The organism is Aeromicrobium sp. Root236 (assembly GCF_001428805.1).
In the GTDB taxonomy this organism is placed as follows: Bacteria; Actinomycetota; Actinomycetes; order Propionibacteriales; family Nocardioidaceae; genus Aeromicrobium.
In genome coordinates this window covers 3126382-3183005 of record NZ_LMIS01000001.1, presented here as the reverse complement: position 1 = coordinate 3183005, position 56624 = coordinate 3126382, and the positions used below count along the sequence as shown (strand labels likewise).

Annotated in this window: 54 protein-coding genes and 1 tRNA gene (2 of these 55 only partly in view); 17 read left to right on the top strand and 38 right to left on the bottom strand. The window is 65.3% G+C overall.

All coding sequences use genetic code 11. From position 1 onward, the window contains the following. Positions 1 to 191, bottom strand: partial view of a LysR family transcriptional regulator gene (locus ASE12_RS15925; protein ID WP_056402762.1) — the 5' end (the start) only. It extends 742 nt beyond the left edge of the window; 191 of the gene's 933 nt are visible here — the first part of the coding sequence; the start codon lies at positions 189 to 191; its stop codon lies beyond the left edge, outside the window. Between the two features lie 128 nt (positions 192 to 319). Here ASE12_RS15925 and ASE12_RS15920 point away from each other — a divergent pair, with 128 nt between their 5' ends. Beyond that, positions 320 to 1036, top strand: coding sequence for an SDR family oxidoreductase (locus ASE12_RS15920; RefSeq protein ID WP_056402759.1), 717 nt, complete (start codon positions 320 to 322; stop codon positions 1034 to 1036). Positions 1037 to 1313: 277 nt separating this feature from the next. On the opposite strand, the gene ASE12_RS19865 is transcribed toward ASE12_RS15920, so the two are convergent. From ASE12_RS19865 to ASE12_RS19860, 9 genes are all read right to left on the bottom strand, one after another. Then, positions 1314 to 1646 (bottom strand): MarR family winged helix-turn-helix transcriptional regulator, encoded by a 333-nt coding sequence (locus tag ASE12_RS19865; protein ID WP_235508984.1) that lies wholly within the window; start codon positions 1644 to 1646, stop codon positions 1314 to 1316. 143 nt (positions 1647 to 1789) lie between these two features. Further along, complete coding sequence (locus tag ASE12_RS15915) at positions 1790 to 4459, bottom strand: discoidin domain-containing protein (protein WP_082582332.1); 2670 nt, start codon at positions 4457 to 4459, stop codon at positions 1790 to 1792. Positions 4460 to 4590: 131 nt separating this feature from the next. Further along, positions 4591 to 4845 carry a hypothetical protein gene (locus tag ASE12_RS20135; RefSeq protein WP_157412994.1) on the bottom strand — a complete coding sequence of 85 codons (255 nt, stop codon included), beginning with the start codon at positions 4843 to 4845 and terminating at the stop codon, positions 4591 to 4593. A gap of 423 nt (positions 4846 to 5268) precedes the next feature. Then, on the bottom strand, positions 5269 to 6711 hold the full coding sequence (locus ASE12_RS15910) for an FAD-binding oxidoreductase (RefSeq protein ID WP_235508928.1): 1443 nt from the start codon (positions 6709 to 6711) through the stop codon (positions 5269 to 5271). Positions 6712 to 6714: 3 nt separating this feature from the next. Further along, the gene (locus ASE12_RS15905) at positions 6715 to 7602 is read right to left on the bottom strand and encodes a carbohydrate ABC transporter permease (RefSeq protein ID WP_200955040.1); all 888 of its coding nucleotides are present in this window, start codon (positions 7600 to 7602) and stop codon (positions 6715 to 6717) included. Beyond that, positions 7599 to 8585 (bottom strand): carbohydrate ABC transporter permease, encoded by a 987-nt coding sequence (locus ASE12_RS15900; protein ID WP_157412992.1) that lies wholly within the window; start codon positions 8583 to 8585, stop codon positions 7599 to 7601. The genes ASE12_RS15905 and ASE12_RS15900 overlap by 4 nt, the downstream gene beginning before the upstream one ends. 87 nt (positions 8586 to 8672) lie before the next feature. Beyond that, positions 8673 to 9962 carry an ABC transporter substrate-binding protein gene (locus tag ASE12_RS15895; RefSeq protein ID WP_082582331.1) on the bottom strand — a complete coding sequence of 430 codons (1290 nt, stop codon included), beginning with the start codon at positions 9960 to 9962 and terminating at the stop codon, positions 8673 to 8675. Further along, the gene (locus ASE12_RS15890) at positions 9959 to 10852 is read right to left on the bottom strand and encodes an NAD(P)-dependent oxidoreductase (RefSeq protein ID WP_082582330.1); all 894 of its coding nucleotides are present in this window, start codon (positions 10850 to 10852) and stop codon (positions 9959 to 9961) included. Before ASE12_RS15890 ends, ASE12_RS15895 begins: the two co-directional genes overlap by 4 nt. Before the next feature lie 40 nt (positions 10853 to 10892). Beyond that, a complete protein-coding gene (locus ASE12_RS19860) occupies positions 10893 to 11552 on the bottom strand; it encodes an RraA family protein (RefSeq protein ID WP_162255508.1) in 660 nt (219 codons plus the stop codon). Between the two features lie 217 nt (positions 11553 to 11769). Between ASE12_RS19860 and ASE12_RS15880 the strand changes: the two genes are divergently transcribed. Then, complete coding sequence (locus tag ASE12_RS15880; RefSeq protein WP_056402746.1) at positions 11770 to 12510, top strand: IclR family transcriptional regulator; 741 nt, start codon at positions 11770 to 11772, stop codon at positions 12508 to 12510. Here the strand turns inward: ASE12_RS15880 and ASE12_RS19855 are convergent. From ASE12_RS19855 to ASE12_RS19850, 8 genes are all read right to left on the bottom strand, one after another. Beyond that, a complete protein-coding gene (locus ASE12_RS19855) occupies positions 12500 to 13396 on the bottom strand; it encodes an SMP-30/gluconolactonase/LRE family protein (RefSeq protein ID WP_082582328.1) in 897 nt (298 codons plus the stop codon). The two genes, ASE12_RS15880 and ASE12_RS19855, sit on opposite strands and share 11 nt — an antisense overlap. 36 nt (positions 13397 to 13432) lie before the next feature. Further along, positions 13433 to 14923 (bottom strand): M81 family metallopeptidase, encoded by a 1491-nt coding sequence (locus ASE12_RS15875; RefSeq protein WP_056402743.1) that lies wholly within the window; start codon positions 14921 to 14923, stop codon positions 13433 to 13435. A gap of 2 nt (positions 14924 to 14925) precedes the next feature. Beyond that, a complete protein-coding gene (locus ASE12_RS15870; protein WP_056402740.1) occupies positions 14926 to 16134 on the bottom strand; it encodes an enolase C-terminal domain-like protein in 1209 nt (402 codons plus the stop codon). A 10-nt stretch (positions 16135 to 16144) separates the two neighbouring features. Continuing rightward, positions 16145 to 17083 carry an aldo/keto reductase gene (locus ASE12_RS15865; protein WP_056402739.1) on the bottom strand — a complete coding sequence of 313 codons (939 nt, stop codon included), beginning with the start codon at positions 17081 to 17083 and terminating at the stop codon, positions 16145 to 16147. 393 nt (positions 17084 to 17476) lie between these two features. Continuing rightward, positions 17477 to 18529 carry an enolase C-terminal domain-like protein gene (locus ASE12_RS15860; RefSeq protein WP_056402735.1) on the bottom strand — a complete coding sequence of 351 codons (1053 nt, stop codon included), beginning with the start codon at positions 18527 to 18529 and terminating at the stop codon, positions 17477 to 17479. An 83-nt stretch (positions 18530 to 18612) separates the two neighbouring features. Then, positions 18613 to 21816 (bottom strand): LamG-like jellyroll fold domain-containing protein, encoded by a 3204-nt coding sequence (locus tag ASE12_RS15855; protein ID WP_082582326.1) that lies wholly within the window; start codon positions 21814 to 21816, stop codon positions 18613 to 18615. Positions 21817 to 22707: 891 nt separating this feature from the next. Next, positions 22708 to 23376: an ASCH domain-containing protein gene (locus ASE12_RS15850; protein WP_369797253.1), complete on the bottom strand. Its 669-nt coding sequence runs from the start codon at positions 23374 to 23376 to the stop codon at positions 22708 to 22710. A 5-nt stretch (positions 23377 to 23381) separates the two neighbouring features. After that, positions 23382 to 25415: a GNAT family N-acetyltransferase gene (locus ASE12_RS19850; protein WP_082582325.1), complete on the bottom strand. Its 2034-nt coding sequence runs from the start codon at positions 25413 to 25415 to the stop codon at positions 23382 to 23384. A 68-nt stretch (positions 25416 to 25483) separates the two neighbouring features. On the opposite strand from ASE12_RS19850, the gene ASE12_RS15845 reads away from it, so the two are divergent. From ASE12_RS15845 to ASE12_RS15830, 4 genes are all read left to right on the top strand, one after another. Further along, positions 25484 to 26155, top strand: a complete 672-nt coding sequence (locus ASE12_RS15845; RefSeq protein WP_056402726.1) for a cyclodeaminase/cyclohydrolase family protein — start codon at positions 25484 to 25486, stop codon at positions 26153 to 26155. 104 nt (positions 26156 to 26259) lie between these two features. Then, positions 26260 to 26967 carry a hypothetical protein gene (locus ASE12_RS15840; protein WP_157412986.1) on the top strand — a complete coding sequence of 236 codons (708 nt, stop codon included), beginning with the start codon at positions 26260 to 26262 and terminating at the stop codon, positions 26965 to 26967. Between the two features lie 305 nt (positions 26968 to 27272). Continuing rightward, entirely contained in the window at positions 27273 to 27452 is a 180-nt protein-coding gene (locus tag ASE12_RS15835) for an AlpA family transcriptional regulator (protein ID WP_056211580.1), read from the top strand. Beyond that, positions 27452 to 28537 carry a site-specific integrase gene (locus tag ASE12_RS15830; RefSeq protein ID WP_056402720.1) on the top strand — a complete coding sequence of 362 codons (1086 nt, stop codon included), beginning with the start codon at positions 27452 to 27454 and terminating at the stop codon, positions 28535 to 28537. Before ASE12_RS15835 ends, ASE12_RS15830 begins: the two co-directional genes overlap by 1 nt. Here ASE12_RS15830 and ASE12_RS15825 read toward each other — a convergent pair. Beyond that, a tRNA-Thr gene (locus ASE12_RS15825) sits at positions 28537 to 28609 on the bottom strand. The genes ASE12_RS15830 and ASE12_RS15825 overlap by 1 nt on opposite strands. Positions 28610 to 28709: 100 nt before the next feature. Continuing rightward, complete coding sequence (locus tag ASE12_RS15820; RefSeq protein ID WP_157412984.1) at positions 28710 to 29525, bottom strand: hypothetical protein; 816 nt, start codon at positions 29523 to 29525, stop codon at positions 28710 to 28712. 53 nt (positions 29526 to 29578) lie between these two features. Between ASE12_RS15820 and ASE12_RS15815 the strand changes: the two genes are divergently transcribed. Both ASE12_RS15815 and ASE12_RS15810 read left to right on the top strand, forming a co-directional pair. Further along, entirely contained in the window at positions 29579 to 30751 is a 1173-nt protein-coding gene (locus tag ASE12_RS15815) for an amino acid deaminase/aldolase (protein ID WP_200955038.1), read from the top strand. Further along, entirely contained in the window at positions 30748 to 32034 is a 1287-nt protein-coding gene (locus ASE12_RS15810) for a D-arabinono-1,4-lactone oxidase (RefSeq protein WP_056402709.1), read from the top strand. The genes ASE12_RS15815 and ASE12_RS15810 overlap by 4 nt, the downstream gene beginning before the upstream one ends. 76 nt (positions 32035 to 32110) lie before the next feature. Here ASE12_RS15810 and ASE12_RS20680 read toward each other — a convergent pair whose 3' ends face one another. The 6 genes from ASE12_RS20680 to ASE12_RS15785 all read right to left on the bottom strand — a co-directional run bounded on the left by ASE12_RS20680 (position 32111) and on the right by ASE12_RS15785 (position 37259). After that, positions 32111 to 32242 carry a hypothetical protein gene (locus tag ASE12_RS20680; protein WP_255355469.1) on the bottom strand — a complete coding sequence of 44 codons (132 nt, stop codon included), beginning with the start codon at positions 32240 to 32242 and terminating at the stop codon, positions 32111 to 32113. A gap of 122 nt (positions 32243 to 32364) precedes the next feature. After that, a complete protein-coding gene (locus ASE12_RS15805; protein ID WP_056402705.1) occupies positions 32365 to 33705 on the bottom strand; it encodes an LLM class flavin-dependent oxidoreductase in 1341 nt (446 codons plus the stop codon). Next, a complete protein-coding gene (locus tag ASE12_RS15800; RefSeq protein ID WP_056402701.1) occupies positions 33702 to 34712 on the bottom strand; it encodes an aliphatic sulfonate ABC transporter substrate-binding protein in 1011 nt (336 codons plus the stop codon). Before ASE12_RS15800 ends, ASE12_RS15805 begins: the two co-directional genes overlap by 4 nt. A gap of 44 nt (positions 34713 to 34756) precedes the next feature. Continuing rightward, a complete protein-coding gene (locus tag ASE12_RS15795) occupies positions 34757 to 35470 on the bottom strand; it encodes an ABC transporter ATP-binding protein (RefSeq protein WP_056402698.1) in 714 nt (237 codons plus the stop codon). Beyond that, a complete protein-coding gene (locus ASE12_RS15790; RefSeq protein WP_082582324.1) occupies positions 35467 to 36360 on the bottom strand; it encodes an ABC transporter permease in 894 nt (297 codons plus the stop codon). Before ASE12_RS15790 ends, ASE12_RS15795 begins: the two co-directional genes overlap by 4 nt. Next, complete coding sequence (locus ASE12_RS15785; protein WP_056402695.1) at positions 36357 to 37259, bottom strand: TauD/TfdA family dioxygenase; 903 nt, start codon at positions 37257 to 37259, stop codon at positions 36357 to 36359. Before ASE12_RS15785 ends, ASE12_RS15790 begins: the two co-directional genes overlap by 4 nt. Positions 37260 to 37599: 340 nt before the next feature. Between ASE12_RS15785 and ASE12_RS15780 the strand changes: the two genes are divergently transcribed. Next, on the top strand, positions 37600 to 38088 hold the full coding sequence (locus tag ASE12_RS15780) for a flavin reductase family protein (RefSeq protein WP_082582323.1): 489 nt from the start codon (positions 37600 to 37602) through the stop codon (positions 38086 to 38088). 107 nt (positions 38089 to 38195) lie between these two features. Here the strand turns inward: ASE12_RS15780 and rlmB are convergent, their stop codons facing one another. Beyond that, positions 38196 to 39140, bottom strand: coding sequence for a 23S rRNA (guanosine(2251)-2'-O)-methyltransferase RlmB (gene rlmB, locus ASE12_RS15775; RefSeq protein WP_056402692.1), 945 nt, complete (start codon positions 39138 to 39140; stop codon positions 38196 to 38198). Positions 39141 to 39142: 2 nt separating this feature from the next. Then, a complete protein-coding gene (gene cysS, locus ASE12_RS15770; protein ID WP_056402688.1) occupies positions 39143 to 40555 on the bottom strand; it encodes a cysteine--tRNA ligase in 1413 nt (470 codons plus the stop codon). Between the two features lie 103 nt (positions 40556 to 40658). On the opposite strand from cysS, the gene ASE12_RS15765 reads away from it, so the two are divergent. Then, positions 40659 to 41897, top strand: a complete 1239-nt coding sequence (locus ASE12_RS15765) for a peptidase C39 family protein (protein WP_056402685.1) — start codon at positions 40659 to 40661, stop codon at positions 41895 to 41897. A gap of 65 nt (positions 41898 to 41962) precedes the next feature. Here the strand turns inward: ASE12_RS15765 and ASE12_RS15760 are convergent, their stop codons facing one another. Beyond that, positions 41963 to 43465 (bottom strand): molybdopterin-dependent oxidoreductase, encoded by a 1503-nt coding sequence (locus ASE12_RS15760; RefSeq protein ID WP_235508927.1) that lies wholly within the window; start codon positions 43463 to 43465, stop codon positions 41963 to 41965. 26 nt (positions 43466 to 43491) lie between these two features. On the opposite strand from ASE12_RS15760, the gene ispF reads away from it, so the two are divergent. Further along, a complete protein-coding gene (ispF, locus tag ASE12_RS15755) occupies positions 43492 to 43998 on the top strand; it encodes a 2-C-methyl-D-erythritol 2,4-cyclodiphosphate synthase (RefSeq protein WP_056402682.1) in 507 nt (168 codons plus the stop codon). Between the two features lie 186 nt (positions 43999 to 44184). Here the strand turns inward: ispF and ASE12_RS15750 are convergent, their stop codons facing one another. After that, positions 44185 to 44670, bottom strand: a complete 486-nt coding sequence (locus ASE12_RS15750; RefSeq protein WP_056211551.1) for a CarD family transcriptional regulator — start codon at positions 44668 to 44670, stop codon at positions 44185 to 44187. A gap of 185 nt (positions 44671 to 44855) precedes the next feature. Between ASE12_RS15750 and ASE12_RS15745 the strand changes: the two genes are divergently transcribed. Beyond that, positions 44856 to 45407, top strand: coding sequence for a hypothetical protein (locus tag ASE12_RS15745; RefSeq protein WP_056402681.1), 552 nt, complete (start codon positions 44856 to 44858; stop codon positions 45405 to 45407). Between the two features lie 28 nt (positions 45408 to 45435). Here the strand turns inward: ASE12_RS15745 and ASE12_RS15740 are convergent, their stop codons facing one another. Together ASE12_RS15740 and phoU are read right to left on the bottom strand one after the other, a co-directional pair. Further along, positions 45436 to 45936, bottom strand: coding sequence for a hypothetical protein (locus ASE12_RS15740; protein WP_157412982.1), 501 nt, complete (start codon positions 45934 to 45936; stop codon positions 45436 to 45438). Between the two features lie 76 nt (positions 45937 to 46012). After that, positions 46013 to 46654, bottom strand: a complete 642-nt coding sequence (phoU, locus tag ASE12_RS15735) for a phosphate signaling complex protein PhoU (protein WP_056402675.1) — start codon at positions 46652 to 46654, stop codon at positions 46013 to 46015. Positions 46655 to 46788: 134 nt separating this feature from the next. Here phoU and ASE12_RS15730 point away from each other — a divergent pair, with 134 nt between their 5' ends. Together ASE12_RS15730 and ASE12_RS15725 are read left to right on the top strand one after the other, a co-directional pair. Beyond that, the gene (locus tag ASE12_RS15730) at positions 46789 to 47925 is read left to right on the top strand and encodes a cell wall metabolism sensor histidine kinase WalK (protein ID WP_056402673.1); all 1137 of its coding nucleotides are present in this window, start codon (positions 46789 to 46791) and stop codon (positions 47923 to 47925) included. Then, positions 47922 to 48602, top strand: coding sequence for a response regulator transcription factor (locus ASE12_RS15725; RefSeq protein ID WP_056211544.1), 681 nt, complete (start codon positions 47922 to 47924; stop codon positions 48600 to 48602). Before ASE12_RS15730 ends, ASE12_RS15725 begins: the two co-directional genes overlap by 4 nt. A 7-nt stretch (positions 48603 to 48609) precedes the next feature. Here the strand turns inward: ASE12_RS15725 and ASE12_RS15720 are convergent, their stop codons facing one another. Further along, the gene (locus tag ASE12_RS15720) at positions 48610 to 49353 is read right to left on the bottom strand and encodes a phosphoglyceromutase (protein ID WP_056402669.1); all 744 of its coding nucleotides are present in this window, start codon (positions 49351 to 49353) and stop codon (positions 48610 to 48612) included. A gap of 28 nt (positions 49354 to 49381) precedes the next feature. Next, positions 49382 to 50074 carry a DsbA family protein gene (locus ASE12_RS15715; protein WP_056402666.1) on the bottom strand — a complete coding sequence of 231 codons (693 nt, stop codon included), beginning with the start codon at positions 50072 to 50074 and terminating at the stop codon, positions 49382 to 49384. A gap of 55 nt (positions 50075 to 50129) precedes the next feature. Between ASE12_RS15715 and ASE12_RS15710 the strand changes: the two genes are divergently transcribed. Further along, a complete protein-coding gene (locus ASE12_RS15710; RefSeq protein WP_056402663.1) occupies positions 50130 to 50939 on the top strand; it encodes an alpha/beta fold hydrolase in 810 nt (269 codons plus the stop codon). Here ASE12_RS15710 and ASE12_RS15705 read toward each other — a convergent pair. Further along, entirely contained in the window at positions 50923 to 51408 is a 486-nt protein-coding gene (locus tag ASE12_RS15705; RefSeq protein WP_056402660.1) for a YbjN domain-containing protein, read from the bottom strand. The genes ASE12_RS15710 and ASE12_RS15705 overlap by 17 nt on opposite strands. Continuing rightward, the gene (mshA, locus tag ASE12_RS15700) at positions 51405 to 52685 is read right to left on the bottom strand and encodes a D-inositol-3-phosphate glycosyltransferase (RefSeq protein WP_056402657.1); all 1281 of its coding nucleotides are present in this window, start codon (positions 52683 to 52685) and stop codon (positions 51405 to 51407) included. Before mshA ends, ASE12_RS15705 begins: the two co-directional genes overlap by 4 nt. A gap of 78 nt (positions 52686 to 52763) precedes the next feature. On the opposite strand from mshA, the gene ASE12_RS15695 reads away from it, so the two are divergent. Further along, on the top strand, positions 52764 to 53498 hold the full coding sequence (locus ASE12_RS15695) for an SDR family NAD(P)-dependent oxidoreductase (RefSeq protein ID WP_056402654.1): 735 nt from the start codon (positions 52764 to 52766) through the stop codon (positions 53496 to 53498). Between the two features lie 68 nt (positions 53499 to 53566). On the opposite strand, the gene ASE12_RS15690 is transcribed toward ASE12_RS15695, so the two are convergent. Both ASE12_RS15690 and ASE12_RS15685 read right to left on the bottom strand, forming a co-directional pair. Next, entirely contained in the window at positions 53567 to 55177 is a 1611-nt protein-coding gene (locus tag ASE12_RS15690; RefSeq protein WP_056402651.1) for a DHA2 family efflux MFS transporter permease subunit, read from the bottom strand. Positions 55178 to 55186: 9 nt separating this feature from the next. Then, the gene (locus tag ASE12_RS15685; protein ID WP_056402649.1) at positions 55187 to 55639 is read right to left on the bottom strand and encodes a MarR family winged helix-turn-helix transcriptional regulator; all 453 of its coding nucleotides are present in this window, start codon (positions 55637 to 55639) and stop codon (positions 55187 to 55189) included. Between the two features lie 161 nt (positions 55640 to 55800). Between ASE12_RS15685 and typA the strand changes: the two genes are divergently transcribed. Next, positions 55801 to 56624, top strand: partial view of a translational GTPase TypA gene (gene typA, locus ASE12_RS15680; protein ID WP_056402644.1) — the 5' portion only. The gene runs 1042 nt beyond the window's last position; the window shows 824 of its 1866 coding nt (coding positions 1–824); the start codon lies at positions 55801 to 55803; the stop codon falls past the right edge of the window.

The following is a 56624-nucleotide window of genomic DNA, read 5'->3' as shown; positions in this document are numbered from 1 at the left end:
TGCCCGGCCGCCGTCAACGCGGTTCCGCGTGGGCCGCGGTCGAAGAGCTGGGCCCTCAACTCTCGCTCGAGGACGCGAATCTGCCTCGAGAGGACCGGCTGGGCGATCCGCAACTGGTCGGCGGCCCGGCGAAAGCTCAACGTCTCCGCGACCGCCACGAAGTAGCGAAGTCTGCGCAAGTCCAGGTCCATGCCGCATCAGCCTCCCAAGCGATACCCAAAGCGTATCGATCGAGCGCAAAGAGGTCTTGGACACGCGGTGGCCGCCGGGCCCAACCTTGGCTAGGTAGGTCCCAAACGAACACAGGAGAACAGAACAGATGAACATTGCCGGCACTCGGGTCCTCATCGTCGGTGGAACGTCCGGGATCGGCCTCGCCGTCGCCCGCGCGGTCCTCGAACGCGGCGCCACGCCGATCGTCGTGTCACGAAGGGAGCACAGCGTGGCATCAGCCCTCGCCAGTCTTCCCGGTGCTGAGGGCGGAACGTGCAACCTGGAAGACCCCGACCAGGTGGCTTCGTTGAGCCACGCCTATGGGCCACTCGATCATCTGGTCTTCACCGCCGGAGAACCCCTTTCCCTGGTGCCCCTTGCTGATCTCTCCCGCGAGATCATCCAAGGCTTCTTCGCCACACGGTTCCTTGGCGCGATCGACGTCACGCGTTCAGTCGCGCCGGTCCTGCGCGCCGGGGGCTCGATCACTCTCACGACGGGCACTGCGAGCGACCGCCCCGGACCTGGCTGGCTGCTTGGAGCGACGGTGTGCGGCGCGACGGATGCACTTACCCGGACGCTGGCGCTTGAGCTTGCCCCTCTGCGGGTGAACGCCGTGTCGCCGGGCGTGATCCGTAGTCCGCTGTGGTCGGCGCTCGATGACGATGCTCGTCAAGGCTTCTACGACGCCACCAGCAACGCCCTGCCGGTCAACCGGGTGGGGGAGGTCGAGGACGTCGCACTGGCGTACGTGTATGCGATGGAGCAGCAGCACGGAACGGGAACCATCCTGCGTGTTGACGGAGGGACTGTTCTGGTATGACCGTGGGACAAGGCCTCCGGCAACAGAAGGCCAACGGCCCGCTAGTACCACCGAATTTTCCCTGAGCCTCCGACAGGATTCGAACCCGCGACATCCTCATTACAAGTGTCTTGGGACTGAGTTTTTGACTGTCATTTCAGTTGCATTCGTGGCCATCGAGCCGCTGATCTCACTGTGGGGGTGCGCCGGGGGTGCACACCACGAAGGCGACGAGCTCCACCGTTGACGTCGATGTTTGGTGTGGGATCGACATCTGCTGCGCCGAGATCAACACATCTCACGCCTCGCCGAGCAGGCGGCGCGCTTCAGCGAGGCGATCTCGTCCAACACCAGTTATTCGAATCGTCGTCTTTCGTGCGTCGCGGGCATCGCCAGATCTCGACACCCAGTTGACGCCAGCGAGGTGATCAATCACAGCAGCGGCCGAAGTTCGGTGTAGGCCGAGGAAGGCGGCGAGGTCCGCGATCGATGCACCCGTTACCAGTTCGGTATCGAGCGCCTCGAGCACGAGACAGCGCGTCGTCGTCAGGGCAAGCGGAGATAGCGCTTTACTCACGGCCGTTTCAGCGGCGCGGTAGGCCCGAGCGCAGTCGCGAGCGTGTCGCAGCATCTCGTCCAACTCAGATACTCGCCCGCCAGTCCTCACAGTGTCACCACCCGCGGCTGAGGCCGGTCAACCGTGAGGCCTCAGCCGCTGGAGCTTGGTTCACACGACATGTCGCCAACCCGACTCCACCTAGTTGCACGAACATCTCAGGGTGCTCCGACCGTCGACCACGCAGCGACTTCACCGAGCGAGAATGGCGACGAGTTGCTTGTCGTCACCGCCATATAGCGCCACGTTCCGGCCGGAACCGCACAATCGCGAGTGTCGTTGATTCCCAGCGCCGTGGCACCTTGAGAGCAGACCAGAGTGCTGCCCAAAGAGAAATTCGAGTTGTTCGACACCCGGACCTCGAAGTTTGCGCGACTCGACGGATCGTCGAAGTCCCTCGCGGGCGCGACTTGGATCGCCGCAAGGTCGACAGCGCTGCCAAAGTCGAACTGAGCGAATGCTCCAGCCGAGCCAGTGGCACGCCACGACGTCCACACATCGCCGTCTTTAACGCGGGTCACCGGATAGCCACTCGCAGAGCTCGAGCCGACGACACTGGCAGTTGCCGTCCTATCGACTCGGTGAGTGCCTGACCCGAACGCTCGCACCTCAGCAAGGAAGAACTGCACACCATCGGTCTTCTCCACCGTGACATAGCGCCCGCTGGTTCCCGTCGGAACGTCGCAGACGAAGCGTGCGCGGTAGGGGAGCTCAGTCGTACCGCGCGCGCAAACAACGGTCCCGCCAGAGCCCGTGGTTGCAGAGCCAGAGACCCGGATCCTGAAGTTTTCGCGCGTCGTGGGGTGGTCATATCCTGTTCGCGTCAGGATCTGGATCTGCGACAGAGACTTGGAGCTACCCAGGTCTGCTTGCCAATAGGCGCCCGTGTCCGTGGCCGAGGACGACCATCCCGTTTCTGATTTGCCATCACTCGCAGCGTCGGCTGTGTACGGCGAAACGGTGCTCGACGCTGAGACAGTTGCCGTGCGAACGAGGTTCACCTGCGAGGCGGCCCCGGGGACGTGGCCGGCATCGAGCCCAGACTGAGCGATGATCCGTTTGGCGGTCGCGGACCAGGTCGTGACTCCAACCGAGTTGCCGGTGTCAGTGGTCGAGGCTGGATAACCGTGGACTGTCCTGTACTCCTGGGCAGGGCCAGCGATGTTGTTTGTCAGCGTGTTGTTCGGCGCAAACGGAGCTGCCTCATTCTGGATGCAAACCCAAAACTTCGAGGCTCTATCGACGACATTGCTGTCGACCGTCCAATAACTGACGCCGTTGTCAAGGTACAGGGAGCAGCTCGGTTGAGAGTTCTCGGAAACGTAGTTGCCCTCGAGCGTCGAAGCGGGACTGGAGGCATGGGCGCCATTGATGTAGATGGCCCCGCCATCTCGCGCCGTCGACTGCATGACGTTATGCACCCGGTTGTTGAGGATGTGGTTGTTCACCATGGGCGACGGGTCACCCCATCCCCAGCCGAGCGAGATTCCCGTGTAGGGGACGTTGGAGACATCGTTGTGCTCAATGGTCGTGTTCTTGACCCAGCCAGCGAAGATTCCCACGCCGCCTTCGAACTCGTTCGCGACATCTCGCACGACGTTATTGGCAACGCGTGTTGAGTCCTCAACGACAAGGTTGGCAATGGGTGTCGCGATCGGAGCGCCGTCGCCGATATTGATCCCATTTCCGGCAATCTTTTCGATCAGGTTGTCCTCGACAACATTGTTCGAACCTCCACCGCCAAAACTCACTCCCGCACTGCCGAGGTAGCGAAGCGTGTTCTTGGCGAAGGTGATGCCTTCAGCATGGTCGAAGCTGACGCTGGCCGGTGCCTGCGCCTGGTTTGCGCGTCCTGTTCCGGTGAACACGTAGTTGCCCTGCAGGTCAACAAAACCTTCAGTCGTGCTGGGCCGCAGCCACGTGGAGTATTCGAACGTCAAGCCCGATACCGTCAGATTCTCAACGGGGTCCGATGCGGTACCTACCACCTTGAGAAGGGACTCAGCAACCGGAGCGACGACAGGGGTGGATGACATGGTCTCGCCGGCACGTGGGATGTAGTAGACCTTGTCGCCGGCCTTGTCGAGATACCACTGACCCGGCTCCGCGAGAAGTTCGTACGCATTTTCGATCGACGACGGCATCTCAACCCCAGGCGGACCGGTCCTGGCATTGTCGTAGCACGGCTGATCCATGACGACAGCAGTCGTGGTGACACTGGCGACTCCACACCGAGAGTGTGTCCATTGGAACGGTGCGTTGGCGTACACGAACTCGATGCCCCCGGGAGAACCCCAGCTCGCAATGTTTGGGTTACCGATCGCGTAGCCAGTACCTGACTGCGAGGAGATGTTCAGAACCGACGCTGAAGCGCTCGCGCGCTCGGCCCGGCGTCCGCCGACGTACAGCTGTCGGGTGTCGAGCGTCGTCGGAACTGAGGCTTTCCAGATGTTCTTGGCTCCGTCGTGGAGTGTCCAGCCGGTGATAGACGTTCCACCGCTCAAGCGGGGGGTGTCGCCAGTCTTTGCTTGAATGATCACCTCGTGGCCGTTCTTGCCACCGTGCTCTGGACCCAGTTCCCAAGGACCGGTCCGCTGGTATGTGCCGCCAGACAGTTCGACCACAATGTCGCCCGTCATTGTCGCGGTCAGATCACCGAGCTGCTCCGTCGCTTCGGCCAATGAGCACGGCGATCCGGATGAGCAGGCGGTGCCCGAACCGCTGGGCGATACGTGCAACACCACTTGCACCGCCGCGCTCGATGCGCTCGGGATCGCTACGAGGCCTGCAAACAGCAGACCAACAGACAGCAAGATCTTTCGATACATGACAGCGCCCCATTCAGGATTAGCGACCTCGAGGTCGTTTCACTTAGCGGAACTCTGGACCATCTATTGGAACTCTGTCAAGATGTGTCAAGCGATTTGGAGGAAGAGTGCGACGAGATAGGGCAGTCGAACTACAGATCAATCAGCAGCGCGGCGGGGAAATTTCTCAGGTTCTCGTCGACGGTGAAGAGATCCTTTACTGCTCCCCTGATTTCGGTCAACGACTGTCCCGAGCCGATTTCGAGGAGTCCCGACTCCGATGGCTTGCCGGCTACTCCGGCGGATGGCAGGAGATCCTCCCAAACCCGGGTCCAGCCCGGCCTTGGTACGGTGCACGGCTCGGCTTCCATGGCGGCATTGGCGAGCGGCGGTGGTGGGCGGCTCACGCCCTTGGAAGAGTTTGGCTGGCGACGTTTCCGAGCTTGGGCATGGTCTGCGCACGCAGCGTACGGGTGATCCACAAGCACAGCACAGTGCGTGTGCATACCGCTGTCGCACGACCTTCCCCGCGCAGAAGGGTGCCCTGGCTGCAGCACATTGTGTTGCGAGCACACCCCAAAGCCCAGGTTGATCTGGGTGACGCCGAAGTCGGCCGCGAGATTCATGATTTCCTGGCGACAGCAGAACCGGGAGACGACCGGCTTTGGATCGTCCCTTCGCCGAAGGCGGGCGTCACGATTTCCCGACCCACGACGTCGTACACCGTCCGCCTCACGTGGACATGCCATACCTGGCCACTCCTCTGGATATGGGCCGGTCGAGACGAGGACCGCTACTACCTCGGCGTTGAGCCGGCATCGAGCGACGAATCAGGCACTGTATTCGCCAAGCAGAAGGGCAGGGTCCTTCGCGGGACTGTTCAACTGGCCGTGTCCTGCGATCGATTCGCTCCTGGCAACTGACGACTCAGGATTGAGGATCCCTTTTGGGTCGAGTGCGTGCTTGATCTCACCGTGAAGGCTGAAGGCCACGGGATCGAGTTCCCGCTTCAGCCATCCCATCTTGAGCCTGCCAACCCCGTGCTCACCGGTGATGGTGCCTCCAAGGCCTAGCGCCGCAGCGGTGATGCGGTCGAAGGCCGCCGCAGCGAGGTCGCACTGCTCGGGCTCAGAGGCGTCGTAGATGATCGTTGGATGCAGGTTCCCGTCTCCTGCATGCCCGAACACCCCGATACGGAGTCCTGTGTCGTCTGAGATCTGCTCAATCGACTCAAGAAGCTCAGCGATCCGGTGGCACGGAACGCACACGTCGTCCAGCAGCCAGTCTCCCAACCGCTCGAGCGCAGGCAACGCCATACGCCTGGCCTCGAGCAACATGTCGGCCTCCTGCGGACTTTCACTTCGGATCAAATCGTCCGCTCCAGCAGCAGCACAAAGCGACTCGATCCGCGCGAGGATCGAATCGTCGGCGTCATCGATCTGAACCAGGAGAAGCGCGGCACAATCCTCAAGGCCCATGGGAACGAGCTGATTGACAGCCTGAATGGTGGTTCGATCAAGGATCTCCAACAGGGATGGCCGTAGGCCCTCGGCGACGATGGCTGTCACTACTCGTCCTGCGGCACCAAGATCAGCGAACGTAGCCGCGAGGGTCTGGAGCGGGCCGCTCGGCTGTGACCTCAGGCGCACAGTCACCTCGGTAACCACGCCGAGCGTCCCCTCCGATCCAACAAACAGGCTCGTGAGGTCCAGACCTGCGACTCCCTTGACGGTTCGACCACCGGTGCGAAGTATCTGACCGTCCGCGAGGACGATCTCAAGTGCTTCGACGAAGTCTCCGGTGACCCCGTACTTCACACAACACATGCCTCCTGCATTCGTGGCGACGTTGCCCCCGATCGAGCAAAACTCCACGCTCCCAGGATCCGGCGGGTAGAAGAGGCCCACTGCCGACACGGCGGAACGCAGTTGGGCAGTGATCACTCCCGGCTCGACGACGGCGAGGTGCTCCCTGGCGTCGAGGTCCTTGATGCGGTTCATTCGATGCAACGACAAGACCACACCACCTGCCACTGCGTTTGCTCCCCCACTGAGTCCGCTGCCCAGCCCTCGGGGGACGACAGGAACACCGTGGCTGCTCGCCCATTTCAGGCAGGTGGAGACCTCCGCTGTGGTCGCCGGTGCGAGCACGGCGATCGGCAACCCGGACTCCGTTAGCCGTGACTGATCCCGGCAATATCCGGCCATGATGTCCGGATCCGTGATGACCAGATGCGGTGCGTGGCCGCGAAGGTCGTCCAGCAACCCAGCCACGTCCTAGCCTTTCAGCGAACCGGAGAAGATTCCGCGTACGAGGTATCGCTGCGCCCAGATGAATGCGATGGCAATCGGTAGTACCGCCACGACACCGATCAGCGCTGCCTCTGGCCGGCGGATGGGCAGCGACGCGCCACCCAAGGAAGGGTTCAAGGCGGGACTGCTCGCGACTAGAGATCCAATTCCCACCGGAAGGTTGTACAAAGACTCCTTGCTGAGCATGACGTACGGCAGGAAGTAATTGTTCCAACTGGCCACGAAACAAAAGAACAGCACCAGACCGACTATGGGGCGTGCGAGCGGCAGAGCAACGCTGGTGAACACGCGAAGCTCCGAACAGCCGTCGAGCTTGGCAGCCTCCAGGAGCTCAAGCGGAAGGCTCGTGGAGAAGTACACGAATGCGAGATAGACACCGAACGGGAAGAACGCGGACGGGAGAATAACTGCCCACGCCGTGTCCGTGAGACCGAGGAAGTTGACCTCCAAGAAGAGTGGCAGCACGAGAGCCGTCGGCGGCACGACCATGGAGATCAATGTCGCCATCAACAAGGTGCGCCGTCCGGGTACGTCCTTTACCGCAAGTGCGTACCCAGCCGGGATCGCAGCGACGATCGTCAGGATCAAAGCTGCCCCGGTATAGATGATCGTGTTCCAAATCCACGAGTAGACGACACCGTTGTTGTAGTCGGCGAGGTTGGACCACGCGTCAGCGATCGCACCGAAGCGGCCGAAGGAAAGCGGGCTATCCCCCACGAGCTCACCGTCGGATTTCGTGGGCGCCAAGAGCAGCCATAGCAAGGGAACCGCGCAATAGAGGCCAAAACCAAGCAGCACGACATTGCGGAGTACACCTCCCCACGGCTTGGAGTGGGTCATGGTCCGGCTCATGCCTTCGCCTCGCTTTCGAAGAAATCAGTGAAGACGATCAACGCGACAGCAGCCAATGTCGCGACCAAGAGGAGCAGTACAGAGATCGCGGCGGCTCCGCCGAAATCCCCATCCGTGAACGCGTACTCATACGACAGCTGGTTCGGCGACCACCATGGGCTGCCGGCCGTGTTCGTCACCGAATAGATCAGATGAGGCTCTACGAAGATTTGGAGGCCAACCGAGATCGACATGATGACCATGTACCAGACGTACTTTCTGACAAGTGGCAGCTTGATCCAGAGTGCGATCCTCAGCGGCCCACACCCGTCGAGTCGAGCCGACTCCATGAGGTCGTCCGGGACGTTCTGAAGCGCTCCGAACATGATGATGATCCATTGCCCGGCCCCGGTCGTGAAAGCGATGACGGCGAAGACCCAGGGAAGATTGCCGCTGACAAACACGTCGCTGCCGGTCTCAAATCCCATCGATCTCAGCGCTGGACCGAACGGACTCAGCTCCGGCGTCAGCATGAAGTACCAAAGGATCACGCTCGCCGACCCAGTGACTGCGGCAGGGAGAAAAAAGATCAGTCGCATGGCACCACTGAACCTGCTCTGCTTCTCATGCAGTAGCAATGCAAGCACGACCACTCCCACCACCATGACTGGCAACCAGATGCCCATGAAGATGGCCACGTGCGTCACCGACGGCCAAAAGCGAAAATCGTCCAGGAGACGGCCGAAGTTCTGAAGGCCTAGCCCACCCCCTTCTGTTCGTTCATCTACGAGGGACTCGTAGAGCGCGTAGAACGTCGGCCCGATCCCGAAGGCGAGCAACAACAGGACGTACGGCACCACGAACAGCGACGACGCCAAATCTCGACGTTCGCGCCTTCGCCGTCTCGGTGGTGTCACACCGCCCTGAAGGTCAACCTTGGAACCCAGGCCAATGGGAGCTGGTGGGACCGAGCTCACCGCTTGCATGTTGACGCGCTGACTCATGATGCTCGTCTCATTTTCGTCCGTGGTGATCGGCTGGGGTGTGGCTCGGTGATGCTAGACCGAGCCACACCCCCGCCCTGGCGAGTCCTACTTGACTGCGTATCCAACAGATTGAGCCAAGCTCCTCAACTGGGTCTGCAGTGTCGGGAGGGCGTCCGTGACTGACCCGCCGCTACGCACGGATTGCACGATCGTCGCAGTTACGGCGTCGTCGACGCTGTACCGCGTGTTGGAGACAACCGGATTGATCAGACTGGCCTGAGCCTGAAGTACGGCAAACGGGTTCGTCGCGTAGAACTTGTCCGTCTCGAGCCGCTTGCCCCATGCCTCCGCGGCAGGCACGAATGCTGGGTAGGTCGCGGCCTTCGCCTGGTAAGTCGTGTCGGTGGCCATCCAGGTTGCGATCTTGACGGCATCGTCAACGTTCTTCGAGTGCTTCGAAACGATGTAAACTCCGCCCCCGCTCGCTCCCGAGTAGTTGGCCTTGGCCCCAGGCCAGGTCGGGTACGCAGCCGCAGCGAGCCTGCCGGGCTTCGTGTGGAATCCTCCCTCGGGTTTGAAGACAAAGTCGCCGTACCATGCAGCACTGGGGAGCATGAGGATCTTGCCCTGCTGGCCCAGTTTGGTGACACCGGGGTCGAAGGGTCCCTCACGGGACACCGAGCCCGCGTCGATCAGGTTGTCCAACATCGTGGCGACTCGCGTGCACTCCTCCGCCTCGGTATCGATGCGGACTTCCTTGGCGGCCACAGCCTCCTGCAACGGGCACCCGCTCGACCACAGGAAGTCGTTGTAGACGTGCTTGAATCCAGCGGTCCCGACGATGTAGCCGGGATGTTCCTTCGCGACTCGCTCGCCCAACGCCTCATACTCGGGCCACGTTTTCGGAACCTCGTAGCCGAACTTGTCCATGAGTTTTGTGTCATACCAGAGGACCGATTGCGCGAGATCGTTCTTGAGGCAGTAGACCCCGCCGTCGATCTGACAATCCGTGTTCGTCGTCTTGAAGCCGGCGACCACGTCATCCGACAAGTGGCTCTTCAGATTGAGCGCAAAGTCGTAAAGGGGACTGTTGAGGGCTGCCGCGTCTGAGGGGGTCTGGCTGAAGATGACGTCAGGCCAGCCCTTCTTCGTGCGGTTGAAGAGTTGAATCTTTGTCAGCAGCGATGCAGGGTCGAAGGTTTCGATCTTCATCTTGATGTCGGGATTTTCCTTCTGGAACTGCTTGAACCCGACCTGGCGTTCAGCGTCGGTCCACACCAAGATCGTCCCATCGCTTGCCTTGTCGTCTGACCCCCCCGAACAGGCCGTGAGGCCGACCAGTCCCATACTCATTACGAGGCCAAGGACAAGCCTCTTGCGGCGTACTCGGTTCATTTAACTTTCCCTTCATCGGTGTTGGCAGATCGCACGTCGTCGGATGATTCAGTGTCGAAAAGCTGGTCCCAGCTGGCAGGTTCGAAGGCGATGAGTTGACGCGCCCGAGACGTGTCGTAGGCCGAGGACCCGGCAGCTATCTCGCGTGTGAAACGAGTCTCGGGATAAGTGCTCCGGACGTACTCCTGTACGTCGATCCCACCTAGGGACGAGTCGGCACACACGTTCAGCACGTGAAATCCTTCAATCTCTCGTTCCAGCCCGAGCCGGACGGCGCGCGCCGCATCCGAGAGCGACAAGTAGCCCCACAGCTCGCGCGATCCGAGTGATGGATCCTCGACGATCGCTGCCGCCCTGGCCGAGAGATATGTCGGGTCCCCCATGTCCGGGAAGCGGTAGGCGAGGACCGTCATTCCGTGCTGCTGGCTGATGACCCGACCAGTCGCTTCGTCCACCTGCTTGCTGAGGGCGTACGGATCGCGAATTTGGAGCGGCGAATCCTCCGTAATCGGGAGTTCTAGCGGCGCCTGGTTGATGCGACCCCAGACCAGTCCGAGAATCGAAATGCTCGATGCAATGACGGCGGCGCGGACGCCGGCGCTCGCCGCAGCATCGAGAACATTGAAGGTCGTGACCGTGTTGTTCGTGAACACCTCTGAGTCGGGATGCTCCCACGGACGGGAGATCGCGGCGAGGTGAACGAGGGCGTCACAATCTGCGAAGCAGCTTTCGAGCCCTTCGCGCGATGTGAGATCGCGAGACGTCACCAGCGAAGATCCAATCGGCCCCACACCACGGTCGAGCCCGCGGACATCGTGGCCCCACCGCACGAGCTCGTCCACGACTGCCGTGCCGACCAACCCCAGCGCACCTGTCACGACGACTCTCATGAGTTGCCCACTTCTGCCGTTGGGCGGGCGATGAGACTCGTCACAACACGCCGAACTTTCTGAACGCTTCGCTGGCTGACATCCCGTCACGCAAAGCGGCTCTCATCTCCGACTCCCGACCGCGCTTCTCGAGTGCCGCTGGAATGACCGATTCCACGAGATTCCCGGGCACGATCACGACGCCGTCTTCGTCAGCGACAACGAGATCCCCTGTTGCGATCACGACGCCGTGCATCGACACGGCGAGATCAAGAGCATCGACATCATCTCGACCCAAGGAGTCCAGCGGTGAGCATCCAGCCGCGAAGGTCGGAAGCCCGAGTCGCTCAAGTTCGGCCTGGTCGCGCGTCAAACCGTCGAGCAAAACGCCCTTGGCACCAGCTGCCACAACCGCGGTGCCGAGCAGGCCGCCGAACAGGCCGCTGCTCTGCCGACCATCGCTGGCGAGCACCAACACATCGTCGCTCTGGAGACTGTCAATGCCTTTGAGTAACAAGGCATACGGTTCAGCAGGCGACTCCCCGACCGGTCGAACTCTCGCGGTCCTTGCCCTACCCACAACTCTCGGCGGCCCAGCGACGCAACCGATGCCGGGGCTCAGCACTTGGTTGCGGTAGCCGAGGTGGTCCAATATGTCACTGACAACTGCGGTATGCAGATGATCGGCAACCTCGGCGTAGTCGCGCGAGCCGTTCGACATTAAGAGTCTCCCTTGTTCCAGTGGATAGAATCTTAACATCATACAGTGGAACACGTGAAGGTTTCTGGAACGGTTTCTCAGATCGCTTCTGCCGCTTCTTGCTGCAATGCTCGCTTATCGGGCCAGCGCGGATCCGACCGCTGTTCCGCCAAGTGGACCAAGAGCGTATTCTGCGTCTGGGCGGAGAACCCACGGATCGAGCTGAGCAAGGGGAACAATGACGTACGAGTCCGACAGCGGTCTGAGATCCGTCGATCGTGTCTGCGACATTCTTGAGGCTCTGGCCGCCTCGCGCGGTGGCGACTCACTCACCGCCATCTCCAAGCGCTGTCATCTCGCCAAAGGATCGACTCATCGGTATCTGACCGCGCTCGAGGCCCGAGGGTATGTGGAGAGGTCACCAGACGGCACTCTGTACAGGCTTGGGCGGGGTTTGAAACTTCTTCAGGTCAGTCACCTAGAGAGTCTCACCGAGCGGAGCGTGCACCACCTCGAGAAGCTTCGCGATCAGTACGGATACACGGCCAACCTGGGACTCTTGGAGAATGACAGCGTCGTGTACTTGGCGATTGTCGAGAGCGCCGCATCGATGCGAATCGCGAGCCGGCCAGGCGATCGAGAGCCCTTGCACTGCACAGCGCTGGGCAAAGCGCTCCTCGCAACCATGCCCGAAGATCAGGCCGATCAACTGATCGCGCACATCGACCTTACGGCTCGGACGGATCGAACAATCACCAAGCGCTCGGTGCTGAAGAGCGACGTCCAGCAATCGCGGCTACGGGGCTACGCAATCGATGACTGCGAAAACGAAGTCGGCGGCCGATGTGTGGCTGTGGCATTGCCCGGGGATTCTGGAGCCGCTATCAGCATGAGTGCGCCTGCCGCGCATTTCAGCATGGACGAAGTGCCGACGGTCGCCGAAGCGCTGATGGCGACCGCGAAACTAATCACCGAGTAGGGGCCGAACCCTTCGGCCTCCGTCGGTCGATCCCATCGCCGACCGGTCGTGGCCGACCACCGAAGCGCGGGGTCACTATCTTCCCAGCCGGAGAAGACATTTCGACGGAAAGCAACCGCCCGTCAAGATCGTGCGGCGAGGGATTCGACGTTACCTGGGCCGAGGTGATGTACATCGTGTCGCCATCCTGTCCCCCGATTGCGCAGGACGTCGGGTACATCACTGGAAGGTTGACCCGCTGCACTATCTTCCCGTCCGCATCGAGTTCGAGAATTGTTCCTCCACCCCACATCGCGACCCACAGATGCCCTGCGCGGTCGACCGCGCAACCGTCGGGCAAGCCCTCTTCCTCAGAGAACCTCACGAGTACTCGGCACTTGGAGAGGTCTCCCCCTTCGGGGTCGAAAGAGTAGGCCCGAATGGTCCTGTCAAGGCTGTCTACCAGGTAGAACTCATAGCCATCTGGTGACCACCCCAGCCCATTGGGCAGCCCCAGCCCGTCGAGAACCCTCGTGAGCGACCAATCGGTGTCCAGGCGGTAGAGGCATCCGCGGCCCGGCGTGGGGACTTTGGCGGTCGTGCCGAACCACAGACGACCGCATGCATCTGGCCGGGCGTCATTGCAGCGTTCGTCGGATGCGAGTACTGGAGGTATGTCGACGACTGGGCCTTCGCCGTGCAGCACCCCGATGCCGGTCTCGTGGGCTACCACTCGGTCGCCGGATTCCATCGGCCATACCGCCCCGATCTGCTTGCCGACTGACACCACATTGGTCTTAGCAGTCAGAGGGTCAGTCCTCAGGATCCTGCCTTCGGCCAGGTCAATCCAATGGATGTTTTCTGTCGACGAGTCCCAAAAGGGCCCCTCGCCAAGTGACGCGCGCATCTGACCTATTGGCCGAAGTGTTGAAGGATCCACTACCTACGCCTCAAGCACGGCGTCGACCAGAGGAAAGACCGCCGGCGCTCGATGAAACTCGAGGGTCTCCAGGCGCGGGGTGCTGGCGCCGGGCAAATCGAGGAAGATGGCGTTGGCGTATCTCCCGTGCCATCCGCTACGGAAAAGGTTCGCGGATCGCACTTCCACTGCCGCAATCCCGTCCAATGACACTCCGAAGCTCTCGTATCCCGCAGGATCGAAGGTGGGCGTCGGCTCTTCCGTCACAAGGACTCGGTGATGACCGCACTGCAACACGGCCCAGGCGCCGACGGAGACGTCCTGTCCCTCCATGACGGCTCCGTTGAGACGCACTGAGCCAGAACCCCTGTCCAGGAGCACCGCCTCCAACGAAAGGGGCCGTGCCCATCGGGTCTCGAGAGAGGCACCTACGACGGTCTCGAGCAGATCATTTGGTGCGAGACTCTGGCACATTCGGGCCACATCAGGATCGACCAGTGTCAATAGGCAGGGAGGCGTGCTCGCCGACTTCAAGACCGACCTAAGAAGCAGCGGGCTGTCCGCCGCGGCGCCAGCTGTGGGCGAATCTGAGGAATGAACGAGCAGGGTGAGCCCATGGGCCATCTCAAAACTGCGGGAAGCGCGAGCGATCGCTTCCTCGACAGGAACGAGTTCGACCGCGAACTGGTGTCGCCGGCCCCAAATGTTGGTTGCAATCTCTTCCGCGATAGACATCGCAGCCTCCCTGTCACCGAGATGCGTGACAGTCACGGCAAGGCCGAGTTCTTCTACGTCCAACCAGGGTTGCACGGGGAAGATCGACACATCGAGGATTGAGTCGCTGATCGCCTGCTCCGCGAGTCGGACAGCTTCGACGAGCGGGCCGTCGGTCGTACTCTGGCTCTCCGCCGGCACGAGCATTGGCCTTTTCGCAGCAACCGTTTCAACGATCTCCGGGTCATTGAGAATCGCCTTCATGATCCTCGCCGCCTGCGCTCCAGTCTTGCTTTGGTCGATGTGGGGATAGGTCTTGAACCCCACGACAGCGTCACAGCCTTCGATCATCGACGCCGTCACGTTCGCGTGGAGGTCAAGGGTTACGACGATTGGGCACGAGTGTCCGACAACTGCACGCGCCGCAGCAACAAGATCCGAATCGGCACAATCCGACGCCTCTGAGGCCAAGGCACCATGGAGGCAGAGCACGACACCATCAAGCTCGCCAGCGGCCAGAAGGGTCGACTGCAGGTGATCAATCAGGACAAGCAAGGTTTCGTCTGTAAGGCGTCCACTCGCGAGAGCCCAGGCCCTGACAAGAGGTACCGGTGCAATACCGTCACTTTCGAGCTGCTCGACTGCACCCGTGAACTCGCAGTTCACCCCAGCCGTGCGGCGGATCGCCTCGTCCCCGAACCACAAGCCCTGACTGGTGAAATTGTCGATGCCCGTGAGGTTTGGGGCGAAGGTATTCGTCTCCTGAATGATGCTCGCAACCCCGACCCGGAGAGTGGTCACGATCAGAACTTCGGGAGGCGGGGAATGAACGAGGGGTCGCCTGGATCGCTGAACTCGCTGGCCTCGCCGACCTTGCGGTGGTGCTCGGCGTATCGCTGAAGCTTGTCCGGATCGAGCTCCACGCCGAGGCCCGGACCCGTAGGCACGGTGAGCCGACCCTCCTCGAAGACGAAAGGTTCAGCGATGACGTCATCGCTCTGCTCAGGGAGGTGCGAGTCGATGCTGTGACTGATCCCGGGCTCTGCGGCTGCAAGGTGCAGGATCGCTGCAGTCGAGATACCGAGTTCCCGGTCGCTGTGCATACTCATTCCCATATTGAAGGTCTCGCAGCACTTGGCGAGTTGCAGGACTGCCAGCGGTCCGCCCCAGAAGTGAACGTCGCCGAGCACGATGTCCACGCCTCGCACCTGCGCCGCGATGGGGAACTGCTCGAAGTTGACCAAAGCCATGTTCGTCGCGAGCGGCACGCGCACACGGTCGCGCACCAGCGACATACCTTGCAAACCCCACGTGGGGTCCTCGCAGAACTCTATGTCGTGACCCTCGATCGCGTTGAGGAATCGAATGGAGGTCTCCACTGACCAGACTCCATTCGGATCCAGTCGCAGGTAACGCATACGGCCAGCCAGCCGCTCGCGCGTCATCTCGACCGACTTCAGCTCCTCGTCAGGGTGCAGCACCCCGTTCTTAAGCTTCACATCGCGGAAACCATGCGTTTCGACTAGCTCCTCCGCGTGGTCGACAATGCCCTCAGCGCGGTCTCCCGCGCCAACATGATTCGGCGAGTCGTAACGGTAGAACGCGTACGCGGCGAATTCCACACTGGGTTTCTGCGCCCCTCCCCACAGGTCAGAACAGCTCTTCCCCAGAGCCTTGCCCATCAGATCCCAGCACGCCATCTCAACGGCAGCGCCGGCGAGCTTCGCGGCTCCGACCAGCGCCAGCTGCTCACTCGTCATGCGAAAGATCCCGAACCGGCGGGCAATCTTCCAAACGTCGAAGGGGTCCACTCCCAGGACGAGGTCTTCATGGAGTTTGAGCGCGTTGACCACTTCGTCGCCTCCGCGGGTCTCACCGATGCCGACGAGGCCTTCATCCGTCATGAGCTCCACAATGACGCGGGTCGTCGTGGTCTCGACCCCGAACGACCAGCGAACCGGTTTAACGAGCGGAACGGTGATGGGGGTGGCCTTTATCGAGACGATCTTCATAGCGTTCTCCCTAAGCTGATTTGAAAAGTGGACTGGAAACGGCAAGTTCGTCAAGCTCGCGCCACAGGCCGAGGTGGTCGACCGGCGCTGCGAAACGGCGTGCGGTTTCACGAATCTCGGCGGGAGCTCGGGCTCCGACGATCACGCGTTCGACGGCCGGGTGTCTGAGCGGGAACTGCAACGCGGCCTGAGGCAGGACAGCGCCGTAGTCTCGGCAGAGATTCGCCATCTGATCTGCGAGATCGAGCATCGCAGTAGACGCTTCTGCATAGTCGAAGCTCGCAGCGCGACGGACCACAGGTTCTGCGAGGATTCCGGAGTTGTACGGAGCCGCGCAATAGACGGCGATTCCCTTGGCCGCACAGGCGTCCAGAGCAGCCTCCCCCGTGCGATCGAGGAGCGTCCACCGACCGGCCAGCATCACCACGTCTACCAACCCATCCTCAGCGAAGGCAGACGCAGTCACCGCGCTGTTCGTGGCCACACCAACGCGGCGAGCCACTCCCGCTCGTTTCAGGTCGAGCGCTGCCCACACGCCCTCGTCACGCGCCTGAGGCATGTGACCTTCAGGGTCGTGGAGGAAGATCGTGTCCAACGCATCGATTTGCAGTCTCGCAAGGCTTTCTTCGCAGCTGCGTTTGATACCGGCAGCGCTGAAGTCGAACCGTCGCCGGAGGACGTCCGAGACCGCGAATCCGCCGGCGGGAAGGTCTGACCCGGTCGGCGAAGGGTTCGGCTCCAGAACTCGACCCACCTTTGTCATGACTCGAAGCCCCGTGACGCCGATGTCCTTTATCGCCTGACCCAGTCGCTCTTCGGCGAGCCCGAGTCCGTAGTGCGGCGCCGTGTCGAAAACCTCGAGACCACTCTCGATCGCCGCGCCGACGGTGTCGCGGGCCGCATCATCTGAGACGGCCTCGCGCAAGTTCCCGATGCCTGCCGTCCCCATACCCAGTGAGGCAGGAGAATGTGTCCGTTCCGACCCATTCATTCGGGCACGACCAAGCTCATCGTTCCACCGTCAGCCTCGAGGGCGGCGCCCGTGTTTGGACCGTTGCGCGGATCGGCGAGAGACCACACACCTCGCGCGCCATGATCGGTCGAGACCAGCCGCCCGGTGAGCCGCCGACTCTCCAAAGCGCCCTCAGTACGCGGGAACTCCCCTCTCTCAGTCGCCCGGCGAATCTCCGGGATTCGCTCACAGCTGCTCGCGTCGATGTCGACCGGGCCAGACAGGTCAGGCCAGACACCCGCCTCAACTGAGACGACAGAGCGCTCGAGTACTAGCGCTCCGGCACGTGCGAACGTCATGAAGCTCCTTCGGAGGGATTGTGAGAACTGACTAGAGGCGAGCGAACTCGGGAAGGCCTACTCCTGGTCCTTCAGGGGCCAGGACCAGGCCCTGGTCGGTCACGGCCAGCTCACGCCTCACGGGATTCGACGTGACAAGAGACTCGTAGTAGGTGCAGCTCGGAATCGACATGCACAGATGCTGACTCTCGATCCCTGGGGCGTGAACCTCCGCACGCAGCATGTGAGCCTCGGCGAGATGGGCCGTGCGTAGGGCGCCTGTGAACCCGCCCTTGTACATGGAGCTCGTCCGCACATAGGTCGCGCAGCCTGACCGGATGAAGTCTGCGGCGTTGTAGTGGCTGCCGTCCGAGGTCTCTGCCACGAGAAGCGGGGCACGCGTTTTGGTCGCGAGTACTTCATACGCACCGATGCTGGCCTCTCGCATCGGTTCTTCGTACCACCGGTAGCCGGCGCTGGCGATCGCATCACCGAGGTAGACCGCGTCGGCCAGGTCGAATCCAGCCGAGCCGTCGTACATCAGGTCGACGTCGTCGCCAACATGCTCTCTTAACCGGACGCAGAGTTCAGCGTCAGCTCGCGCATTGCCCCATGCGTGAAGTTTGATCGCCTTATAGCCCAGTGCCAAACATTGATCCGCCACGTCAAGAAATTCGGCGACGTCACCAAACGTGCTGGTCGACGCGTAAGCCGGTATTTCTCGCCGGTATCCACCCATCAACTCGTACGCAGGGACCCCATACCGCCGTCCAGCCATGTCCCACAACGCGACGTCCACGACGCCCAACGTGTAGATCGGGAGCTCCTCGATTCTGTCGGCTTCCCACACCAGGTGCCACAGCCACTCCCGCAACGAGGCGTCCTTGCCGATCAACGCATCACGAAGGACACGGTCAACGATGTCGCTGAAGATCGGCCCTCGCACGCAGTACGCCTCGCCTACATGGCCGCTCTCGGTCTCGATTCGGAGGACACCGGCTGACGTCACGCCCCGCGGCGAGGACATCAGGCCAGCTCGCCAGTGAAACTGCGGCTCGGCTGGCGGCACGTCCACCAGGCGTACGTCTACAGATGAGATCAGCACTGCGATCTCCCTTCGAATCGGTTTCCCGGAGCGAGCGTGTGGAGCCCTGGACCGAGTCCAAGGCCCCACGCGCTCGTCTCGGGTCAGCTGTGGCGGTTGATGAGGAAGTCGTTGACGGACTGGAGCTCCTCACTCGATAGAGCCCTATCAAAGACCACAACCTCGGCGATGTCGCCAGCAAACGGTGCGAAACGGTCCACCGCGCCGATCAATGTCGAGCGCGTCGGCTTCTTCGGCGAAGTCGTCGCCGCATTGCCGGATTGCGCCCCATCCACGTACATGCGCTCCTCGCCGGCGCTTCCCACGATTGTCTGCACCTGCACCTGACCCGCATTCTCGACCGGTCCGTAGGTGTTGAATCCCGAACCGCCGTGGATGGTGCCGTGCAGGCTCGTCTGCAACTTGTAGAAGCCGTAGCCGTCGAAACTGCTGTCCCCGTTGTAGAAGGGACCCCAGGCATCGGTGTCGACCGTCGAAACGACCGCCACGGTGTACTGCTGGCTGTCTGTCACCGGTTCGCCAGTCTCCAACAGCCTGGATGCGCCGTTGAACTCCAACGCACCACGGGAGCCGTCCCCGGCTGCGTCGAGCAGAGGTCGAGCATTCTCGGTGGCCTGGGCAGCGTCGTGACCTGAGCCCGAGGAGTCAGACCAGACTGCGACGCGATCCCCATCACCGGCAGTGACCGACCCGCGGTCCAGCCACAACACGAGGCCAGGCAGATCTAGGGCCTCCGGCCGAGCAGGTACGGGCTTGGTTTCCGCAGCGATCGTTGCCTCGGCACTGGTGTTGTCTGCGGCATCCATCGCGACGACCTTCACGTCGAAGCTGGCATCCGCTTCCAAGCCGGGGACGGCAACACTCGTCTTGTTCGTCGTGATCGGCTCATGTCCCCCAACCGTAACTTCGTACTTCTCCACGCCCACGAGATCCTCTGACGGCGACCACTCGAGCACGATCGACGACGTTCCAGCACCGGCAACCCTGAGGTTGCTCGGAGCAGTGGGCGGAGTGGTGTCCGACTCGCTGGCTTCGGGAACGTCAAACGTGATCGTCCGATCCTTCGAGAGGTTGCCGGCGGCGTCCCGGGCGCGGACTGAGATGTCGATCGACTTACCTGCAGTGAGCCGACCCAAGGTCACGCCCGGGTGCTCCGTTGCGTAGGACACCACGCCGTTCACCGAGACCTCATAACCGGTGGTCCCGAGGTTATCCGTCGAAGTGTCCCAGTCCAGGGTGGCTCGCGAACTCGTGCTTGCGACAACCTGCAGACCCGAAACCTTCGCAGGCGCCTCATTGTCGGCGGAGTCGGGCCGCGCAACGAGAGCCCTCCACGGCGACGAGAACTTGCTGACCGATCCGGGCGTCAGCCCGGCACTCTTCATGATCGAGGCTGGCAGTGCCTGGCAGGGCAAACCGCTCGAGTTTTCATCAATGTCCACGACTGACGGCTCTGTGCCGGGAATCTTGTATTCATCAACGTCAGCGAAGTTGTGAAGGATGACGTTGCGGAAGCTGGCGTGCACGTTCAACCAGCTTTCCCCGGTGCGGCACGTGACGTTGCGGTTCAGCCGCAGGCCGCTCGAGCCCTCATCCAAGTAGATCCCAAAGTAGTTCGGGTTCTTCAAATCAGTGATGTAGTTGTCGCTGACCACGCTGCCTCCGGCGTTGCCCAGGGTGTAGATCCCAGCGCCGTCCGCCAACTCGCGCATGTAGTCGGAGATGCGGTTCCAGCGGACAGAGTTGCCAGTGTTGTTCGAAGGTGAGTCGTAGACGGGTACGTCACCGTTGCCGTCATAGTTCGGATTTCCGCCTTCATCGAACAGCCCCCAGCCCCATCCAAACGAGATCCCGGAGTACGGAAGGGACTTGAGGTCATTGTGCTCAATACGCGAGTCAGAAATGTAGCCGGCCCAGATCCCGACCCCGTCGCGATAGTGCGCTCCGGCCGTCCTGATGATGTTGTTCGTCACGGCGAGGTCTTGCGTCTCATCTCCGCTCACAGCAGGGTGGTGGTCCTTCTCCGTGATCCCGCCAAGCTGGATGGCGCTAAGCCCGATGTCCGTGAACCCGTTGCCCGAAACATTCGCGTCCTGCACACCGGTTTCAAGATTCAGTCCAGCCGACCCGATGTTTCGCATCAGGTTTCGAGAGAAGTCCACGTTCTTCGCATAACGGAAGGAAACAGCCGCGGGTGATTGCACCCATTTGGTACGCGCAGACGCCCAACCGCTGTTCTCGCCCATGACACGGAATCCGGACTGAGCGGGCGTGTAACCCTCAGCAGAGCTCGGGCTGTTCCAGGTCGTCTCGCGAAAATTGATGCCATAGAAATTGAGATTCTCCACCGGCTTGTCTGCCGTTCCCTTGACGACTACAAGCTGCTCAGCGACGGGCACCGTGACCTTCGCAGTCTTCATGCTCTGTCCCGGGAGCGGCTTGTAGTAGAGGTATCCGCTCGGCTTGCTGTAGTACCACTCCCCTGCGGAGTCGAGAAGTTCATAGGCGTTCTCGAACCAAGCAACGTTCTGCATACCCAGTCCCGAGTGCAAGTTCGCGTTCTTCCAGCAGGGCTGCTTGAAAGTCATCTGCGTCCCCGTGATGTTCGCGACCGGGCACCGCAGCTCCTTCCAGTAGATGCGGGCCACCGCCTCCATCGCAGACGTGTCCTTCCAGGCGCTCATCGTCGAGTCTGGAAGTGAGTAACCATCGGCCGTGGAAACGACGCCCGCTGGGTTCATCGGCCCACGCGCCCGAACTGCCCGGCGCCCGTCGACATACAGGTCACGGAATGCGGCGGCCCCCACTTTCGCCCGGTAGATCCTCTTCTTTGAATCCGACACTTTCCATCCGGAGACCAGACGACCTCCCGAGATGACAGGGGTCGCTCCGGATGCGGCGACGTAGGAGACCGAGTGCTTCCCTCGCCCGGAGTCAGCCGAGGAAAACTGCAGTGGCTTCGTGACTCGGTACGTCCCGCCGAGCAGCACGACCTGAACGTCGCGTCCGCTGATAGCCGCGTACACCCTCGCATGCGATTTGGCGGTCGACAGTTTGCAGGGGTGACTGCGGGTGCACGCCGACCCACTGCCAGAGGGCGAAGCCGTGATCACGACCGGTGCGCCGGTAGCTGTCGCACTCGACGCCGAAACTCCAGCCAACACTCCGATCGTAAGGAAGAGTGAGGTAAATGCGATGAGCAGGTGCTTCAAACGCCGAAACTGAATGGTCGGACCGGGCACGAGATTCCTCCTAGGGTGTTCCACTAGGTGTGATCGTAACGCCATTCAATGGAACCGTCTAGGGATCGGGCTCTGCTATCTCAACGCAGACCAGCAGTCTCTGCGGACACGTGGGTGGGCCCGGCAACTGCCACCTCCATCCACGCCCACCCCTTCTGGTCCGAACGTTTCGGACTAGGACTTCGGTTCACGATTGGTGACGACATCGTCAGCGTCGCCTCAGGCACGTTGGATGTGACACCGGGACTCACTCCGCAGCCATTCATTTCGTTTCACGAAGTTTCGACGGCGATGAACTGCCAACTAGGAGTACGCGCCATCCACGCGGCGAACCCCCTCCAGCGCCCAAAGTTGTTCGTCCAACATCCACACACCTCTTGCATTCTCGGTGGCCCCTTGCGTCCGTACGAAAGGCCTTAGGGGTCATGAGTACAGACAATGAGCGCGAAATGCGCGAGGAGAACCGCCGAAAGCTCGCAGGGGGAACATGCCCCCGATGCGGCAAAGAAGTGAAGCGAAAGCCGACTGGACGACCGCCGATCTGGTGCTCGCAGGCCTGCCGACGAGCCGCGTATGAGGAGCGCCGCGCGGCCACTCAAGGCGCGATCGCAGTCCAGGTAGTTGATCGCGTTGAAACACTCGAGCACCCAATCGGCACCTGCGTCGACCGCACGTTGGTGTCACCAGCTGGATGCCGGCGCGTGATCTACGAAATGGCTCGACTCGCTCGCGAAGGGATGTTGCAGTCAGATCCAAAATGGGACTCGACCCACAACGCCATACGCAATGGACTGATGGATGCCATCCATCTACCGATGATCCGAAGGCCGTAGCTCCTGATGGCATGCCGAGGCTGCTGCCGCCTGATTGTCACCGTGCGCAGAAGTTTGGCGGCTCCCGCCGCCCTCTATTCCTTCAGGGTGTCGCAGGAGCTGTTCAGATGGGTTTGATCCTGTCGCCAGCGTTTCTTGCTCCAAACGAGGAACGCTTGACCACAACGTCGATCAACTTGCGGACACCGTTGAAGTGGAGCCCGACCGCGTGCGTAAGGACATCGGCGACGGCGGTGCCAACCGCTGCCGGGCGATTGCCCCCAAACGTCAAATCTCTGTCTTCCGGCATCGTGGCGGTTGCGTCGAACATCTCGGATTGGAGCACCTCGAGGAGGGGCCCAGAGATGTAGCGCCAACTTTGGGGCGGCTCGAGGCCAAAGTGTCGCAGCGCGGGGAGTTGGATTCGCCTCTCCGCTTCGCGGGCATTCTCGAGAACAAGTGCAGTAGCTCGGTCGGATCCTGCGAAGTACTCGTCGAATGCCCGTCGAGCGATACCCGAACGGATCCCAAACTCATCCCAGATCTCCGCAGGTGAGGCTGTTCGAATTCCGGAGAGGTCAGCAGTCCCCATCACCGCCTTAACGGTCCCGGAGCCGTAGATGACCACCGCAGACGGAGTTCTCGTGGGAGATTTTCGCCTTAGCTCGACTGTCTTTTCGCCGGTCAGGATGCGCTCCGCATAGTGCGGTTTGATGGACATGAACAACCCATCCGCAGCACTCGCCACTACGGGATCATTGCGATCCGGCCGCTGCGCGGCACCCTGCTGCATGCCGCTCACTGTGGATCGCCTTCCCCATAGACCGCAAAAAAGTTCGAGGGCGAGATCACCCTTGGTGAGGGTAGTGGAGTGAGCCCTCCGCTCTGGTCGAGGGTTCGCAGGCGCGCCAGGCTGATTGGGCTATTGAAGATCTCGGTATCGCTGAACGTGAGCGCTGCGGCTACGCCGTCGCGCGCCGATTGATCGACGACTGTCCGGTCCAGAACGCCAAGTCGCTTGAACTTGCGATGCAGCGTACCTGGGTGGGCAATCTGGACGGCGTCGAGCCGGGACGCAGCGACCACCTCATTTTCGTTCCCGCTCACATACCAAAGGATGCGGCCTGGCGCAGACACAACCAGCGGTACGGGCGCCCGGTAGTAGACGTGTTGACGAGACAGTCCTAGGTCGGCGTCACGTCCAAATAGCATGGATCGATGGCCCAATAGCTCGGCGGCTGGTCCAGGCCGGATTGGGATAATAAAGCAAGGGATTTCAGCATCTACGATCTTCAACGGCCACGCGACTCGCTCGAAGTCGGCCGCGATTTGACGGCTTGGGATCTGCGCAGGAAGAGACCTCCCCAGGCCGTCTTGCTCGAGCCTCTGACGGGCACTCGCCCATGGAAGACAACCGTCAACCACAGCACAGCCGAGTTCGCCGCTCTCATTTCTCGCGAACCCGTTGTCATGAAGTACAGCCTCTGTGGCAGGCGTGATCGCATCATCGGTAATCACGATCCGAGTGGCGCCCCGCTCACGAGCTTCCTGCCTCGCCAGCAGAACCATCTGGTTGGCGATGGTCCGGGGAAGTTTTGGGTCCGTGGCTCGGATGAGTGAGAGGTCGAGCAATCCGTCGCGGCACGTGGCGAACAGGCCGCCACAGATCGCGCCATTCGGGTCGCGTAGGACCCGGCGAGAACCCTTGTGTCCTACTTCAGCGGCAGCGATTCGCGCCCGTCGTAGGAAGTCCCGTCGATTTTCTCCTCGCCCGTGATTGATCAAGACCTCGAGTTCCCGTTCCTCAGTTGAGGACGCCTGCGAGATTGTGTATCCAGTGTCGAGGAGTTCAGACGGACGATAGTTCGCGGAATCCCGCAGCTCATCCAGGTGGACGATGAAGTCTGCCGGCGATGAAACCCACATCGCGCCGATCAGATCGCTCTGTTCGGCAAACGCCGCAACAGCATTCTCATCTCTGGTGACAAAAGCGTCAGCTCCTCCAAGATGCGCCTCGGCCACAAGGCGAGCGTCGTTGAGCAGGCTGCGATCCTTCAGGCGGTCTGTCTCATCGATCGATTCAAGGAGGCTACTCGCTAGTTTGCTGACTTGCGAGACGTTTGTCTTCGCCGTTCGGTACGCGCCGGCGGCGCCGAGCAAGCGCTCTCGCGCCCGAGGCTCGCCTTCATTGTTCAGCTCAGCCTTTAGACCCGCGGTGACGATCAGTTCGATACTCTCGCCAAGCCAGTCGGCGAGCAGAGCTTGAGACTCGGCGCCTTCTGGTCGTCCATCTTGATGCAGGTCCCGGAAGACGTTGCTGTCGAGCGCAACGATCGTCACGTCGTCATCAACAGCCGCTTCGCTGAAGAGGTCTGGGTGGCCGTGATCTCGCCACCAAGCGGTAACTAGATGGCCAGCAGCGCTGCGGCCCGGGGCATTGGATCGAGGCTCGAAGCCAAGCTTTGGCCACACTCTTGCGGCCGGCCAGTCGCGACGGCATCGTACGGCGATTCCAGATCGGTCTGGGTACGCAGCAGACAGCGCCTCGACAAGTCCGAGGGCCACGCCCGTCCGGCGGGCCTCATCGGCAACGCACAGTTGTGCCAATCGAATGCGGTTCGCTGGCAGGTCGAAGAGCGCGTAGCCGACGAGCCGATCGTTGGCCGTCGCTACTAGGATCCGCTGACGCTCCGCATACTCGCGGAATGCCCCCCGCGGAATAAGCCCCAAGGTCTTCTTGTGCTTGTCGCCTAACTCGACGACCGAGGACACTAGAGCGTCGTCCGCAGCCTCAAGGATTCGAATCTCGAAGTCAGCGGGGCTTTCGGACATAGAGTCATGCTGCCAGCCGTGATTCGAAACCACGGGAGCGTAGACGGTCTCGCACCTAGAATTTCCGCATGGACGACCTGCTGAGCCTCGAGACGCGGGACCTGCTCAAGAAGTTCGGCGCAGGCAGTCACAAGCCTGGGTCTGGTTCGGCGGCCGCACTACTGGGACTGCTGGCGATCAAGCTCTGCCAAACTGTGGCGGCGCTAACCACGGGTAGACCCGGGTATGAAGAGGCAGCGCCCATCCTGGGCACACACGACTCTGAGTTGGCTGATATCGAGGGCTGGCTAGAGAAGGCGTTTCAAACGGACTCAGAGATCTTCGATGAGGTCATCACCCTGCGGCGTGAGCGTGACGACTCACCGCCCGATAGCGCCGCCCGAAGGCAGATCAATGACCGCCTTGCCAGAGCCTCCTGGCGTGCCACGGACCTACCATTGGACATGGTCGATCGTCTTCTGAGGGTCGGTGAGGTCGGCGTTCTTACCTTCCAGGTCGGCTTCCTTTCAGCACGTGGTGACTCAGCGCTGGCGGTACGTGCAGCTCAAGGCGCTGCGTCCGGAGCGATCGCGATCGTGAGATTGAACCTGCACACAACCCGAGACGTCGAGCGAACTCGTGCAGCCGCCGGACGATCTGATGCTCAGCAGCAAACACTTCAGGAGCAGATCGAGAGGTTCGACCGAGTCGAGATGTCGTTGCGTGCAGGAGTCGACAAACGTCTCAAAAACAGGGAATGAGGACTGGTCCGCCAATCGCACTCTGCAGGGCGTTCGTACTCGTGTCATTCCTCTTCTGGCTTCGGTGACCGGAGCAGCGGTGAGGTCCGTGATTGGATCATCCCGTGGATCCGTCCGAAGCAGCAGGGCCGGGAACTGGGCAAACCTCCAGCGACGTGCGCTGGCCGGCTGGCCCCCACTATTTTGACCTGACTGGCAGCGATGGTGGCGTCGCATGGATTCGATACCGGGTTTGGTCGGCAGATTGGCATACCCGAGCGCTAATTGAACTCGGCGGCCCTGAAGGCTCATTCGACCGGATGGTCGGAATTGAGATGGCCCTAGACGGTGCGTTGAATAGTCTCTCGAGCGCGTTTGACGCCGGCATTACTCTTCTCATCCGCGCCGTCGAGGAGGCTCGCGACGTCAGCGTCGATGACCGACTTCCAGTGTTTCGATACAGATGGGAGCGGTGTCGCGACATGCTTAAGCAGTCGGACATCGCGAACGACAGTGTGTGGCGCTTGATCCTCGAGATTGACGCTGCAATCGAAGGCGAGACCCATCTGGAACCAGCCGGGTGGCTAGCTCAACTGCGGCGCCTTAGGAACCGCGCCGCACACCAGGACAGTCTTTCGAGACACCACGAAGCAGGCAAGGTCACTGGCCTAGTGATCCAGGGGCAGCGGACGGACGCGTCTACCTATTTGGCGGGGATGTGCGACCGCCTTCACGACCTGACAGAACACATGATTCGGATCGCGATTTCCATCGGAGCGCACGAAACATCGAGCGTTTGGAACCGCGACCGCTGGAACCCCGCCGGCAACTGAGAGTGCGCTCCTCCCTTGCCTTGGGACCAGATGAGTGACCGTCGTGCTGCAAATCCGCGGCTCAAGACTGTCGAGAGCGGCGAAAGGAACGTTCCCCTCCCAACGTCCCCCCGAAAGTTCGACGTTCTCTGGCCCTACGACGCATGGAATCAGGCCTTAGGGGTTGTGCCCGTATTCCACAGGCACGGGCCATGCAACCGGTTCTCCACAGATGTCGTTCGAGTCGGAACGTTCCCCACCTCACCGGCTCAGACTGGAGGGTCGGATGGCTATCCACTATCGGGGTGGGAGGACGGACGAGTGCCATGACAGAGATTCAGCTGCTGACGCCGGCCCAGGTTGGGAAGATCCTCGGCGTCACGCCTTCAACGCTGTGCCGGTTGCGCCAGACCGGTAAGGGCCCGCGGTTCGTGTGGGTCACCGATCACACGCCGCGCTATCGCGAGGACGAGCTGCTCGCGTACATCGAGGAACGGGCTTCCTGATGCCTGTCCGAAAAGACCGCTCGGGTCGCTGGCGAGCGACGCTCAAGAACGGTCGCGAGTACGTCACCAGCAAGACGTTCGACACCAAGCGCGAAGCCGACGGATGGCTCAGTCGCGAGAAGGCGGCGCTGGCCGGCGGCACCGATCCGCGTGCCGGGGAGGTCCAGTGCCGTAAGGCGTTCGCCACCTACATGGAGTCGCGCCGGCACACGGTCGCGGTGAAGACCTACAAGGCCGACATGGAGATGGTGAAGCTGATGCCGCCCAACCTTGGCAACCTGCACGCCGGGCGCGTCACCGATCGCGAGGTCCAGCGCGTCCTGGATGCCTGGTCTCGCCGGTACGCGGAATCGTCGGTCAGGAGGTTCCGCGCCGTGTTGTCGGGCTTCTTCTCGTGGACCGTGCGCGAGCGACTGCGCATCGACAACCCGGTCGCTCGTACGAGCGTGGCGCACCAGCTGGTTCCGGCCCAGGGCATGCAGCCGTTCATCGAGCCGGAGCTGGTCGAGGTCCGCAGCGACATCGCCGCCCATGACGAGCACCTGGCCGATGTCGTCTGGCTGCTGGCCTGGACTGGCCTTCGGTGGTCTGAGGCACGCGAGTTGCGGGTCGCGGACTTCATCGAGGTGCCGATGCCGCGGCTGGTGGTCCGCCGATCCGCACCCGAGTCGGTCGAGGCCAAGTCGACCAAGAGCGGTCGGACGCGCCACATCCCGTTGTCCGAGGAGCTGCTACCGCTGGTGCGCAGCATGGCGAAGGACAAGGGTGCCGACGACCTGCTGCTCACCTCCTCCAGCGGCGGGCGGCTTCACGCGGCCGGGTTCAAACGGTCCATCCGCTGGGCCACGACCGGACGAGGCCGGCGGCTGCACGACCTGCGGCACACCGCGGCCTGCCTCTGGCTGGCCTCCGGGGTGTCGATCTCGACCGTCCAAGCATGGCTCGGGCACTCGTCCCTGCAGACGACGCAGATCTACGTGCACTACCTCGGCGACAGCGCCGATCGGGCCGATCTGGAGGTCCTCAACCGGCGGGGGAGCGCCGGGGGTGCGCGGCCCAATTCATCGAACCCGAATTTTCCCTGAGCCTCCGACAGGATTCGAACCCGCGACATCCTCATTACAAGTGAGGCGCTCTACCAACTGAGCTACAGAGGCGTACGGGCCGAAGCCCGGGGACCATCGTAGCGAGTCAGAGGCGTGGTGGTTTCGAGGCTCCGGCCGCAGGCGGCCTGCGCACCTCAACCACCGGGAGGCGTCAGACCTGGCCGTCGCGGCAGCGCTTGAGGAACTCGGGATCGACCTGGTCCTCCACCGGCAGCTCCGGCATCTCCAGCTTCGTACCGTTGCCGACCTTGATGAACGTCTTGAGATCCTTCAGGCCGTGCTCGCGGTCGCTGTCGGGCACGAGCTGGTCGTCGAGGGCGAGGGCGCAGTCGCTGGCGCCGAACTCCTGCCACCCGCCGCCGATGCCGAAGTCGTCGGTCGTGTCCTTGTACGCCGTCAGGCTGTGCACGCGCAGCACGCCGATGACGCGGCTCGGTCCGTTGCCGATGCGCACCTCGTACGCCGCACGTGTCTGCAGCTCGAGGCGTACGAACCGCTCGTTGGCCTGGTCCTTCTCGGTTGCGACACGCCACGCCGTGGTGATCATCGGCGAGCCGACCACCGTCACGTCGTCGCCGAACACGTTCGCCACAGCCAGGTGAGGCGAGATCTGGCCCCGGAGCTGCTGCTCGAACGTTCCGGCGGTCTCCTTGGGCAGCACCGTCCGGACGTCGCTGAGCGGGTCGCCGCTGTGCCACCCGCCGTCGTCGACCGTGCTCAGCCGGGCCCACTTCTCGAGCACCGTCGCCATGCGGCCGAGGGTCTTGTCGTCGAAGCCGGCGGGAGCCGAAGGCACCTTGGGCACGACCAGCCGTCCTTGTGCGGTCGGCCAGTCGAGTCCGAGTGACGCCAGCGTCACTGGCCGACTGCTGGTCGCGGTCGGCGTCGGCTCGGGGTCCGACGAGCCGGAGCTGCACCCCGACACCACGATCGCCACAGCCAGGAGGAGTGGGGTGAGCCTGCGCATCGGTCCAGTATCCGTGACCGATTCGTGCACCAGCCGTGCGACATACTGACGAGGTGCCACAAACGTCCAGCCCGTACGCCCGACTGCTCGCCGCGACACAGGACCTGGACACCCCGTTCGCGGTGATCGACGAACCGGCGCTGTGGGCCAACGCCGACGACCTGGTACGCCGGGCGGGCGGCGTGCCGATCCGCGTGGCCAGCAAGTCCGTACGCGTGAGGTCGATCCTCGAGGGGACGCTGGCGCGCGAGGGCTTCGCCGGTGTCATGTCCTACTCGCTCGCGGAGTCCAACTGGCTCGTCGACAACGGCATCGACGACATCCTGCTGGCCTATCCAACGACGAGCCGCGGCTCGCTCGACTACCTCGTCGCCGACGAGCGCCGCCGTGCGCAGATCACGGTGATGGTCGACAGCACCGAGTCGCTCGACCACATCGACAGCCTGCTCGGGGCAGGCCACCCGCCGATCCGGGTGTGCATCGACGTCGACTCCTCGCTCAAGGTCGGGCCGGTGCACCTCGGCGTACGCCGCTCCCCCGTGCACACCGCCGAGCAGGCCGGCGCGCTCGCGGCGGCCATCGCCGCTCGTCCGGGCTTCGACCTCGTCGGCGTAATGTTCTACGACGCGCAGATCGCCGGGCTGCCCGACTCCTCGCCGGCCGTACGCCTGGTCAAGAAGCGTTCCGCCGCCGACCTGCTGGAGCGGCGGTCCAAGGTCGTCGACGCAGTCGCGCAGCACGCCGAGCTCCAGATCGTCAACGCCGGCGGCACCGGCAGCCTCGAGGTCACCGGTCAGGACCCGGCGATCACCGAGCTCACGGCCGGCTCCGGCCTGTTCGCGCCGACGCTGTTCGACGGCTACGACGCGTTCGAGGCGCGACCCGCGGCGTACTTCGTGCTCTCGGTCGTACGCAAGCCGGCTCCCGACATCGCGACGCTGTTCGCCGGCGGATACATCGCCTCGGGGCCGACCAACAAGAACCGCCAGCCCACGCCGACCTGGCCTGAAGAGCTCAAGGCGATCGGCACCGAGGGCGCCGGCGAGGTGCAAACACCAGTCAAGGGCACGGCTGCCCGCGACCTGAACATCGGCGACCGGGTGGTCATGCGCTACGCCAAGGCCGGCGAGATGTGCGAGCGCTTCAACGAGGTCGCGCTGGTCGCCGCCGACGGTGTGGTCACCCGTGTGCCGACCTATCGCGGAGAGGGCAAGAACTTCGGATGACGACCTGGACCAACTGGAGTCGCAGCGTTGAGACGCATCCCGTACGGGTCGAGCACCCCGCCTCGACCGCCGACGTCCAGCGGATCGTCCGCGAGGCCGGCGGCCTCAAGGTCAAGGCCGTCGGCGCCAGCCACTCGTTCACGCCGATCGCCGCCACCGACGGCGTGCTCCTGCGGCTCGACCGGATGAACCGCATCGTCGCGCACGACTCGGCGACGAGCCGCGTGCGCGTGCAGGCCGGCATCTCGCTGCACGACCTCAACCCGCAGCTCAAGGCACGCGGACTCGCGCTGCCCAACCTCGGCGACGTCGACCCACAGTCCGTCGCCGGCGCCGTCTCGACCGGCACCCACGGCACGGGTGGCAAGCTGTTCGGCATCTCGGCCGCGGTCGTCGCCGTGCAGCTCGTGACCGCCGACGGTGACGTGCTCGAGATCGACGAGAGTCACCCGTGGTTCGGCGCCGCCCGGGTCACGCTCGGCGCGCTGGGCATCGTGACCGAGGTGACGCTGCAGTGCGTGCCCGCGTTCCTGCTGCACGCCCGCGAGGAGCCGATGGCGCTGCCGGACGTGCTCGACCAGGTCGACGCGCTCGTCGACGACAACGACCACTTCGAGTTCTATTGGTTCCCGCACACCGAGAAGGCGCTGACCAAGCGCAACAACCGCGTGGCCGAGGGCACCGAGCGCCGACCCGTCGGCCGGTTCAGGCACTGGCTCGACGACGAGTTCCTGAGCAACACGGTGTTCGAGGGGCTCAACCGCGTCGTCGCCCGCAAGCGTTCGTGGATCCCGCGGGTCAACTCCGTCGCCGCCTCGGTGCTCAGTGCCAGGGAGTACGTCGACGACTCGTTCAACGTGTTCGTGTCGTCGCGGACCGTACGCTTCCGGGAGTCCGAGTTCGCGATGCCGCGAGAGGCGCTGCCGTTGGTGCTCGCCGAGCTCAAGGCGTGGTTCGGCGCCGGACACGAGAACATCTCGTTCCCCATCGAGGTACGTTTCACCGCCGCCGACGACGTGTGGCTCTCGACCGGCCACGAGCGCGACAACTGCTACGTCGCGGTGCACCAGTACTGGCGCAGCGACTACCAGGCGTACTTCGCCGCCGCCCAGGACATCTTCACGGCGCACGAGGGCCGCCCGCACTGGGGCAAGCTCCACACGCTCGACGCCTCGTACTTCGCCGAGCGCTACGCCCGGTTCGGCGACTTCGTCGGCGTACGGGACGAGCTCGACCCGCACCGCACCTTCACCAACGACTACCTCGACCAAGTCCTGGGCTGAGTCGCCGAGATGTGGATTCCGGTGCACCACGAAGGCTCACTTCGTGGTGCAACTGCATCCGAATCTCGCGGACCCGTCACGCACCTTTGATCACCAGGACGTCGGTGAACAACCACACCGTGACCCACAAGGCGAGGCCCAGCAGGACCGCCCCGGCGAGGGCCAGCGCCACCATCGCGACCAGCCCTCGCCTGCGCACCTTGTCCATCGCGACCACCCCCGACGGCCACGATACGACTGAGGCGACCGCGATGTGGCGGGTGAACCACCACGGAGCCTGGACCCGAGGTGGATCCGAGGCCAAATCTCGGCGCGTCGCGGCGCGCTCCGTCAGACCCCGGCCAGCTCCCGGGCGTGGAACTGGTTGGCGGGCTTCTCGAGGCCGTAGTGCTCCCGCAGCGTGCTGCCTGTGTAGTCCTCGCGGAACAGCCCGCGTGAGCGCAGGATCGGCAGCACGTGCTCGATGAACGCCTCGAGGCCTGACGGCAACGCCGGGCCCATGACGTTGAACCCGTCCGCCGCACCGTTCTCGAACCACGTCGTGATCGTGTCGGCAACCTGCTCGGGCGTCCCGGCGACGGTGTGGTGACCGCGACCACTGCCGAGCTTCGACAGCACCTGGCGGACCGTGAGGTCCTCCCGCGTCGCGAGCTCGACGATCAGGTCGGCGCGACTCTGGAAGCCCTCAACCGTCGGCCGGTCGACCACCGACCGCGGCAGCCGTTCGTCGAGCGCCAACGACTCGGCCGGCACCTCGAGGATCGTCGACAGCTGCAGCAGGCCGTACTCGGGGACCCGCAGGTCGTCCAGCTGCTGCGCGAGCTGCTGGGCCTCCGCCTCGGTCGAGCCGATGACCGGCACGATCCCCGGAAGCACCTTGATCCCGTCAGGATCACGGCCGATCCTGCGGGCCCGGTCCTTGATGTCGGCGTAGAAGTCCTGCGCCCGCTCGATCGTCTGGTGCGCCGTGAAGATCGCCTCCGCGTACGCCGCGGCGAACTGCTTCCCGTCGTCGGACGACCCGGCCTGCACCAGCAGCGGGTAGCCCTGAGGGGGACGCCGTACGTTCAAGGCACCCTCCACGCGGAAGTACTGCCCGTGGTGCTTGATCGGGTGGATCCGCGAGGGATCGGCGAACCGGCCGGCCGCCTTGTCGCCGACGCGCGCCTCCTCCTCCCAGCTGTCCCAGAGCTTGAGCGCGACGTCGAGGAACTCCGCCGCCCTCTCGTACCGCGCCCCGTGACCCAGGGTGAAGTCGAGGCCGAAGTTGTCGGCCTCGCGCTGGGTCGCGGAGGTCACGATGTTCCAGCCAGCTCGACCGCCGCTGACGTGGTCGACCGAAGCCAACCGACGCGCGAGGTTGTAGGGCGAGTTGTACGTCGTGGAGACCGTCGCGATGAGCCCGATCCGGCTCGTCGCGCCCGCCAACGCGGTCAGCAGCGTCAGTGGCTCGAGCTGTCCCGGAGGACGGAACTCCCCCGAGCCCTGCAGCGCGGGACCGTCAGCGAGGAACAGCGAGTCGAACTTCGCGTCCTCCGCGAGCTTCGCCAGGCGTACCCAGTGCTGCAGGTCGAAGTCCGCGTCCACGTTGCTCTCCGGCAGCCGCCAGGCCGCCTCGTGGTGGCCGGCCTCCATGAGGAACGCGTTGAGGTGCAGCTGACGCGCGCTCATGAGACACCGAACCCGGCGGGCAGGACGTTGTCGATGACCTTGTTCACGTCGACCTTCGACGTGATCTCACCGGCGTCGTAGAAGTTGTCGGCCAGCTTCTGCTCACCCTTGGCCTGCGCCGGGGTCACCGCGCTGATCGTGAAGCTCCACGCCGCGATGTTGCTCTTGATGACCTTGGGGTCGAGCCCGGTCTCCTTGACCAGCGCCTCGACGTGCTTGTCGGGGTTCTTGTGCGCATAGGCGTACGCCTTGGCGAGCCGCTTCAGCACATCAGCGAGCGCCTTGCGCTTGACCGGGTCGTCGAGCGTCTTCTTGGAGCCGACGTAGAACTGGCTGCCGTAGTCGAGCGGCGGCACGCCCTTGGCGATGACCCGCGCACCCTGCGAGACCGCGAGCGACGACTGCGGGTCCCAGATCGCCCACGCGTCGACCTTGCCCGACGCGAACGCGGTCTGCCCGTCGGCCGGCGGCAGGAAGACGAACTTCACGTCCTTGGGCGTCAGGCCGACGCTCTGGATCGCGTTGAGCGCCAGGCCGTGTGCCGAGCTGCCCTGCGGGATCGCGATGCGCTTGCCCTTGAGGTCGGCGAGCGTCTTGATGGGCGAACCCTTCGGCACGATGATGTTCTCCAGCGCGCGGTTGGGGTCCGTCGGCGTCTGGATCGCGATGATCCGGAACCCCAGCGTCTTGGCCGCACCCGTGATGGGCGGCACCGCGCCGACACTGCCGAGGTCGATGTCACCCGACGCGGCGGCCTGCACCAGCGGTGGTCCGTAGTCGAACTTGGCGAACTTGATCTTGTACGACGCAGAGTCGAACGCGCCCGACTCGTCGGCGAGCTCGACGATGCCGTCGCTCTGCTGGCCGATCGTGAACGTGTACTTCTTCCACTCGGGGTTGACCTTCTTGGCGGTCGACGAGTCGGCGGCCCCACCGCACGCGGTCAGCGTGCTCGCAAGCGCGAGCGCACCGAGGGCGGCGGCGATCTTGGGCAGGGTGCGGTTCATGGTGGAGCTCCTTGAGGGGGTTTTGCGGAAGGGAGGTGGGTGGATCAGTGGACGGCGGCGAGGCCGAGGTCGCCCAGCAGCGAGGCCCGGAGGTCCTCGCGTGCGGTGCCGACGTCGCGCTCGTCCTCGTCGAGCCGGACGTCGTACGAGCTGCCGATCCGGCCGTCGCTCATCACGAGGATCCGGTCGGCGAGCGCGATGGCCTCGTCGACGTCATGCGTGACGAGCAGCATCGCGGCGTTGTGCCGGTGACGCAGCTCGCGCACGAGGTCGTGCATGCGCAGCCGGGTGATCGCGTCGAGCGCGGCGAACGGCTCGTCGAGCAGCACCAGGTCGGGGTCGGCGACCAGTGCGCGAGCCAGCGAGACCCGCTGCGCCTCTCCGCCTGACAGCGTCTTGGGCCAGGCGCGGGCCCGGTCCTTGAGCCCGACCTCGTCGAGGACTGCGAGGGCCCGCTCGTCGGCGCCGGCCTCGTACAGGCCGATCGTGACGTTGCGCAGCACGCGCTGCCACGGCAGCAGTCGGTCGTTCTGGAACACGATCGCCCGGGCCTTGGGCACGCTGACCGTGCCGGCGTCGGGCCGGTCGAGACCGCCCAGCAGCCGGAGCAGCGTGCTCTTGCCGCACCCGGACGGGCCCAGCAGCACGACGAACTCGGACTCGCCGATCGTCAGGCTCAGGTCGTCGAGGACGACCCGGTCGCCGAAGCGCCGGCCGACCTTGCGTACGTCGACGGACGCGGTGGTCCTGGTGCTCATTGCGCCTCATAACTCGGGCGCCACTGGAGCAGCACCCGCTCGAGAATGCGGACGAACTGATCGGCCAGAAGGCCGAGGACCGCGTAGATCACGAGTCCCAGGTAGACCTGATCCGTGCGCAGGTAGGTCTGCGCGCGGTTGATGAGGTAGCCAATGCCGGCGTTGGCGTTGACCGTCTCCGCGGCGACGAGACCCAGGACGCTGTACGCCAGCGAGAACCGCAGGCCGACGAGGAATCCCGGCAGCGCGCCGGGCAGCAGCACCCGCGTGATGAGCCGCGCTCGTCCCACCCCCGCCGCTCGCGCCATCTCGATCAGCCGCTGGTCGACACCGCGGATCGCGGCGAACAGGTTGAGGTACATCGGCAGCCCGGCGCCGAACGAGATCAGCAGCACCTTGGTCAGCTCGTCGATGCCGAACCAGACGATCATCAGCGGCAGCACCGCGAGCAGCGGGATCGTGTGCACGATCTGCACGACGCCGTTGAACAGGTACTCCCCCGATCGCAGCAGGCCGGCGATGATGCCGGTCGTGATGCCGATCGTGAGGCCGATCGCCAGCCCGATCCCGACGCGTCGCAGCGACGTGGTGAGGTCGGTGCCGAGCTCGCCGATCTTCCACAGGTCGACACCGGCCTGCACGATCGCCGTCGGAGCCGGAGCGATCTTCTCGGGCAGCCAGCCGAGCTCGCTGGTGACCTGCCAGAGCACGAGGATCGCGACGGGCGTCGTGTAGATCCCGAGCGGCCAGCTCACGCGGCGCCGCAGGCGGGTGAGCCGGCTGCCCTCGCGTCCGGCCGGTGCCGTGAACGTCTCGGTCGTCCGCTCGCGCGGCGCAGCGACCTCACGGCGGGGCGTACGTGCGCGGGCCGGCGCGAAGCCGGTGCTCATGCGGCCCGGCTCTCGGCGACGGCGGAGTAGTGGCTCGAGTCGCCCGTGATGACGTACGACTGCGTGCCGCTGATCGACACCGGCACGTCACCGGCGACCGTGATGCGCTCGAGGCGCCGCGGCTGGTCGTCGTAGTTGTCGATCGCGTAGTGCTGCGTGATCCGGTTGTCGAAGATCAGCAGCTGGCCCGGCGACCACGACCAGCGCAGGATGTTCTCGGGCCGCGTGACGTACGCCTGCAGGAGGCGCAGGATGTCGCGCGACTCGGTGTTGGACAGCCCGACGAGCCGGCGCACGAAGCCGCCGATGAACAGCCCGCGCTCCTCCGTCTCCGGGTGCACGCGGACCACCGGGTGCGCCGTCTCGAACACCGTCGAGGTGAACGTGTCGTTGTACGCCTTCTGGTGCTCCGTCAGCGTCTCGGGCGGCACGGCGTAGTCGTAGTCGTTCGAGTGCACTGCCCAGAGCCCGTCGGCGAGCTCGCGCAGCGCCGGCGGCAGGTCACGGTACGCGCCGGCCGCGTCGGCGATCAGGGTCTCCCCGCCGTACGGCGGCACCGTGATGCTGCGCAGCGTCGAGATCGCCGGCGGGTTGATCACGAACGTGACGTCGGTGTGCCACTGATTGGCCTTGCTCTGGGTGCTGTCGACCGCGAGCACCGCGGCGCTGCCCTCGGCAGGCGGCACCGTCGGGTGCGCGGCGGTGAGGTCACCGAAGTAGCCGGCGACGCGCTCCTGGCCCTGCTGGTCGAGGTCGGCGCCGTCGAACACGACGGCCTTGTGGGTGTTGAGCGCCTGGCGGATCGCCGCGACGGTCTCGGCGTCGAGCGGGGCGGATAGGTCGACGCCGGTGATCTCGGCGCCGATGCGGCTGGTGAGCTTGCGTACGGAGATGGTCATGCGGGTTCCTTCGATGGACGTGCGGGCGTACGGGACGGGCGAGGCGCTGGTCAGCGACAGGTCGCGCTGTGGGTCCGCATGAGGTCGACCGCGAGGCGGGCGACGAGCCGGGTCATCGAGTTCATGCCGATGACGCTAGGGCCGCGAAAGCGCAGGTCAGGAGCCGTTTCGAGGCTTGGACCGTCCCATCCGACGGGTCAGATCTGTGCTATCCCGCGCGCTGCGCGCGAAGCACATCTCGTCCGCATCCGACGTCGGGTCTCAGGATCTGAGCCGGGTCGAGGGCGGGTGACCGAGAGCCCAGACTCGGAACCACATGCTCTCGGGAGAGGACCGACGAATGACCGTCACGAGTGACGTGCGGCTGGAACAAGGCTTGCGGGCCACGATGGGCAATCTCGTTGCCGGCCTCAACGTGGTCACCACCTCGGCCGGCGGTGCGCCGCACGGCACGACCGTCAGCGGGGTGATGTCGCTGTCGATGAACCCGCCCATGGTGCTCGTCTCGCTCGGCGTACGTTCACGGCTGCTCGCGCGGCTTGCCGAGGGCGCCCGCTTCGGCATCAACATCCTGGCCGCCGACCAGGACCAGGTCGCGTTGCGGTTCTCCGGCTCGACTCCGGACCGCTTCGCCGACGTGCCGTGGTTCGAGGACCACGGTGCACCGCGGATCGTCGACGCCCACGGCTGGGTCGCCGCGGATGTAGAGGCGCTCGTCCCAGGGGGCGATCACGTGATCGTGCTCGGCCGCGTCATCGACGCCGTGCCGTCAGCCGGTGCTCCGCTGTCGTACCACCAGCGAACCTTCGGCACCCACCACGCGTTCTGAATCAACCAGGTGGTTGAGGTGCGAAGGCCGTCCGCGGCCGGAGCCTCGAAACCACCGGTGGTTTCGAGACGCCCTCGTTCCTCGGGCTCCTCAACCACCGGTGAAGGTCAGCCGCGGACCTGGGCGATCGCGTAGAGCGCGATGCCGGCCGCGACGCCCGCGTTGAGGCTCTCGAGTCCGGTCGACATCGGGATCGAGACGATCTCGTCGCACGTCTCGCCGACGAGGCGGGACAGGCCCTTGCCCTCGCTGCCGATGACCACGACGACCGGGCCGTCGATCATCTGCGACTGTGCGATGTCGACCGTGCCGTCGGCGGCAAGGCCGATGACCATGCAGCCCGACTCCTGGAAGTCCTTGAGCGTGCGGGTCAGGTTTGTGACCCGTGCCACGGGCACGCGAGCCGCGGCGCCGGCCGAGGTCTTCCACGCCGCAGCGGTGATCTGCGCGGCGCGGCGCTCGGGGATGACGACCCCGTGCGCGCCGAAGCCCGAGGCGGACCTGATGATCGCGCCGAGGTTGCGGGGATCGGTGACGCCGTCCAGCATCACGATCAATGCCGGCTCGTCACGCTCCGCGGCGAGGTCGAGCAGGTCCTGCGGGTTGGCGTACTCGTACGCGTTGAGCTTCGCGGCGATGCCCTGATGCACGGCACCGCCGGTGAGCTTGTCGAGCTCGATGCGGCCGATCTCGAGCAGGCTGACGTGCTGCTCGGCGGCGAGCTTGAAGATCTCGCGGACCTTCTCGTCGCGGTCGGTGCCCTCGGCGACGTAGAGCGCGTGCACCGGCACGGTCGCCTTGAGCAGCTCGAGCACGGAGTTGCGCCCGGCGACCCACTCGGCGGCATCGCCCTGCTTGCGCTTGGGGCGCGCCTGCTCGCGCTTCTGCGCGGCGTTCTTCATCTTGTAGAGCTTGTGGTTGGGGCGGTCCTCCGCGCGCGGGGTCGGGCCCTTGCCCTCGAGGCCCTGGCGGCGGCGGCCACCTGACCCGGCAGTGGGGTTGCCCTTGCCGGTCTTCTTGATCGCGCCTCTGCGCTTGCTGTTGCCTGGCATGTCTAGTTGTCGCCCTTCACGGACCATCTCGCGCCCTGCGGAGTGTCCTCGATCTCGATGCCGGCGGCCGTGAGCTGGTCACGTACTCGGTCCGCCGTGGCGAAGTCCTTGGTGGCTCGCGCCTCCTGGCGCTGCTCCAGCAGGCCGCCCACGAGGGAGTCGATCACCTGCGCGTACGCCGCATCGTCACCTCCACGGTCCCACGTCGGGGACAGTGGGTCCAAACCGAGCACGTCGAGCATCGCCCGTACGCTCGCCAGCACGCCTCGCAACGCGTCACCGGCGCCCTCGGCCAGCAGCTTGTTGCCCTCGCCGATCGTGGCCTGCAACGTCGCAAGAGCGGCCGGCACCGACAGGTCGTCGTCCATCGCCTCAGCGAACGTAGCCGAGACGTCACCGAGCTCCCCGGGGCCGACGAGCTCGGCCGCACGGCGTACGAACCCCTCGATCCGCTGGAACGCCGTCGCGGCCTCGGCCAGCGACTCCTCGGAGAACTCGACGATCGACCGGTAGTGCGACGCGGCGAGGTAGTAGCGCAGGTCGATCGGGCGTACGCGCTTGACGACCTCGCTGACCAGCAGCGTGTTGCCGACGGACTTGGACATCTTGGACCCGGCGAGGTTGAGCATCGCGTTGTGCATCCAGAGCCGGGCGAACTGCTGCCCCGCCGCACGCGACTGCGCGAGCTCGTTCTCGTGGTGCGGGAAGCGCAGGTCGAGGCCGCCGCCGTGGATGTCGAACTCGTCGCCGAGGAACTTCGACGCCATCGCGGAGCACTCGAGGTGCCAGCCCGGACGGCCGCGGCCCCAGGGCGTCGGCCACGAGGCGGACTCGGGGTCACCGGCCTTGTGGCCCTTCCAGAGCGCGAAGTCGCGGGCGTCGCGCTTGCCCTCCGGCGGAGCGTCCTCGGCGGCCTGCATGTCGTCGATCTTCTGGTTGGACAGCTCGCCGTACGACGGCCACGAACGTACGTCGAAGTAGACGTCGCCGGAGCCGTCCTCCGCCGCGTACGCGTGACCGCGCTCGATCAGCGTCTGCATCATCTCGATCATCTCGGGCACGACACCGGTCGCCCGCGGCTCGTACGTCGGCGGGATGCAGCCGAGCACCTCGTACGCGGCGTGCAGCGCACGCTCGTTCTCGTACGCCACGGCGAACCACGGCCGGCCCTGCTCGGCGCCCTTGACCAGGATCTTGTCGTCGATGTCGGTGACGTTGGCGACGATCGTGACCTCGAAGCCCGAGCGCTCGAGCCAGCGCCGCAGGACGTCGAACACGACCTCCTTGCGGATGTGGCCGATGTGCGGCGGGCCCTGCACCGTGAGCCCACAGTGGTAGATCGAGACTCGTCCCGGCTTGACCGGGACGAGGGGCTGGATCTGCCGGGACGCAGTGTCATAGAGCTGGAATGCCACGGGCCAACCTTATCGGCTCGGCCGGCATCCTCCGGACGCTCACCGGAGCGGGGCGCGAGTCACATCAGCCCCCCACGACCCACAGGTCACCTACCATGGGTCGATGCGCCACCTTCCCCATCTTGTCGCCGCCACCGTGCTCGGGCTCGCCGTGATACCGGTGGTCCCGGCCGCCGCAGCGACCGACACCGCCGCATACGCCCGCTGGGACACCACGACCGACTTCACCAAGGGCACGTCGGTCGGCCTCGCCGCCAAGCCCAGCGCCATGACGCTCGGCTCGGGCACGTCCGTCATCACGTACGACGACCCGCGAGTCAGCGGTGGAGCGCTGCACTACGACCGTGGCTACTGGACGTCGCCGTGGCAGACCACGGGCTTCGCCGCCAAGAGCCTGATCCCGTCGTGGAGCATCGACACGCCCGTCGGCACGTGGGCCAAGGTCGAGGTGCGGGTCCGCAGCGGCTCGACGATCGGCAGCTGGGACGTGATCGCTCGTCATGCGTCAGCGACGTCCTACATCAAGCGCGCCTCGAGCTCGAGCCAGACCGACGACCTCGCACGGCTCTCGACCGACACCGTGATCGCCAACACCGGCAAGACGTTCAGCGGCTGGCAGGTGCGGGTCCAGCTGATGCGCCACGTCAAGACCAAGGCGAGCCCGACCCTGAAGTCGGTCGGCGCGGTCGCCGCCAGCTACACCTCGCGCTCCGCCGCGGTCAGCAGCACCACGATGACCGCGACCAAGGAGCTCGCCGTGCCCCGGTCGTCGCAGATGATCCACCGGGGGGAGTACCCGCAGTGGGGCGGAGGCGGCGAGGCCTGGTGCTCCCCCACCTCGACCTCGATGGTGCTGCGCTACTTCGGCACCGGCCCGACAGCCGCTGACTACAAGTGGGGCCGCTACGCCGACGGCTTCGTCGACTATGCCGCCCGCGACACGTTCGACTATGCGTACGACGGCACCGGCAACTGGCCGTTCAACACCGCGTACGCCTCTCGCTACGGCCTCGACTCGTTCGTCACAAGGCTGCACAACCTCCGCGACGCCGAGGCGTTCATCAAGGCCGGCATCCCGCTCGTCGCCTCGATCGCGTTCGACAGGGGCGGCCTCGACGGCGCCCCGATCTCGTCGACCCCCGGGCACCTGCTGGTGATCCGCGGCTTCACCGCCGGCGGCCGGGTCATCGTCAACGACCCCGCTGCGGCGAGCAACTCCACCGTGCGGCGCATCTATTCACGGGCCCAGTTCGAGCGCGCGTGGCTCAAGGGCAGCGGCGGCGTCGTCTACGTCATGCACCCCACGACCCGCCCCCTGCCGCCCGACACTCCCCGCTGGTAGGTGCCGGTTTCGAGCGGTCATTGAGCCTGTCGACATGACGTCCTCTCGACAGGCTCGAGGAACACCTACTTCACCTTCACGGTGATGCCCGGGTAGCCCGTCGCGCCGTCGGGCAGCACGTCGGCCCGTTCCTCGGTCTGCCGCTCGCCCTTGGCATTCGTGGCCCGCGCCTCGATCGAGTGATCGCCCGGCGTCGCCGTCCAGTCCAGCCTCCACTGCACCCAGGTGTCGACGCTGGGCACCGCGCCGAGCGTCGCCTTCTGCCACTCGCCGTCGTCGATCCGCACCTCGACGCCGTCGATGCCGACGTGCTGCGCCCAGGCGACGCCGGCGATCGTCGTCGTGCCGGCATCGATCGTCTCCTCGCTGTGCGGCACGTCGATGCGTGACTCGGTCTTGACCGGGCCCCGCTCACCCCAGCCTCGCTGCGTCCAGTAGGCCTCGAAGTCCGCGAACCGGGTCACCTCCCAGTCCACGACCCACTTCGTCGCCGAGACGTAGCCGTACAGGCCGGGGACCACCTGGCGTACGGGGAACCCGTGCGCGATCGGAAGGGGTTCGCCGTCCATGGTCAGCGCCAGGAGTGCGTTGCGTCCGTCGGTCAGCGCGGCGAGCGGCGTGCCGCACGTCCAGCCGTCGTCCGACTTCGACAGCAGCGCGTCGGCGCCGGGCTTGATCCCGACCTCGTCGAGGATGGCCTTGATCGGCACTCCACCCCAGACCGTGTTGCCGATCAGGTTGCCGCCGACCGGGTTGGAGACGCAGCAGATCGTGATCCACTCGTGCTCGAGGCCGCGGTCGATGAGGTCCTGGTAGGTCAGCGTGAGCTCCTTCTCGACCATCCCGTGGATGCGCAACGTCCAGTCCTCGGGGTCGATGAGCGGCGGCGACAGCGCGGTGTCGATGCGATAGAAGTCGCGGTTGCTCGACAGCCACGATCCCTGTCCTTCGACGGCGAGGTCGGCACCGGCCGGCACCGGCACCCGGCTCGACGGGAGCTTGAGCGCCGCCCGTACGCGCTCCAGTGCCTGCCGGCGGCGATGGCGTGACGCCAGCACCTCGCCGGCCGAGCCGACGACGATCGCGGCGACGGCGACGATCGCGGACGTACGCAGGAACGTACGTCGTGACTCGTCGACCGTCAGGTGTGCCTCGTCGCGGTGCAACGCGTGCAGGACCGCGAGCACGACCGCACCGGCGGCCACACTGGCGAGCACCCCGCGACCGCCGCCATGCGGACGGCCCAGCACCGCCGCTGAGGCGAGCACGACGAGGCCGGCCACCAAGGCGTACGACCGCAGGCGGTGCGCGGTCCACCACAGGCCGGCGAGGCCGCCGAGCAGCAGGATCGCGACGACGACGCTCGTGACGGCGAGGGGCTTGTCGGCGTGACCCACGACGCCGATGATCGCCTCGGCCATCGGGCCCGGAGTCAGCTTGATGACGGACTGCCCGACCGCGAGGATCGGGGACTCTCGCAGGTTGAACAACGCGGCCAGGCCCTCGCTGGCGGCGATCGCTGCCGCGGCCGACAGGAGTCCGCTGAGGATGGATCGCCGTGAGGTCACTCCCCCATGGTCCCGCGCGGATCCCCATGCTGCCGGACGTACGGCATGATCGACCTGTGACATCTGCGCGCATCGGCATCGGCACCGACGTCCATCGACTCGTGCCCGGTCGCCCGATGTGGCTCGCCGGCCTGCTGTGGCCCGACGAGGACCACGGTCTCGAGGGCCACTCCGACGGGGACTGCGTCGCGCACGCGATCGTCGACGCGACCCTCGGCGCTGCCGGACTCGGCGACATCGGCAGCATCTTCGGCACCGGCGAGCCCGAGTGGGCCGCCGCCTCGGGCGTCGACTTCCTCACCGACGTCGAGCAGCGCCTGCGCGATCACGGCTGGCGCGTCGGCAACGTGTCGGTGCAGGTCATCGGCAACCGCCCCAAGATCGGGCCGCGACGGGTCCAGGCGCAGCGTGTCCTCGGTGATGCGATCGGCGGTCCCGTGAGTGTCTCGGCGACGACGACCGACGGCCTCGGGCTCACCGGCCGCGGCGAAGGCATCGCCGCGATCGCCACGGCCCTCGTCATCCCCCTCTGACCCGTCGGGAGCGGTGAATTAGGTCGAACCCGGACCCACGACGTTCGACCCAGCCCACCGCCCCACCCCAGACGCGGTGACTTAGGTCGAACCCGGACCCACGACGTTCGACCCAGCTCACCGCCACGCCCAGGACACGACGAAGCCCCCGACTCGTGGAGTCGGGGGCTTCGTATGCGTGTCAGATCAGGACGCGAGAACCTCGTCGAGACGGGTCTCGGCCTTGTCCTCGTTGGTCTTCTCGGCGAGCGCGAGCTCGGAGACCAGGATCTGGCGAGCCTTGGCGAGCATCCGCTTCTCACCGGCGGACAGTCCGCGCTCGTGATCGCGGCGCCACAGGTCGCGTACGACCTCGGCGACCTTGAGCACGTCACCCGAGTGCAGCTTCTCGAGGTTTGCCTTGTAGCGCCGTGACCAGTTGGTCGGCTCCTCCACGTGCTCGGCACGGAGGACTCCGAAAACCCGCTCAAGCCCAGCTTCGTCGACGACGTCGCGGACTCCGACGAGGTCAAGGTTGCATGCGGGAACGCGAACGACCAGGTCGTTCTGCGAGACGATGCGCAGCACGAGGTATTCACGCTCCTCGCCCTTGATCGTCCGGGTCTCGATGTCCTCGATGACTGCAGCGCCGTGATTGGGATAGACAACGGTTTCGCCGACAACAAAAGTCATAGAGAAAACACCTTTCCTAGGTGACCAGTCTAACATGCGTCACGGATCTCGATCCCTGTCGTTTCAGGCCATCCCGCCCATACCAGATGACATTGCAGCAGGTCAAAGGCAGAGATCGAAGGGCCCTCCGATACGATCGTGGCGACTCTTCGACGCACCAACGACGGACTGAAAGCAGTGATTTCGTGAGCACCGTACGACGTCGCCGCATCGCGGCCACCGCCCTCGCCACGACGGCGCTCCTGACCCTCGGTGCGTGCGGCACCAGCTTCAACGCGCAGACCAGCAAGGTCTACCAAGCGGCCGTCGGCGCCGACCATCGCGGAGAGCTCGACGTCATGAACACGCAGCTCGTCGCCAACGAGGACGGGTCCGCCACATTGGCGGCGTCGATCGTCAACAACACCAAGGAAGCGCAGACGCTGGACTCCATCACCGCCACCACGCTCGGCGGCGACGAGCTCCAGGTCAGCCCGACTCCGACGCCCCTCGACCTCCCGGCCGGCGTCGGCACGGTCGTCGGCGCCGTGGCCTCGCCGAGCATCTTCTCGATCACCAAGGGCGCAGCAGCCGGCCACTACGTACGCCTGACCCTCACGTTCAGCAACGCAGCGCCCGTCACGATCGAGGCGCCCGTCGTGACCCGCACCGCCGAGTACGACGAGGTCGCCACTGCTCCCGCGCCGGAGCCGTCGCCGACGCCCACCGACACCGAGTCCACCGACAGCGCCGAGTAGTTCGCGCAAGGTCACCGATACGGCTACGTCACGATCGAACCTGTTGGCCCGCCTCCGCGAGGTCGGCGTTGGTCTCCAGAATTTGCAAGACCCGGTCCTGCCAACGAAACTCTGACTGGACCACAGGCATCGCGGTGTCTTCATCCAGTGGGCGGAACGTGGCTGCACCCTCAGAGCGTGGAACCCGTGCGTACGCCGCGTCGATGGCCCGCTGAGACGCCCAGATGGTGGCATCTCTCGGACCAGCGCGGGCCACCCCATCGAGCGCGTAGTAGACACAGGCGACTTCGTCCTCATCGAGGCCTTCCCGCGGCTCAAGCGCGCGCAGGACCGCAGCAAGGTCGCCCGTCTGCCCAGACCAAGCGGCCCAGCCTTCGGACAACATCTCACGCAACGACGATCCTCGGGTGGATTTCTCAACAGCGACGAGGTGCTCCGCACACGCAAGCGCGAAACACGCACGGCGATCGGGCGACAACGACGCAGCGCGTGTGTGGATCGCGTCCCACGGAGCCGGCTTGTCGCTCATGCCTTGCATCGTGCCAGCAGAACAGCTCCGTCAGGCGACGTGATCGTGCCGTTCAAGGTCGTCGCCGGCTGAGACCTCAGGTCAGCTGGCCGGTGACGAGATAGACGACGCGGCGGGCCATCGAGACCGCGTGGTCGCCGATGCGCTCGTAGTAGCGGCCCAGCAGCGCCAGGTCGACGGCCGGCTCGACCCCGTACGTCCAGGAGTCGCCGAGCAGCGAGCGGAGCAGGTCCTTGCGGAGCCGGTCCATCTCGTCGTCCTCGTTCTCGAGCTGGCCGGCGGCGTCGACGTTGCGGTCCGCGACGATGCGCGAGGCTGAGTCGATCATCGAGTCGGCGACCGTCGCCATCGCGGTGATGGTGGGGTGCAGGTGCTCGGGCACCGCGGAGTCGGGCATCCGGCGCCGGGCCACCTTGGCCACGTGCACCGACAGGTCACCCATCCGCTGGAGGTCCGTCAGCATGCGCAGCGTCGCGACGAGCTGCCGGAGGTCGGTGGCGACTGGCTGCTGCGTGGCGAGCAGCAGCAGTGCGCGCTCCTCGATGATCTCGGTGGCCTCGTCGATGTCCTTGTCGCCGGCGATGACGGACTCCGCGATCTGGGCGTCTGCTTCGAGCAGGGCCTTAGTCGCGTCGGCCACGGCACGGCGTACGGTCCCGGTCAGGTTCACCAGGTCGTCGACGATGGCATCGAGCTGTTCGTAATACTGATCGCGCATGTCTTAGACCGTAGGCAGCCGGGATGAACGGACGGCGACCTCCGGTGAACGCGGTGTGAACAGCAACCGAAAGGCCTGTCGCTGCAGGGGTCAGAGTGCCGGTCGGGGCGGAAATGCCCTCTACGATCAATCCTGTGGACACCAGTGCAGGATTGTTGATCGCGGGGGCGATCGGCGCCGCCGTCGGCGCGATGATCACCTACTTGTGGCGCTTCAGCGAGCGCCGCGAGGCCGCTGTGCCCGAGCCGACCCCGCTGGTGCCGCCCGGCGCCGACCAGGTGCTGTCGGTCATCTCCTCCTCCGCCGTCCTGATCGACTCCTCCGACACCGTCGTCAAGGCGTCGGCCCCGGCGTTCGCCATGGGCATCGTCCACGAGGACCGGCTCGAGCCCGAGGAGCTCATGACGTTGGTCCGGCAGGTACGCCGCGACGGCCAGGTCCGTGAGGCCGACTTCTCGCTGCAGCCGCGCCGCGGCACCACGTCGTACGTGCACGCCCGCGTCGCACCGCTGACCTCCCGGTTGATCCTGGTGCTGGCCGACGACCGTACGCGCGAGCAGCGGGTCGAGTCGATCCGCCGCGACTTCGTCGCCAACGTCAGCCACGAGCTCAAGACGCCGGTCGGCGCGCTCAACCTGCTCGCCGAGGCGGTCGGCGAGGCCAAGGACGATCCCGAGGCGGTCGTCCGCTTCTCCAGCCGCATGCACCTCGAGAGCGAACGGCTCACCCGCCTGGTGCAGCAGATCATCGACCTGTCACGGCTGCAGAACGACATGCTGAGCGACGACGCCACCACGATCAAGATCGGCGAGCTCGTCTCCGAGGCCACCGAGCACTCCGCGACCGACGCCGAGCACAAGGGCATCGAGATCGTCACCTCCGTCGAGCCCGACCTCTACGTCCACGGCGACCGCGCCCAGCTCCACGCGGCGGTCAGCAACCTGGTCGAGAACGCCGTGACCTACAGCCCCGAGGGATCGCGCGTCACCGTGACCGCGCAGCTCGACGGCGAGGACGTACGCCTGACCGTGGCCGACAACGGCATCGGCATCCCCGGCGAGGAGCTCGACCGGATCTTCGAGCGGTTCTACCGCGTCGACCCGGCGCGGGCCCGCACCACCGGCGGCACAGGCCTCGGCCTCTCGATCGTCAAGCACGTCGCCGCGAGCAACGGTGGCACGGTCGAGGTGTGGAGCGAGCCCGGACTCGGGTCGTCCTTCACGCTGGTCCTGCCGGCACACAGCCATGACATCGATGAGGAGAACGCGTGACCAAGGTACTGGTCGTCGAGGACGAGACGAGCTACAGCGAGGCGCTGTCGTACGTCCTGCGCAAGGAAGGGTTCGAGGTCGCGATCGCCGAGACCGGGCCTGACGCGCTGACCGAGTTCGACCGTGGCGGCGCGGACATCGTGCTGCTGGACCTCATGCTGCCCGGGCTGTCCGGCACGGAGGTGTGCCGCGCCCTGCGGCAGATCTCGTCGGTGCCGATCATCATGGTCAGCGCCAAGGACACCGAGGTCGACAAGGTCGTCGGGCTCGAGCTGGGCGCCGACGACTACGTCACCAAGCCCTACTCCCCCCGTGAGCTCGTCGCCCGCATCCGTGCCGTGCTGCGTCGCGGCTTCACCGACGAGGTCGACGACAACGCGTCGCTCGAGCAGGGCCGCGTGCGCATGGACGTCGACCGCCACCTCGTGACGATCGACGGGCTCGAGACGAAGTTCCCGCTCAAGGAGTTCGAGCTGCTCGAGTACTTCCTGCGCAACCCCGGCCGGGTGCTGACCCGCGGTCAGCTGATCGACCGGGTGTGGGGCGCGGACTACGTGGGCGACACCAAGACCCTCGACGTCCACGTCAAGCGACTGCGCGCCAAGATCGAGAAGGACCCGGCCAACCCGATCACCCTGACCACGGTGCGGGGTCTGGGCTACAAGTACGAGACCTGAGCCCGGTTCAGCGACCCTGGTTGGCGACTGCGGCGATCGCGTCGGCTGCGGCGTCGGGGTCGAGGTAGACCCCGCCCTTGACTGTCGGCTTGAGGTTGTCGTCGAGCTCGTAGACCAGCGGGATGCCCGTGGGGATGTTGAGGCCGACGACTGCCTCCTCGCTGAGCCCGTCGAGGTGCTTGACGAGCGCGCGCAGCGAGTTGCCGTGCGCCGTCACGAGGACGACCCGGTCGGCGAGCAGGTCGGGGACGATCGAGTCGTACCAGTAGGGCAGCAGCCGGTCGATGACGTTGGCGAGCGCCTCGGTGCGCGGCAGCAGCTCGTCGGGCAGCCCGGCGTAGCGGGCGTCGGAGGTCTGGCTGAACTCCGAGTCGTCCTCGATCGCCGGCGGCGGGACGTCGTACGAGCGGCGCCACAGCATGAACTGCTCCTCGCCGAACTCCTCGAGCGTCTCCTTCTTGTCCTTGCCCTGCAGCGCACCGTAGTGACGCTCGTTGAGCCGCCACGAGCGGCGTACGGGGATCCAGTGCCGGTCGATGCCGTTGAGCACGATCTCGGCCGTACGGATCGCGCGTCGCAGCAGCGAGGTGTGCAGCACGTCGGGCGCAAGGCCGGCATCGGCCAGCAGCTCGGCGCCGCGGGAAGCCTCGGCGAGGCCCTGCTCGTTGAGGTCGACGTCGACCCAGCCGGTGAACAGGTTCTTGGCGTTCCACTCGCTGTGACCGTGGCGCAGGAGGATCAGGGTGCTCATGGCCACGAGCCTATTGGTTTCGACAAGCTCAACCGGCGGGGGGCTCGTCGGTGGGGGGCTCGTCGGGACCTTCAGCAGCCTTCCACTCGCCGTAGATCTGGTGGAGCGCCTGCACGTAGTCGTTCTGCGAGTGGATGCCCGACAGCGTCCACTGCTGCTCGATCACGACGTACGGCAGCTGGGTGACCCCGATCGCCTCGCCCGTCGAGACCTGCGTGCGGACCTCGTCGGCGTACTCGGTGCTGGCGAGCAGCGCCTCGGCGGTCTCGAGCTCGAGGCCGACGAGCGCCGCCCGGGTGGCGAGCGCGAACGGGTCGCCGATGTCGGCACCCTCGAGGAAGTGTGCCCGCCACAGCTGGTGCAGCAGGTCGCGCTGGAACCCGGGACCGGCCTCGTCGGCCCAGGTCAGCAACCGCCAGGCATCGAACGAGTTGGCGCGCACGGCCTCGTCGAAGTTGAGGTCGATGCCGGTGATCTTGGCAGCGGCAGTGACCTGGACGTTGATGAGCTCGGCCTTGTCTGCGCCACCGAGCTCGTCGGCATTGACGTCCATCAGGAGCCGGCCGTCGTTGGGCGCGTCCGGGTCGAGCTGGAACGCCCGGTAGGTCAGCTCGACGGGCTCGCCGGTCAGGATCGAGAACATCGCGGCAGCCCGCTCGAAGCGAGTGGCACCGATGTAGGACCACGGGTCCGTGATGTCGGCGAAGACCAAGACCTTCACGCCCGCCACGCTACGCGATCCCGAAAGCGCGGCTCAGCCCGTCTAGGTTCGACACATGCCCCGACACGAACCCACCGGCATCGACTGGACCGAGCGCGGCGACGGCCTGCCGGTCGTCATGCTGCACGGACTCATGGGCGATCGCCGCCTGATCAGCCGTTTCACCGAGTCGGTGCTCGCGGAACGACCCGGCCTCCGCCGGCTCCACCTCGACCTGCCGGCCCACGGACTGAGCAGCGGCGACGGGATCTCGTCCTCGGACGACGTCGTGGACCGGGTCGCGGCGTTCCTCGACGACGTGCTCGGCGATGAGCCGTACGCCGTGGTGGGCAACTCGTTCGGCGGCGGCATCGCCCGTGCACTGACAGGGCGCGAGCCGTCGCGGGTCGCCGGCATGGCGCTCATCGCACCGCTGATCATCGCCGACCATGCGCGGCGTGACGTCCCGGCTCTCGTCCCGATCGACGTCGAGCCGCTCGACGGAGGCACCGACGACGACCGGCGCGACTTCGCGGAGTTCACGTTCCGCCAGACGAGGCAGCACTGGCAGCTCTACCTCGACGAGGTCGCGCCCGGCACTCGCCTGGGCGACGCCGGCGCCATCGGCCGCATCACCGCGGCCTACGAGCTCTCGGTGCGTCCCGAGTCGCGGTTCACGACGTACGAGCGGCCGGTGACGTTCATCCTCGGCCGTCAGGACCCCGTCGTCGGCTTCGCCGACGCGCTGGCGATGACTCCGTCCTATCCGCGCGCGACCTACCTCGTGGCGGACGGGGCGGGCCACAACCCGCACCACGAGCAGCCCGAGCTGTGCGCTGCAGCGCTCGGTGCCTGGATCGACGCGGTGATCAGCTCGACGGCTTGAGGTGCTTGAACGCCTCGAGGTTGCGGGTCGACTCGCCGCGCGACTCGCGCCACTCCCACTCCTTGCGGATGGAGGATGCGAAGCCCAGCTCGAGAATCGTGTTGAACGACTCGTCGGCGTACGTCAGGACGGCACCGAGCAGGCGGTCGACCTCGTCGGTCGTCACAGCGTGCAACGGCAGCCGGCCGTCGAGGTAGATGTCGCCGGCCGAGTCGACCGCGAACGCGACGCCGAACATCTTGAGGTTGCGCTCCAGCAGCCACCTGTAGACGGTCTCGTGGTTCTCGTCGGGGTTGCGGCACACGAACGCGTGGATGCCGAGCGCATGCTTGCCGATCTCGAGCCGGCACGTCGTCTGCAGCTTGCGCTCCCCCGGCAGGGTGACCTCGAAGACACCGGGCCGGTGCTCGGTGAACTCCAGCTCCGCCGCCTCGAGCGACTCCATGATCGTCTGGCGTGTCTCAGTCATGCGTTCTTCTCCACGTGCGTGCGGTGCCACTCGATGGCCTCGGCATAGACCTTGAGCGTACGGTCCGCGGTCACGTCCCACCCGAAGCTCTCCGCGTGGCGTACGGCCTTGTGGCTCATCGCGTCGCGCAGCTCGGGATCGGTCAGCAGGGGGTGCAGGGCCGCGGCGTAGTCACGCGGGTCGTGGCCGTCGACGAGCACGCCGGAGACCCCGTCCGACACCGCCGTCGACAGGCCGCCGACGCGCGCCGCCACGACCGGCGTGCCGCACGCCTGGGCCTCGATCGCGACGAGGCCGAACGACTCGTTGTGCGACGGCACGCAGACAACGGATGCCGCGGCATACCAGTCGGCGAGCTCCGGCTGCGCGACCGTGGGGACGAACCGGACGACGTCCTGAATGCCCAACCGAGCGGCGAGGTCGGTCAGCGCCGTCGGCCGGTCGAGGCCCGACCCTGACGCGCCGCCGACGATCGCGACGACGAGGCGCTCGCGCAGGGCCGGGTCGTCGTGCAGCATGCGGGCCGCCGCCTCGAGGACGACGTCGGGCGCCTTGAGGGGCTGGATCCGGCCGGCGAACAGCAGCAGTGCTGCGTCGTCGGGGATGCCGAGGAGCGATCGCGCCTCGGCCTGGCGCCCGGCGCGGAAGACCTCGAGGTCGACGCCGGGATGCACCACGGCGACGTGCTCGGGCTCCGCGTCGTAGAGCTCGATGAGCTCGCGGCGCTCCTCCATCGTGTTGGCGATGAGCCGGTCGGCGAGCCGGACGATCTCCTCCTCGCCGTAGATGCGCCCGATCGGCTCCGCGTCGTCGCCGTCGGCGAGCATGGCGTTCTTGACCTTTGCCATCGTGTGCATCGTGTGGACCAGCGGCACGTTCCAGCGCTCGCGCGCGACCGTGCCGACCTGGCCGGACAGCCAGTAGTGCGAGTGCACGAGGTCGAAGTGCCCGGGCTCGCGCTCGACCTCGGCCCGGAGGACGTCGCGGACGAACGAGCACAGCTGCGACGGCAGGTCGTTCTTCTGCAGGCCCTCGAACGGTCCGGCGGGGACGTGGTGCACGAGGATGCCGCCATTGCCCCTTGAGCTCGTCGAAAGGTCGACGAGCTGGGGCTGGTGGCGAGAGGTGGCCCGGGTGAAGATCTCGACCTCGATGCCGCGGGATGCCAGCTGGCGGGAGAGCTCGAGGACGTAGACGTTCATGCCGCCGGCGTCACCGTCGCCGGGCTGCTCGAGTGGCGACGTGTGCGCCGAGAGCATCGCGATCCGCTTGAGCATCGATCAGCCGCCTTTCGGCTCCATCGTCTCACCCGGTGCCCAGCCCGTACGGCTGCGGCCGTCTGGCACGATGACGCCATGCCCAACGCCGTCGTCACCGGGGCCAGCAGCGGCATCGGCGCCGCCACCGCCCGCGCCCTTGCCCAGGCCGGATTCCACGTCTTCTGCGTCGCCCGCCGCACCGAGCGCATCGAGGCCCTCGCCGGCGAGATCGGCGGCACCGCGATCACGTGCGACGTGACCGATGAGGCGCAGGTCGCCGCTCTCGCCGAGGCCGTCGGGCCGACGCTCGACCTCCTGCTCAACAACGCCGGTGGTGCCGTCGGCACCGACCACGTCGCCGTCAGCAACGCCGACGACTGGCGCCGCATGTACGAGGTCAACGTCATCGGCACGCTGCTGGTGACCCGCGCACTGCTGCCCGCGCTCGTCGCCAGCGGCGCCGGCACCCTGATCAACCTCGGCTCGACGGCCGGCCACATCACGTACGAGGGCGGTGGCGGCTACACCGCGGCGAAGCACGGTGTCACCGCCATGACCGAGACGCTGAGGCTCGAGCTCAACGGCCAGCCCGTACGCGTCACCGAGATTGCCCCGGGCATGGTGCGCACCGACGAGTTCTCGCTCAACCGGTTCGGCGGCGACCAGGCCAAGGCCGACGCGATCTACGCCGGCGTCCGCGAGCCGCTCGTCGCCGAGGACATCGCCGACGCGATCGTCTGGGTGGCGACCCGGCCGCAGCACGTCAACGTCGACCTCATGGTGCTCAAGCCGATCGCCCAAGCGGCGGCCCACAAGGTGCACCGGGAATGACGAACGGCCCCACCGGGTGCCGGTGAGGCCGTCCGTGGTTTCGACAAGCTCAACCAGCGCAAACTGCGTCAGTGCATGATGACCGGCGCTGCGCCTTCCTCGTCGTCGAGCAGGTGCACGGGCTCGCGCTTGCGCGGCAGGAAGTAGACCGGGATCAACGTCGCGAGGAGCACGGCGAAAGCCACCCAGTAGGACGACTGGAACGCGTCGGCCAGGTCGTGGAAGCCCTTGTCCAGCGTCGCCTGCGAGACGTCCAGCAAGTCCTTCAGCTTCGCACCGCGCTCGGTGTGCGAGCTGGAGGCCAGCTGCGCCGCAGTCAGCCCCCCGTCGATGCCCGGGAGCTTGTCGGACCCGGCGAGGATGTCGCCGCTCTTCATGGCGTTGGTCAGGACGACCGAGATCGTCGCGATGCCGGTCGCGCTCGCGACCTGCTGCGTCACGTTGAGCAGCGTCGAGCCCCGGGCCACGTCAGCAGCCTTGAGCGTCTTGAGCGCCGACGTGAACAGCGGCATCATCGTCGCGCCCATGCCGAGGCCGGTGATGAACAGCCAGCCCATGATCGTCCAGTCGGACGTGCCGACGTCGGTGCTCTGGGTCAGTCCGAACATGCCGATCAGGATGCCGAGGAAGCCGAACGGGACGATGCGGCCGACCGGCATCTTGTCGGTGAGCGCACCCGCGACCGGCATCGTGATCATGGCGCCGATGCCCTGTGCGGCCACGAGCAGACCGGCCTTCTTGACCGAGTAGCCGTCGACCTGCTGGAAGTAGGTCGGCACCAGGAGCAGCGCGCCGAAGAACGCGCCGGCGAACAGGAACATCGTGATGATCGAGACCGTGAGGTTGCGATCCTTGAACAGCCGCAGGTCCAGCAACGGGTGCTTGGGCTTGAACGACCAGAACACGAACGACCCGATCAGGAGCACGCCGACGATGGCCGGCAGCAGCACCTTGGTGGCAGCGACGGTGCCCTGCTCGGGAATCGACGAGACGCCGTAGAGCAACGACGCCAGGCCCGGCGAGAGCAGGATCATGCCGACGACGTCGAGCGCCTCACTCGGCTCAGGAGCGTCCTTGGGCAGGACCCGCCAGGCGTACACCAGACCGACCAGGCCGATCGGCAGGTTGATCAGGAAGACCCAGTGCCACGAGGCGGCGTCGATCAGGACGCCACCGAGGATCGGGCCCATGATCGGGCCGAGCAGCATCGGGATGCCGAGGATCGCCATGAGCCGGCCCATGCGGTGCGGGCCCGCCGCCTTGGTCATGATCGTCATGCCGAGCGGCATCAGCATGCCGCCGCCGAGGCCCTGGAGGACACGGAAGCCGATGAGGGCCTCGATGTTCCACGCCGTCGCGCACAGCAGCGAGCCCATCGTGAACAACGCGATCGCGGTCATGTAGAGGCGCTTGGTGCCGAACCGGTCGGCGGCCCACCCCGTCAGCGGGATGACCGCCGCGAGGGCGAGCATGTAGGCCGTCGCGGTCCAGGCCACTGTCGAGTAGGCCAGGGGCTCGTCGCTGCCCGACAGCTCGGTCTGGAACGTCGGCAGAGCGACGTTGACGACCGTGACGTCGAGGATCGACATGATGGCGCCGAGCACCACCACTCCCGCGATCTTGAGCAACGCGGGGGTGATCTTGTCGCTGTCGTCGATCTGTCCCGTTGGGGAAGTCATACGAATCTCCTAGTCGGTCTGCCGGCGCAGGGTGTCGCCGGCGAGGATGTCACTGATCGCGCGATGCAGGTTGTCGCGCTGGTCTTCGGGCAGGTCCGCCGTGAAGGCCTTGATCGACTCTCGCTTGCAGTCGATGTGTTGCGTGCTGAGCTTCTCGCCGACCGGGGTGAGCGAGACGAGCTTGACTCGCCGGTCGACGGGACTCTCCCGGCGTTCCACGACCTCGAGCTTGAGCAACTGCTCGACGTTGCGGCCGGTCGCCGCGTCGGAGAGGCCCAGCTTGGTGGCGATCGCGTGGATCGGCATGGGCTCACCCTGGTGGGCGAGCAGGAACAACATGCGTGCCTGTGAGAACGACAGGTCGAGCTCGACCATCGCGTCCATGCCGTCGGACTCGGCCAGCGTCATCAGACGCATGACGAAGTCCTCGAGCGCGACGTAGAGCTCATCCGGTGTGGGCACGCGAGAAACCCTAACGCAAACGCAACCTTTGATCAAATGAAGTGTTTGTGAACGATCAACTACCGGAGCGTAACCACGATTCGTCTCAACGCGGTCGTCCCCCGTAGAATGGCAAGGCTCCGAGGTGTTCGAGCATTCCCCACGCATAGGACTTTTTTCGCATGCCCACACGCTCCGACCTGCGCAACGTCGCAATCGTCGCCCACGTCGACCACGGAAAGACCACGCTGGTCGACGCCATGCTGCAGCAGCAGGGCCACTACGACGAGCACCACCAGCTGGCCGAGCGCGCCATGGACTCCGGCGACCTCGAGCGCGAGAAGGGCATCACGATCCTCGCCAAGAACACCGCGGTCCGCTACAACGGTCCCGGTGCGCCCGACGGCGGCGTCACGATCAACATCATCGACACCCCTGGCCACGCCGACTTCGGTGGCGAGGTCGAGCGCGGCCTGTCGATGGTCGACGCGGTCATCCTGCTGGTCGACGCGTCCGAGGGCCCGCTCCCCCAGACCCGCTTCGTGCTCCGCAAGGCCCTCGCCGCACACATGCCCGTCGTGCTGGTCGTCAACAAGGTCGACCGCCCCGACTCCCGCATCGCCGAGGTCGTCGACGAGACGTACGAGCTGTTCCTCGACCTGCTCGAGGACGGCGCCAGCGAGGACGCGCTCGACTTCCCCGTCGTCTACGCCTCCGCGCGTGCGGGCCGGGCGTCGCTGACGCAGCCCGAGGACGGCGGCATGCCCGACAGCGACAACCTCATCCCGCTGTTCCAGACGATCATGGACGCCGTACCGGCTCCGGAGTACACCGAGGGCGCGCCGCTGCAGGCGCACGTCACCAACCTCGACGCCTCGCCGTTCCTCGGCCGGCTCGCACTGGTCCGCGTCTTCGAGGGCACCCTCAAGAAGGGCGCCCAGGTCGCGTGGATGAAGCACGACGGCACGACCGAGCGGGTCAAGATCACCGAGCTGCTCGTCACCAA

Excerpts from the sequence above, each read along its gene's own strand:
- ASE12_RS15800 (WP_056402701.1), bottom strand. The coding sequence starts at position 34,712 with ATGAACCGCACCCTGCCCAAGATCGCCGCCGCCCTCGGTGCGCTCGCG.
- phoU (WP_056402675.1), bottom strand. The coding sequence starts at position 46,654 with ATGCGCGATCAGTATTACGAACAGCTCGATGCCATCGTCGACGACCTG.
- ASE12_RS15895 (WP_082582331.1), bottom strand. The coding sequence starts at position 9,962 with ATGAACCGAGTACGCCGCAAGAGGCTTGTCCTTGGCCTCGTAATGAGT.
- ASE12_RS19850 (WP_082582325.1), bottom strand. The coding sequence starts at position 25,415 with ATGTCCGAAAGCCCCGCTGACTTCGAGATTCGAATCCTTGAGGCTGCG.
- mshA (WP_056402657.1), bottom strand. The coding sequence starts at position 52,685 with ATGCTCAAGCGGATCGCGATGCTCTCGGCGCACACGTCGCCACTCGAG.
- ASE12_RS15850 (WP_369797253.1), bottom strand. The coding sequence starts at position 23,376 with ATGCAGCAGGGTGCCGCGCAGCGGCCGGATCGCAATGATCCCGTAGTG.
- ASE12_RS15820 (WP_157412984.1), bottom strand. The coding sequence starts at position 29,525 with ATGCGCAGGCTCACCCCACTCCTCCTGGCTGTGGCGATCGTGGTGTCG.
- ASE12_RS15835 (WP_056211580.1), top strand. The coding sequence starts at position 27,273 with ATGACAGAGATTCAGCTGCTGACGCCGGCCCAGGTTGGGAAGATCCTC.
- ASE12_RS15785 (WP_056402695.1), bottom strand. The coding sequence starts at position 37,259 with ATGACCATCTCCGTACGCAAGCTCACCAGCCGCATCGGCGCCGAGATC.
- ASE12_RS15880 (WP_056402746.1), top strand. The coding sequence starts at position 11,770 with ATGACGTACGAGTCCGACAGCGGTCTGAGATCCGTCGATCGTGTCTGC.
- rlmB (WP_056402692.1), bottom strand. The coding sequence starts at position 39,140 with ATGCCAGGCAACAGCAAGCGCAGAGGCGCGATCAAGAAGACCGGCAAG.
- ASE12_RS15710 (WP_056402663.1), top strand. The coding sequence starts at position 50,130 with ATGCCCCGACACGAACCCACCGGCATCGACTGGACCGAGCGCGGCGAC.
- ASE12_RS20680 (WP_255355469.1), bottom strand. The coding sequence starts at position 32,242 with ATGGACAAGGTGCGCAGGCGAGGGCTGGTCGCGATGGTGGCGCTGGCC.
- ASE12_RS15855 (WP_082582326.1), bottom strand. The coding sequence starts at position 21,816 with ATGGCGTTACGATCACACCTAGTGGAACACCCTAGGAGGAATCTCGTG.
- ASE12_RS15865 (WP_056402739.1), bottom strand. The coding sequence starts at position 17,083 with ATGGGGACGGCAGGCATCGGGAACTTGCGCGAGGCCGTCTCAGATGAT.
- ASE12_RS15870 (WP_056402740.1), bottom strand. The coding sequence starts at position 16,134 with ATGAAGATCGTCTCGATAAAGGCCACCCCCATCACCGTTCCGCTCGTT.
- ispF (WP_056402682.1), top strand. The coding sequence starts at position 43,492 with ATGCTGCCGGACGTACGGCATGATCGACCTGTGACATCTGCGCGCATC.
- ASE12_RS15900 (WP_157412992.1), bottom strand. The coding sequence starts at position 8,585 with ATGAGTCAGCGCGTCAACATGCAAGCGGTGAGCTCGGTCCCACCAGCT.
- ASE12_RS15810 (WP_056402709.1), top strand. The coding sequence starts at position 30,748 with ATGACGACCTGGACCAACTGGAGTCGCAGCGTTGAGACGCATCCCGTA.
- ASE12_RS15915 (WP_082582332.1), bottom strand. The coding sequence starts at position 4,459 with ATGTATCGAAAGATCTTGCTGTCTGTTGGTCTGCTGTTTGCAGGCCTC.
- ASE12_RS15750 (WP_056211551.1), bottom strand. The coding sequence starts at position 44,670 with ATGACTTTTGTTGTCGGCGAAACCGTTGTCTATCCCAATCACGGCGCT.
- ASE12_RS15765 (WP_056402685.1), top strand. The coding sequence starts at position 40,659 with ATGCGCCACCTTCCCCATCTTGTCGCCGCCACCGTGCTCGGGCTCGCC.
- ASE12_RS15695 (WP_056402654.1), top strand. The coding sequence starts at position 52,764 with ATGCCCAACGCCGTCGTCACCGGGGCCAGCAGCGGCATCGGCGCCGCC.
- ASE12_RS15705 (WP_056402660.1), bottom strand. The coding sequence starts at position 51,408 with ATGACTGAGACACGCCAGACGATCATGGAGTCGCTCGAGGCGGCGGAG.
- ASE12_RS15740 (WP_157412982.1), bottom strand. The coding sequence starts at position 45,936 with ATGAGCGACAAGCCGGCTCCGTGGGACGCGATCCACACACGCGCTGCG.
- ASE12_RS15720 (WP_056402669.1), bottom strand. The coding sequence starts at position 49,353 with ATGAGCACCCTGATCCTCCTGCGCCACGGTCACAGCGAGTGGAACGCC.
- ASE12_RS15795 (WP_056402698.1), bottom strand. The coding sequence starts at position 35,470 with ATGAGCACCAGGACCACCGCGTCCGTCGACGTACGCAAGGTCGGCCGG.
- ASE12_RS15780 (WP_082582323.1), top strand. The coding sequence starts at position 37,600 with ATGACCGTCACGAGTGACGTGCGGCTGGAACAAGGCTTGCGGGCCACG.
- ASE12_RS19855 (WP_082582328.1), bottom strand. The coding sequence starts at position 13,396 with ATGCGCGCGTCACTTGGCGAGGGGCCCTTTTGGGACTCGTCGACAGAA.
- ASE12_RS15890 (WP_082582330.1), bottom strand. The coding sequence starts at position 10,852 with ATGAGAGTCGTCGTGACAGGTGCGCTGGGGTTGGTCGGCACGGCAGTC.
- ASE12_RS19865 (WP_235508984.1), bottom strand. The coding sequence starts at position 1,646 with ATGCTGCGACACGCTCGCGACTGCGCTCGGGCCTACCGCGCCGCTGAA.
- ASE12_RS15845 (WP_056402726.1), top strand. The coding sequence starts at position 25,484 with ATGGACGACCTGCTGAGCCTCGAGACGCGGGACCTGCTCAAGAAGTTC.
- ASE12_RS15805 (WP_056402705.1), bottom strand. The coding sequence starts at position 33,705 with ATGAGCGCGCGTCAGCTGCACCTCAACGCGTTCCTCATGGAGGCCGGC.
- ASE12_RS15790 (WP_082582324.1), bottom strand. The coding sequence starts at position 36,360 with ATGAGCACCGGCTTCGCGCCGGCCCGCGCACGTACGCCCCGCCGTGAG.
- ASE12_RS15690 (WP_056402651.1), bottom strand. The coding sequence starts at position 55,177 with ATGACTTCCCCAACGGGACAGATCGACGACAGCGACAAGATCACCCCC.
- ASE12_RS19860 (WP_162255508.1), bottom strand. The coding sequence starts at position 11,552 with ATGTCGAACGGCTCGCGCGACTACGCCGAGGTTGCCGATCATCTGCAT.
- ASE12_RS15920 (WP_056402759.1), top strand. The coding sequence starts at position 320 with ATGAACATTGCCGGCACTCGGGTCCTCATCGTCGGTGGAACGTCCGGG.
- ASE12_RS15830 (WP_056402720.1), top strand. The coding sequence starts at position 27,452 with ATGCCTGTCCGAAAAGACCGCTCGGGTCGCTGGCGAGCGACGCTCAAG.
- ASE12_RS15905 (WP_200955040.1), bottom strand. The coding sequence starts at position 7,602 with ATGAGCCGGACCATGACCCACTCCAAGCCGTGGGGAGGTGTACTCCGC.